Source organism: Shewanella waksmanii (assembly GCF_043643685.1).
GTDB classification, from domain to species: Bacteria; Pseudomonadota; Gammaproteobacteria; order Enterobacterales; family Shewanellaceae; genus Shewanella; species Shewanella waksmanii_A.
The window spans coordinates 1-57671 of record NZ_JBHZSN010000008.1; the positions used below are offsets into that span (position 1 = coordinate 1).

Here is a 57671-nt window from a genome sequence, read left to right on the forward strand (position 1 = left end):
GAGTTCGCTTAACTGTTGATTTCATAACACTCTCCAAAAAAGGTTTGAAAAGTGTCAACGTTATTTAGGACGGGTCATATAGATTAAAAAAAGCGGGCTTGGCCCGCTTTTTTATTTGCCAGACACGGCCCTGTTCACTAAAACGGCATTATTCATTAAAACGGGAACCTGGCACATAGTTGCGGATAAGCCAGTTTCAAGTGCTTTTTCTTGTGGTTAAACTTTTTACCTTGTGGATTAGCTTGGCCTGACGGAACAAATGGCAACTCCTCACCGGTTCTATCTTCATATATTTTCCCAGCAACCAAGTCATACTCATCAACAAACGGATAGGCATAGCCATCTTTTTCTGGCCAGCCTTCAAGCAAGCCTAATTCATCAGGGTTGTCTATCACCCGCTCGAACCAAGTTTGACCTAAAGAGATCACAAAACAACGAAACTCTGCAAACTCATACTCTGAATCGCAACCAGTCACAACATATGCAGCGCCCCATAAAGACCATAAATAACAGCGTCGCATTTGAAATGAAAAATGTTTATCAAACGCTGCCAGCTGCTCATCAGTTAGTGTCAGCAACTTATCATGCAACTGCTCTGATAAACTTTGCTGATCTTGCTCGGGGCTTCGGCGCGTCACCAACTGCCAAAATTCTGCTTCAGTCATACGCTACTCTATCTACAACACCAACGCGCATTGTAACCATCTTAGCAAGGATGACCAATATATTGAGTCAGGATTATCAAGCACAAACACTAAATAGATGGACTATGAAGGAGGTTTTTTCTACACTCGCACAAAAATTGATTGCTAAAAGCTTGCTATGACTAGACCACCGTTACCTTTACTCGTATTAATTTTGCTTTATTCTCTTTTGGCTATTGTCGCAATTTGGCGAGCAGTAGATACCTTATCTATGGATTTATTTAGCCTAGGTGTCATTCCAGTACTAATTGGCATTTTTTTAAAAGCAAAGTGGACCACAGTGGTCTTGAAGGTGTATATCGCCATTCAAACACTTGGACTAGCCGCCCTAGCAACCACAGCTATTATTGCCTATCAAATCACCCCTGAAGATGTAAAAGTCGTAGTCAATGGCGAGCTCATTCCGATTCCGCTAATTGCAATTACGGCAATCTTGCTACTCGGATTTCAACTATTTACAGCTTTTTCTAAATCAACAAAGAGTTACCTAAATTCCGAACAATCAATCGGTTAACATAAGCAAACAAGACTATAAAAACCGGCGTATATAACCGCCAATAATAACAATAAATCATTAGAGATTAGCGACTATGAATACTTTGCTCCCCAGTGAGCTGTCGATATTGCTCGTCGAACCGTCAGATACTCAACGGAAAATTATTGCTAGCCGCCTGCAGCATGAAGGCATTAGCCAGATCCAAACCGCGAGCAGCATTACCCAGGCCAGTGAGATCATTGCCCGTCACCAACCTGATTTGGTGGCAAGCGCGATGCACTTTGCCGATGGAACGGCCATAGATCTACTCAACAGCATTAAAAGCAACGAGTCTTTGCAAGAGATCCAATTTATGTTGGTCTCAAGTGAGTGTCGTCGTGAGCACTTGGAGGTTTATCGCCAGTCTGGGGTGGTTGCCATCTTGCCCAAGCCATTTACCACTGAACACTTAGGCAAAGCCCTTAATGCCACCATAGATTTACTCAGCCAAGATGAACTCGATCTGGCTCATTTTGATGTGCACAACTTACGAGTACTGGTGGTCGACGACAGTAAGATGGCAAGAAATATCATTCGTCGCACCATTACTAACTTGGGGCTAAAGCTCATCACAGAAGCCAATGACGGTGCTGAAGCTATCGAGTTACTGCAAAACAACATGTATGACTTGGTGATCACTGATTACAACATGCCAAATGCAGATGGTTTGGCACTCACTGAGTTTATTCGTAAACACAGCCAACAATCACATATACCCATTTTAATGGTGTCATCAGAAGCCAATGATGCTCACTTGAGCAATGTTTCTCAAGCTGGCGTCAATGCCCTTTGTGACAAGCCATTTGAGCCTCATATAGTAAAACAACTGCTATATAGCCTGCTTGATGATGAATAATCCGTCATTTTTAGGATTTTTAGCATTTTATTCAGCCTTAAGCTCTTTCCAATTGATTCACCTTATGGCATGTTAGGTCTCAGCGTTACTAGAATTGCTAAGAAAATCTACGGAAAGAAGAGAATATTCAAATGAATAAAACTGAACTTGTTGCAAAAATGGCTGAAAATGCTGAACTCACTAAAGCAGAAGCTGCACGTGCACTGAAGTCTTTCGAAGAGACAGTAGCACAAGCAATGAAAGACGGTGATAAGATTTCTATCGTTGGCTTTGGCTCTTTTGAAACAACTGAACGTGCAGCTCGTACTGGCCGTAATCCACAGACGGGTAAAGAAATTCAAATTCCAGCAGCAACTGTACCTAAATTCAAAGCTGGTAAAGCACTGAAAGATAGCGTTAACTAGACCTACATAACGTTATCACTAATAAAAGCCTCCTTTATGGGGGCTTTTTTGTTCCCACAAACTGTTCAAATTTGCACCAAAATAGAGCGTCACTGCTCTTTTTTAAACCAAAACACGCCCGCAATCGCATCATCTATTTATAAGCTGCTGATTTTATTGACTTCAAAATTTGGCACATTCGTCGCATTAATTTTAGCACTTCCTAAAAAAACACCTATAGTGGAAGTAATAACTAAAATCATGATGAAGGAATGAATATGAAACAAGCAGTGTCAACATTGACTCTAATCGCGAGTACTATGCTTCTCAGTCTACCTGCCAGTGCCGCAGTAAGCGGCAATATCGGTGCAACTTCAAACTACTTATGGCGCGGGGTGAGCCAAACCGATGACTCAGTTGCTGTACAAGGGGGCATTGATTATGAACATGACAGTGGTTTCTATGTCGGTGGCTGGGCCTCAAATGTCGACTTCTCTGATAGCACAACCTTCGAACTTGATTTATATGCTGGTTTTGCCGGCACACTAGGCGAAGACTTTGGCTATGATGTTTATTATCTCTATTACGCATACCCAGATAGCGATGGCAGTATCGATCTTGGTGAAGTATCGCTTGGGCTAAGCTACAAATGGCTCAGTGTAAGCTACTCACATTTAGTTAATGCTGGGGATGATGTTGCCACTGAACCACTAAGCAACACCGACATGGGGTATTTTACCGTCGATGTATCCATTCCACTTTCAGACACCTTGTCACTTAACGGCCATTATGGGTACTCGCGAGGTGATGTTATAACAGCTTGGTACGACACAGAAAACTACTCTGATTATTCAATCTCTCTCGCTAAGGATACCGATTTTGGCACCATCTCTTTCTTGGTTGGTGACACAGATTTAGCCGATGACGATCCTAAGCTTGTCCTTGGATACAGCTATAGTTTTGATTTGTGATCTTCCTCTAATTGAGTTATTGCTCATGTAGCAATAACTCTGTTTCCCCTATATTTAAAAACTGCAATATATACATATAGATATTTCAGAACAATCTCGCTCCAAAACTGGTCAAACCAGTATTTTTCATAGATCAGAATATTGTTAGCTCGATCGCATTTTTCTTTTCGATGGCTTGGTATCTTTCACATCAGCGCTTACTAATGTTTAAGCTAATTCACTGAACTGTATTACTTTATTAGCGCTTTTCGGATATTAACAATGTGAGTTGAACGCCAACTATGGCCCCCAGCTCATCGTACTTAACGGCACAAAGCAAAGAGTGCCAACAAGTACTCACTTGCGAGGAGTTCACCATGACTCAAATTTTAGATGTTGTGCCAAATGATGTAGAAATTGAAGCGATGACCGCACCTAAAAATGCGCAAGCGTTAGATGATCTCAAACATCGCCGCGAAGTTAAAAAGCGCCTTGAAGAGCTGCTTGAAGAAGCAGAACTTAAACGCGCTATGGGTGGTGACTTTTATTAATTTCCCCTCCCATCTTCGCCAATAAAAAAGCGCCTAAACGGCGCTTTTTAGTTATCTAATCGTAATAAAACACTATTTCGCTTTTAACGCTGCATCTTCTTCACGCTTCTTGAGAAAATACTCACGGGTTAAGCCAAACACCACCGGGCTCAATAGCGCAAGTGCAATAAGGTTAGGTATCGCCATCATCGCGTTAAGGGTATCGGCTAATAACCAAATGAAATCCAATGAGCTAATTGCCCCTAATGGCACCACCAGTATCCAAATCACCCTAAACGGTTTAACTGCCTTGACACCCAATAAGTACTGGACGCATTTCTCGCTGTATACACTCCAGCCCAAAATGGTGGTAAACGCAAACACAGCCAAGGCAATTGCGACGATATAATTGCCAATAGGAAATGCATGGGAGAAAGCAAAAGAGGTCAACGCTGCACCATTTTCGCCCGACGTCCATGCACCAGACACAATAATTGCCAAACCGGTGATAGTACACACCACTAAGGTATCAATAAAGGTGCCAAGCATTGCAACTAAACCTTGCGCAACAGGGTTATTGGTTTGCGCCGATGCGTGAGCAATAGGTGCGCTACCAAGGCCTGCTTCGTTTGAAAATACCCCGCGAGCAACACCAAAACGAATTGCAGCCCACACCGCAGCCCCAGCAAATCCGCCCTGTGCGGCAACAGGGTTAAATGCACTATGTACAATCAGGGCTATGGCATCTGGAATTTCAGAAGCATGAACAACCAATACCGCAATACCCGCAGCGATATAAAAAACTGTCATCAGTGGCACAAGTTTACCGGCAACATCGGCGATACGCTTAATGCCGCCCATCAATACAGCACCCACTAACACCATTAATACGATACCGGTAACATAGTCAGGGACACCAAAGTTACTCTGCAGCGCATCAGCAACAGAATTTGACTGTACTGTGTTACCAATACCAAAACCTGCAAATGAACCAAATAACGCAAACGCGGTACCTAGCCAAGCCCATTTGCTGCCTAAACCGTTTTTAATGTAATACATCGGCCCACCGATGTGATTACCATTGTCGTCCACCTCACGATACTTAACCGCAAGTACAGCTTCAGAAAACTTGGTAGCCATCCCCACGAGGGCAGTACACCACATCCAAAACAATGCACCCGGTCCACCGATAAAGATAGCGGTAGCAACCCCAGCAATATTACCGGTACCAATGGTTGCAGATAGGGATGTCATCAACGCGTTAAAGGGGCTGATCTCACCTTTCATCTGCTTATCTTTATCTGGAATACGCCCAGACCAAAGCAGCTTGAAACCCGTACCTAATTTAACGATAGGCATTAACCGCAGCCCAACCGATAAAAATAAACCGACGCCTAAGATCATGATTAACATGGGTGTGCCCCAGACAAACCCATTGATCATACTGACAATTTCAGTAATACCTTCCATTCAAACCTCGTTATTATTCTTGCTAACTATTTGTGATCTGCGCCACTATTTATTGATTGCTAAGCCAGAGTACAACGAATTGTAAGGGAATGGAAAGGGGCAAAAGCTGCTGTCAGACCTCATTTTACTCAACATCAACAGGAAATTAGCTGCGGCTAAACCGCTTACGCTGATGGCCTACATGAGTTTACTTTTGCATAAACCACTGCGATAAAGATTTAAGTACGTCACCTTGGACAGGCCAGGTTTGCCCACCCAAGGTAAACGCAAGGAATGTTGGCCGAGCTAAGCTACACTGCCTAGCTACTACCAAGCGAGTTAATGTGAAGGGGAACGATCCGGTAGATAATAACTAATCACAGTGGTCACAACTAGTAAGCCAGCCGCAACCCATAAGCAAGCGACTAGGCCTGCGCTTTGATAGATCCAACCCGATAATATGGTACCAATGAGACGCCCCATCGCATTAGCCATATAATAAAAGCCAACATCTAAAGACACGCCATCATCACTGGCATAGCTGACTATCAGATAGCTATGTAACGATGAATTAATCGCAAACACCACACCAAAAACAATCAAGCCAATGATAAGCCACCACTGTGGCTCAGCAAGAGTACTCATTGCCATGGCTATGCCGATGGGGACTAAGGTGAGTAGAAATGCCCAAAATAATGCCGCACGCCCACCAGGTGCAGTCGCGCCATCAACTTGCTGACTGCCGGTGATTTTTGGCGCTAAGCTTTGCACCACACCATATGCAATCACCCATGTTGCTAAAAAGCCGCCAACCCAATAATGATCCCAACCAAACTGACTAGCAAGATAGACTGGCAATGCCACCACGAACCACACATCTCGTGCACTAAACAGGCACATCCGCGCCGCTGACAAAATATTGATATTGCGACTTTTAGAGAAGATCTGCTTAAACTTAGGTTTGGTTGATGCTTTGCCTAGGTCCTGTTTTAGTTTAATTAAGCTCACACACCAAACTAAGGTTAACCCGAGTGCCATCAATAGCACGGCACCATGAAACCCAAACAGTGCCAATAGCACACCACCTAAGAAGAAACCCACGCCTTTTAAGGTATTCTTAGAGCCGGTAAGTAGAGCAATATACTTATAAAGTGTGCCTTCAGCGCCTTTAGCGACCAACGCTTTAATACTGCTCTTAGCACTCATCTTATTGAGATCTTTAGCAATACCCGACAACGCTTGCGCCACCATCACCCATGCAATGGTTAGCCACTCAGTGGGAACAAGCAACATCAACAAAGCGAGAATTTGTAACCCCAAACCAATGTTCATGGTGCGATTAAGACCAAAACGAGCGCCTAAATAGCCACCAAACAAATTAGTCACCACACCAAAGAACTCATAAAACAGAAATAACATGGCGATTGCCAGAGGGCTGTATCCCAATTGATGGAAGTAGAGAACTACTAACATTCTCAACGCACCATCAGTTAAGGTAAACGCCCAGTAATTTGCCGTCACTAGCATGTACTGCCTAACTTGAGTCGGCAAAGATTGAAGACTGGCTAACATGTTATTCCTTAGTATCAGTTAGGCTTTATCTAACGAACCGACCAAGCGAGCAAGCTCTGCTGCACGGTTGGCGTAACCCCACTCATTGTCATACCAAACGTATAGTTTAAGCTGAGAGCCATTAACCACCATGGTAGACAAAGCATCAACAATGGCCGAGCGCGGATCGGTTTTGTAATCAACCGATACCAGTGGTCGTTCTTCATAGCCTAAAATGCCAGCCAATTCGTTATCAGCCGCCTGCTTCAACATGGCGTTGATTTCGACCTCTGTGACATCTCGCTCTAATTCAAATACGCAATCGGTAATTGACGCATTGGCCAAAGGCACTCGTACAGCATGACCATTTAGCTTGCCTTTTAGCTCAGGGAAAATATGGGTTATCGCGGTTGCCGAGCCTGTTGTGGTTGGGATTAAAGACTGTCCACATGCACGTGCGCGGCGCAAATCTTTGTGGGGCGCATCTAAAATAGTTTGTGTATTAGTGATGTCGTGAATGGTCGTCATCGAGCCATGCTTAATACCAACATTTTCATGAATCACTTTTACCACAGGTGCCAAGCAGTTGGTGGTACAAGAAGCCGCCGTCACAATCGGGTGTTGGCTCTTATCATATAGATGATGGTTAACCCCCATAACCACATTGAGTACGCCAGGCTCTTTTACTGGCGCAGTGACAACAACACGCTTCACACCTTGATCTAGATAGGCTTGCAGTTTGGCTTTGGTTTTCATTTTGCCAGATGCTTCAATCACGACATCGCAACCTGACCAATCCGTGTCTTCAATACGGCTATTGGTTGTGGTTTTAATGTGCTTAGCGCCAATAATAATCCCGGTATCATCGGCACTAACTTGCTGGTCCCAAGTCCCGTGCACTGAATCGAAACACAGCAGATGTGCTAATGTTGCCGCCTCACCCGCAGGATCATTAATTTGCACAAACTCAACGTCCTGCCACTGCCAAGCTGCGCGCAGCGCTAAACGTCCCATGCGGCCAAAACCGTTAATCCCAACTTTAATTGTCATGCTGTCACCCTAATTAAGTTTGATATAACCACCGTGCGCCATCACGCAAGGCTTTACTGTATTTGTTGCTGATACTTTTCACGTCGACGATTGACAAACGCCACCAAAGACAACATCACTGGCACCTCAACCAACACACCAACCACGGTTGCCAAAGCTGCACCTGAGTGCAAACCAAACAATGAAATCGCCACGGCTACCGCCAACTCAAAAAAGTTTGATGTAGAAATCATACAGGCTGGCGCGGCAATGTCATGGCTTAGTCGCAGCTTTCTTGCGGCATAATAAGCGATGAAAAAGATCCCGTAAGTTTGAATCAACAAGGGGATGGATATCAGTAATATATGCTGAGGCTGAGCTAGAATCGTTTGAGCTTGGAAGCCAAATAGCAACAACACTGTAGCAATGAGTCCTACCATAGACCAAGGCTTTAATTTCGCGATGAACTGAGCAATTTTTTGCTCATCATGCTGCTTATTCAAATGCTTACGGGTTAACACACCTGCGACTAGCGGGAATACGACGTACAACAAAACCGACAATAGCAAGGTTTCCCACGGTACTTGTATATCACTCACACCCAACAGCAAAGCACAAATCGGTGCAAAAGCAACAACCATGATTAAGTCATTAACTGACACTTGCACTAAGGTATAGTTAGCATTGCCTTTGGTTAATTGACTCCAAACAAACACCATTGCCGTACATGGAGCAACGCCCAATAGAATCATCCCGGCAATGTACTCTGTCGCGGTTTGAGGGTCGACCCAATCAGCGAAGAACCCTCGGAAGAATAACCAGCCCAATAACGCCATAGTAAAGGGTTTAATTAGCCAGTTGATCACCACGGTGAGCACTAACCCTTTTGGACTTTTACCGACATCTTTGACAGAAGAGAAATCAATCTGCACCATCATTGGGTAAATCATCACCCAAATCAAAATCGCAATAACAAAATTCACTTGCGCATATTGCCACTGGGCAATATATGCAAAAGGCTCTGGTGCTAGATTACCCAGTACCACACCAGCAACAATCGCTAGCCCTACCCAGACCGTTAAATACCGTTCAAATAACCCCATTTTATTCCCCCGTCACATTTAACACTTAAATATCGCAACAAACCCGAGTTCGCTGTGGTCTATCACCCATTGCACTTAGTCGAGCTAACGGGTCATTAATCAACGCTTGATTGGCTGTATAAGTCTGATCAAGCACCTTCGCAACCCAAGTTGGCATTGCTGGGTTCAAATAGTAAAACACCCACTGCCCTTGACGGCGGTCAACGAGCAAATTAGCTTTTTTCAATTGTGCCAAATGCCGAGAGACCTTAGGTTGCACTTCACCCAATGCGGTCATCAGCTCACATACACACAGTGCTTGCTCAGCTTTAATCATCAATAAGGCTTTCAATCGCGTCTCGTCCGCTAACGCTTTATAAACAGTTATAGGCATAAATAGACTCCCCCTAAACGCAAACGAATAACATCTCACCATAAATATGCGAAAAATCATATATGCGTTATAACGTATATGCAAGCATTATTATTCGATGAGTATGGAAATTTGTGATAAACGCAGAATTATGGCGTCAGCTCCAAATGAGTGATAATTAAACTGTAGGTTAAACATTACTATACTTAGCAGATACTTAGCGATATGGTGGTGGTTATGCCTTCGTTGCTAACCTAACTAAAAGGACACAGTTCAATGCACTGGAATTGCAGAATATTAATGATGTTAGCAGCCATTCTCGTTGCAGGTTGTAGTCAGTTTGTGACTCTCAAACAAGAGCTGGACGTATTACAGAGTCAATATGCGCAGTACGATGTTCACATCGAAAACTCCCCGTCAAACGCGCCAATTGTGCTGGTATTACTCAAGCACCCAGATGCGAAAGAAATCGATGGTTTCGATGTCATGCTAGGCGACGAAGATATCCAATTACAAGCCTATATAGATAGCCAGTTTTTATTTGTATTTATTGATGAAAACCATGATCTTCGATTCCAACCTAACGAACAATACGAATGGTTAAAATTACCCAATCATGACGCTAGCCAGTCATTAACACTGACACTGAACAACACCGCACAAGACTATCCACAGCAACTCGTCGACAAGCCACTACAAACCATCACCAATATGAAAATATCCCAAGCAAGATTTGATGAAGTTATTACGCTTGCGGATCCAATATTTAATCGCCAGCATGCCAAAATGGGCATGTGGCAGCCAATCAGCCATATTGAACAAGGTAATACTGGGCTTTTTTTCACAGCGCCCTATGATGCCAACAAAATCCCTGTGGTATTTGTTCATGGTATGGGAGGAAGTGGTGTAGATTTCGAACCATTAATTGCCAATCTAGATCAGAGTAAATACCAAATTTGGATTTTCAATTACCCCAGCGGCTTGCCTGTCTTAATGGTTGCTAAAGGGCTAGATAACTTAATCAACATCATTAACGCTAAATACGACTTTTCCCAAGCCCACATTGTGGCTCATAGCTTAGGTGGTTTGGTCGGCAAGAGTTACCTCAACCTTTGCAACGCCAATAATAGCTGCGTGGATATGATCAGTTTCGCCTCAATTTCATCCCCCTTTGCTGGCGTAGAGTCTGCCCAATACGGTGTTGACTATGCACCTGTAGCCATTCCCGCTTGGCATGATTTAGTACCTGAAAGTGAGCTGGTATCTGAGTTATTTAACGTAACTAACACCCCGCCTCACCTACTTAATTTTGGCTACAAAGTTTCAGGTGTCCTTAACAAACAAAGCAGTGATGGCGTGATCAACTTAAGCAGCCAACTGGCCTTTGATGCACAAGCGCAGGCATACAGAATAAGGGGCTATAATAACGACCACGTTAGTATCTTAGCCAACCCCAAATTAGCCACAGAACTCATGCTGTTTTGGCAACAAATTGAGCAAGGCTACCAGCCTGAAAACAGCTATTAGCTGCAACCAATGTTATGAATATACTCAAATTAGCGCAGCGACCGCCTCAACGGGCCACTTAGTCTTGCTACTGATTGGAGTAGCAGCAATAAAAAAGCGAGCTTAATGCTCGCTTTTTTAGTTAACTTAGTCTTAGCTACCCGCAATTTTCATGCTTTCTAGCAAAATACCACCAGTACGAATCGATGAGCGTAAATCTCTGTCGTGACTCACAGCAACCATGTTGCGATACATATCTTTCAAGTTACCGGCAATCGTGATCTCTTCAACCGGGTATTGAATCACGCCACTTTCAACGTAAAAACCTGCCGCTCCACGAGAATAATCTCCTGTTACCGCATTGACTCCTTGCCCCATCACTTCTGTCACGATTAAGCCTGTTCCCATCTGCTTAATCAATTCAGCAAAACTTTGGCCTGTGTCACTTAAGGTCCAGTTATAAATACCACCAGCATGACCGGTATTGGTCATGTTGAGTTTACGGGCAGAGTAACTTGTTAATAAGTAGCTACTTAATATGCCCTGGTCAATAATGTTGCGATCTTGAGTCGCCACACCTTCACTATCGTAATAGGTACTTGCCAACCCACCAAGTAAATGCGGCTGCTCAGCAATGGTAAACCAATCAGGGAAAATTTGGCTATGCAGCGAGTCTTGTAAAAAACTCGACTTGCGGTACAAACTACTGCCGCTGATAGCACCAACCAGATGTCCCATTAATCCGGTTGCTATATCTGGCGCTAACAAGACAGGTAATTGAGTGGTGGCGATTTTACGGCCGCCTAAACGTGATAGTGTTTTCTCTGCAGCCTTCTCGCCAACACGTTGTGGCGTCCATAGATCTGAAAATTTACGAGCAACACTATAATCATAGTCGCGCTGCATTTGGCCATCTTGTTCACCAATCACCACACAGCTCAAACTATAACGCGAGCTCGCGTAGCCATTAAGAAACCCATGACTATTGCCATAGACTTTCATAGCGACGTGAGCGTTCGCACTCGCGCCATCAGAGTTAGTAATGCGTGAATCACTATCCAGTGCGGCAGTTTCGGCTTGCACGGCTAAAGACTCAAGCTCTGCCGGCGATAACGATTGTGGATGATAAAGATCAAGATCTTTAATGTCCGTGGCCATCAAATCAGCATCAGCCAGGCCGTTATAGCTATCTTCTGACGTAAATTTGGCGATATCATCGGCGGCTTTAACGGCTCTGGCGATAGCATCTGGACTTAAATCGGATGTCGATGAGCTACCTTTGCAGTTACCACGAAAAAGGGTAATGCCTAGCGCTCCATCCTTATTGAACTCAACAGTTTCTACTTCCTTTAATCGAGTTGAAACCGACAAACCTTGCTGCTTACTAATCGCGACTTCCGCACCAGTGGTACCCAATTTAGCGGCGTGTTCTAACGCAATAGATACCGCATCCTTTAACGCACCTAATTCCTGCTCAATGTTATCTGAAGACACAAACTTACTCTGTAGCTAACCAACGATGGCATTAGCATAACAAACCCGCCACGGGATCACATTAAATAACTGGCAGTAAAACACGCAGCCGCAACAACAGGCTATTAAGGCATGTTGAAATTTAACCCTCAGGCAGTTAGGCGAATTTCTGACAAAATGATATTATTAATACAGTTATTGTTAGAGATTTAGAATATGAATATTGTTGGCGACTCCGAGCACTTTAAACAACCTTTTGACCATGACGAAGATTACGTCAGCCGCGCAGATGTAAAACGCGAGATAGCCATTTACCAAGATTTAGGTAAACAGCTCGTTAGCCTGAGCAAGAGCCAAATAAAGAAACTTGAATTAGATGAGTTGATTTATGACAACTTGATGAAGGCAAAAACCATCAAAATCAATACTGAAGCCCACCGCCGCCATATTCAATACATCGGCAAATTGATGCGTGGTGTTGACATTGAGCAGCTACAGGCCGACTTAAAAAATGTCCTCAACCAAAATCGTAATGAGAGCTCCAAACAAAATGTAGCGGAAAAACTCAAAGATCAATTACTTGAACAAGGCGACAGTGCAATTCAAGCATTAATTGAAGCCCACCCACACTTAGAACGCCAAAAACTGCGTCAGCTCGTTAGACAAAGTAAAAAAGAGCTTGAGAAAAAGCCTGATGCAGTGTCAAAATCGGCAACAGAGTTAGTAAAATACTTACTCGCCGAGACATCAAAATAATGATTGGCTCGCGGAATGATTGCGAGCCCACCGACTCCTTTTTTTAGTTTCACAAGGATGTTGCATATGCGACTGATAACTAAAGCGCTTTTTTTGCACCTTTCACTCATCACCCTATTGGTCTTATCTGGCTGTAATGGCTCAGCCGATGGCACAGATCCCGGTGGCGGAGATGGCGATGACAACTACACATTAAGTCTAAGCTATAAAACCGTGGTCGATGGCCAATGTGCTGAGCCCACCGACGCAATAAGTTTCCCCCAAGGTACCAGTATCTGTGTTGCCGCTACCTTAAAAAATAACGGCAGCAACCAAAGCGGCGCTTTAATCAGTTTCAGTACTACCTTAGGGCAATTAAGTCCTACCACTAAATTAACCGACAGCGCAGGTGTCGCTGAAGTTATTTTAAGTGACGAAGCAGCAACAATTGGTGCCGGTACAGTAAGCGCCAGCTATACTCCAAGCAATACCGATATCGCTACCCTCAATGTCAGTAGAAACTTTGAATACCTAAGTAACGGTACCGCCCCCGAAAAACAACCAAAGCTAACTGCCGCAGTGATGAGCAACGGCGTTGCTGTAACTCAATTTAAAGTCGGCGAGACCGTACAACTTCAAGCACTATTTGTTGATGCAGAAAACGCAGGTATTGCTAATCAGCAGGTCACTTTTAGCGCGGGTAATGCTTCACTTACACCAAGTAGCACGCTCACCAATGCCCAGGGGTTAGCTCAGGTCAGCTACACGGCTGTTGAAAGTGAACTTGGCGCAGCCAGCTTAAATGCTACCGTTGACTATAGCGGCTCAAACTATCAATCAAATAGTTTGTACGAAGTGCTTCCAAGCGATGCTATTGGCGATGACGGTGAGATAAAAATTGGTCATTTTGATACTGAAAACCAATTTGTTGAAGGCGTATTAGGTACAACTTTAAGCGCCTCAGATGGTAAGTATATTATCAGTGCCGGTGGCAGCTTTGGCGTGTTTGCCGACATTATCAGCCAAGCCCAAGATGGCAGCATCACGCGTCTTCAAACTCCAACCTCAGTGAGTTTTACCTCAGATTGTATTGCCAGTAATAATGCGACGATTGACACACCTGTCACCTCACTTTCTGGCACCGCAAACTCCACTTTCCAGGACACCAGTTGTAGCGGTAATAGTGAGCGCGACGATATCATTGTTGCCAATACCCAAGTCGGTAACCAAACCTTATCAGCGACACTACCGTTTACTTTGTCACGTCAAACCTTGGCGAGCCTGAGTTTTGTCTCTGCCGAACCCACTCATATCCGTATTAAAGGTGCCGGTGGTACTGGTAGCAGCGAATCATCGCTAGTCACCTTCATGGTTACCAGCGCAAATGGTCAACCAGCTGCGCAGCAAGAGGTCAATTTTGAACTCGATACTGTGGTAGGAGGTTTAAGTTTTTCCAATGGCAATGCAACGGCAACCGGACTAACTAACTCTGCCGGATTAGCAAGTATACGCGTGTTAGCAGGAACAGTACCCACTCCTGTACGTGTGGTTGCTTCAGCTACCGATGCGGACACCGGTGATACCATCACCAGCCAGTCTGAGCAATTGACCGTCAATACTGGCCTACCTCAGCAACTTGGCTTTAGTTTAAGTAGTAGCATCTTAAACCCTGAAGCTGATGCCTATAACGGTGAAGTCGCCACCTTAACGGCTTATGCATCAGACAGCTTTGGTAACCCCGCTCCTGATGACACCACCATCAACTTTACCGCTGAAGGTGGTCAAATCGTACCAAGCTGTTTAACGGTTAATGGCCGTTGCAGCGTAGAATGGACTTCAGCGGACCCAAGGGTCAGCGATCATCGTATTACCGTGTTAGCTTACGCCCTTGGTCATGAAACCTTTTTTGATACCAATGGTAATAACATCTTCGACGACGCCGATGGTGCGGCAATTGCGGCATGTTTAGATGCAAACGGCGGTTACATTGCGTGTACCGGTAACGGTATGGATGTTGAAACCTACCGTGAAGGTGGCTTTAGTGACCTACCTGATGCCTTTAGGGATGATGATGAATCAGGTCAATTTAGCGCCGGAGAGAAGTATTTCAATGCCTCAGGAGCCAATAGCTATCAAACTGCCGACGGTCTATTTAACGGCCCGCAGTGCGAGGGCAGTTTATGTGGCACAGGACAAGCAAATAAGACTTACATACGTAAAGCCTTAGTCATGACCATGTCAGGTTCCCATGCTGACTTTATCGTATGGCAGGACGGTACGTTGATTATTGATACCACCCAAGGTATCAATCTAGCACCTGCTGCCATTGATCCAGGCACTAGTTCAAGCTTTACCGTACAGTTCTTTGATAGTGCGAGGCAGATAATGCCAGCTGACTCTAGCTTATCAGTTACTGCAAGCACTGGAACTTTAATCTTCACCCCCTTTACAGTGCCTAATGCAACACGCGCAGGTGGTAACACAACCGGATTCACCGTGGTCAATGACATCGATCCGGGAAGCAGTGGCGAACCAAGCAAGACCAGTACTGTTGGCATCGAAGTGGTTACGCCAAAAGGTAACCAATCAAGAGCTGGCTTTAATGTAACCTTGACGGGTACCTAACAGTCATTCGCTAATAGTGAAGTCATTTAATGCCAACTAAAGTCATGCTTTAGTTGGCATTTTTTATCAAAACTAGTACTTTTATCTGATTCAATAAATGGCTTAGCTGTTTATAATCTGCGGCTTCAAACGCAAAATAAAGGAATATATCATGCGCTTACCAGTCGTTGCCTCTTTTGTGGCTGCCGCCACGCTTCTCACTGCTTGTGCCGCAACACCACCACGGGTTGCCCAAGAAAAAACCGTCGAAATTGAGGGAAAAACCATTAAGTTTGGCGGACAATATGATGAAAAGAAAAATGAGTTAAAACTTACAGTCAATGGCGACACCTTGATGCAAGGCCGCTTTCCCCCTTATACACCAACACAGAATTTCAACGCTAAATATCAAGATATTCATATTAAAAGCGCCTGCTATTTTGGTTCAGTCTTAGGCAATCAAGGCGGTGCATTTGGTGCGATTGCAGGTGCAATTCAAGCCAGTAAATCATCAAGTGCAGACAAGTGCGAAATTATCGTTGCTGGTGATACGGTCGAAACACTTTACTTCTAAACTGTTGCTGCATTAAAGGACCGTTAATGCATTAGCAGACAACAGGTTGAGAGTCACTGCTTATTGCGAGCTGTGACTCCCCACCAGCTCAATAACAAGAACAAACCAAACAGTCCCCACATATGCCACCACATAGGCATAATGCTGCGCCAATCCGCGCCCATTTGATTTAAAGTCAACATCCCCTGAATCGCCGGTATTGCTGGTAATAGGTCTGCCACCATCAATAGTGGAGTGGGAATCAATTCTACTGGCCAAACAAAACCCGATACAAACAAGATAGGCATCGAAATTAACAATAACACTTGGGTGGGCAAATCACGTCGACTAAACAAACAGCTAAACGCGATCCCCGCAGCTGCCGTGGACAAAATAAAGGGTAATAGAAACAGCCCAACGGTATACCAAGTCGCCTGCACGCTGACATCATAAATGTAGTAACAGTAGCCCACATAAAATGCACTAAATAGACTATAAATGAGGGTAAACACTGCTAACCTTGCACTGATAAGCATCCACGGCGATAACGTCTGCCAGTATCCCTTGCGACCCCACTGCCCCGCACCAAGTATACTCGCGCCGATAAGTAAAGTTTGATGTAGCACTAACAGCAGCACACCTGGCACCACATAAGGTGTGTAACCGAGACTTGGATTAAAGGCTGGCACACTATCGAGCACAATTGGTGTCAGCTGTTCATTTACCACAGCCACACTGGTGCCGCTGGCCAGTAAACCTTTAAATTGCACAAACTTGGCAACATCAATCCCAACGCTCACTAACCCTTCAGCGACTGCCGAATAGATAAGAAAATAGTTGGCATCTCCCCCGTAGACTAACGTTACCGATTTTCCCTTAATGAGATCACGGCGAAAGTGAGCAGGGATAACCAGCAGGCCATGGGCCTTGCCGGTTTCAATCCACTGCTGCGCTATGGCAATACTGCCCACTTGACCAACAAGGGTAAGCTTGGGGCTACTATCGGCATCACGAATCATTTTGCGGCTTAAACTGGAGTCATCTAAATCAACCACCACTAATTTTTGCTGGGTCGGTACTTGATTCAAATACGGCAGCGGGTATAGCACAGAGTAAAATAGCACCCCACCAAATAGGGTAATCGCAATCGCTTTATCGCTCACAATTGCGCGAAAATCTGCCCACACGCATTGCCAAAATGTCATGTTGACACTCCTACCGTTGCGGGCTGATCTGCTTGGTGTTTTAACACTCGACGTAACAACAGGGCAGCGACTGGGATCAACAATAAGAAACCGCTATACCCAAGTAACTGCTGGGATAGCGCGGTAAATGGCTGGCCATAGGAAACTACACCGACATGGGTCTCAATATAATGACTCGATGGCATCAATAACCGCCAATACTGCGCAAGCGCCGGCATATCTTCAGTGGGAAACGTGATGCCCATAAAAGGAAAACCCGGCGCAAACAAGGCAGTACAAAAGCTGATGACCCTAGCACTATCTTGCAATAGAGAAAATATCACCAACACCAGCAGCCAAATGGCCGTTAACATGGCTACCTGTGCCATCAATAATTGGCTAATTTCACCGGCAATAGGCAACTGCAGATATTGATATAAAAACACCAACATCACATAGTTTTGCAATAACAACAGCCCCATACACACGGCAAACTTACAACTAAGTAGCTTAACGACGCCAAGAGATGGCCATTGCTGTATTGTCGACCAGCGCAATTCTCTATTTAGGCTATTAGCAAACACTAGCATCGCTAACAATTGCCCTAACGCCACCAAAATAGGCGGCAATAAAAATACCACGTAGTTACTGTTACTGTTATATAAAGCGGTTGTTTGACTACTGACTAAGTTAATATTCACCAGCACTTGCGGCTTAGGGATCCCCGCCGCCAGCTGTTTAATGAGCGCTTTATGTTTTAAGCCGTCGGCTAAACTAAGCTGAATTTGGCTTGATAGTAACTTACCGACCAACAAATATTGGCTGTTGTAACGTATATCAATGACAGGCTGTTCGCCTCGAATCAAATCTCGATTTAAATCGTGGGGCAGCACTACAGTGGCGTAAACTTCACCGCGCTGCATGGAAGATTTTGCAGCGAGCATATCTTGGTAGTAACTTGGACTAATAACAGAGCTGGCTTGTAGCTGACGCACTAACATTCGACTGGTTTGACTAAGGTCATGATCAACCACAGCAACGGGCAGCATTCGAGGGATCCCCGCGCTGAACATCCACCATAGACATATTACGCCAAGCAACGGAATATAGCTCAGCAAGGCCAATTGCCAAGGATCATGCCATATTGCTTTTAGCTCTCGTAATATCAGTTGCTTCATTGTCAGAAACTACAAGGTTAACAGGGTAGACATACCGACCCGTAAACCTTCAACGGGTTGGCTAGGTCTCAACTCCATTTCAAAGGTACGCATATCAAAATCATGACCACTCTCAGTGGAGCGCCAAGTGGCAAATTGCCCCATTACACTAATATGTGCTACTTCAAAGGCCACATCGCGATCTAATGCGGGTATATTGATGGTCACTTGCTGTCCGACTTTAAAATCTTTTAATTGATCTTCACGAACATGGAACACTGCCCAAGCATCGTCCATATCAATAATACTGACCACAGGGAAACCGCTAGGGGCTAACTCGCCAACTTGCAAAAGCACTTCACTGACTTCACCCGACTTAGGTGCGCGCATCTGACTGTCTGCAAGAATAGCACTGACTTCATTAACGGCACCTTTGGCCATCAACGCATTACCGGCCGCCGCGGCTTTGGTTTCTTCTCGCGCCCCTTCTTCAGTCATTTGAAACATCGCGTAGGCCGCTTGTTCGGTATATTTTGCAGCCTGCCATTGAGTGTAGGCCTCATCGCGCTTTTGTCTTGCCAGCACCCCTTCATTAAACAGCGCTTCCACGCGCTGGTATGTCGTTTGCGCCAATGTGGCTGCCGCCTGAGCCTTTAGCCATTGCTCCTTTGACGCCATCACTTGCTGTTTACGCGCGCCGTTATCGGCTTCATCCATCATCGCTTGTGCAGCATCACGGCCGCCCTGTGCTTGCATCAACTTCGCATTTAACTCAGGGCTATTAATTGCAAATAACAGGTCGCCCGCAGATACTTCGTCACCTCGGCGCACCATCACTTGCTCAACCCGCCCAGGCACCTTAGAGGAGATGTTATATTCCCGCGCTTCAATTTGCCCTTGTAATCGCTGTACTTTCGGCGCTTGTGCTAAGAACATGCCATAGGCCAAAATCATCACGAGCAACACAAAAGCGCCGACGGCTAAAATTCGATTAGTGCGCATTCACTTTCTCCTCGCTAAGTTTGGCTCGGCCAATAAATTCATCAATTTGTCCACTCACCGCCATTAAGCGAGCATAAGCTTGGACATAACGGTACTGCGCCGCTAACTCTTGCATACTCACGGCACTCAACTTAATTTCCGCATCCACTTTTTCAATGGAAGTCGATAACCCCTGGCTAAATGCAATATCTCGTAATCGTTTATTTTCTTTCGCTAAGTCCATAGACACTTGCAAAGAGTTGACCTCCTCTTGTGCCTGTAATAACTGACGGTAACTTTGCTCGACTAACAAGCTCAAGTCTTGTTGAGTTTGCGCCTTGGTGTAGCGAGCTTGCAGTAACGCACTCTTAGCCGCCTCAACCTTGCCACTGCGTCCATCACGGCTTAGTAGCGGCACTTTGACACCCACTCCCACCATCCAATCGGGCTCCATTTTAGATAGCAAGCTATCGTCTTCATAGAGGGTGTAGTTACCGTATAAAAATACCGTGGGGTAATATTGGCCTTGCTCCAAAGAAACCAGGCCTTGTGCTTGAGTTTCTTTGGCTTCCAGTAACTTAAGCGCAGGATGTTGCGATAAGGTCAGTGAGGTTAACTGCGATACCGCAGGTGGATTTGTTAACATAAACAATGGTGAATAAGTGCTCACCTCGCGTTCATGCAGCATTTTAGCCAGTGCAATTTGGGCCATTTCAAGCTGACGGGTAGCGCTGGTATAGTCCACTTTGGCATTTTCCAATGCCACTTGCGCGTTGAGGCGCTCTACTCTGGCGATTTGTCCTTGCTGCTCTAGCTTTTGCGCGTGCAAAGCATGCTCGGATAATGAATCAACTAATTGTTGGCGCGTATTCACCAACGCTTGACTGACGGCAACGGCATAGTAACGATCAACTAATTGTACAAACAGGTCGCGAATAGATAACTCGTGTTCATGCTCTTTTTCCGCAACGTGGGCAGCTTTAATCCCTTGTGCAGCAGTTATCTTGCCGCCAGTATAAATTGGCCACATCGCTTGTAGACTTGAGCGGAATACATCTTGTTCAGTAAACGGGGTAATAAACAGTGAGCCTGGAATCGCACCAATGGCGCCGGCAATTGCCGGTGGTAAGGCACCTGGGTCTAGTGCAGCAATCGGGTTAAGATCCCGCAGATCGAGTTCTAGCGGTTTTTCAAGGCGAGTGTAGCTACCACTTAAACTCAGCGATGGCATATTCAAATCATCTGTCGCAGATTTTTCTGCTTCAGCGCGGTGCACCTCTTGCACACTGGCTTGCAGTTTATCGCTAACTTGTAATAACTGCTTCCAGGCTTCGGCAAAGGGATAGTCCTTGGCTTGCACCGTGGTGACAGACATTAGCAACAGCGGCAAAGTGAGCCATTTAATACACTTCATTAGCACCTCTAGAGTCTTTACTCTAATTCCTTGTGGGCATGTTATCACTATTCACACTAGCTGCGAAGTGATAATCACGAGCCACAACTTGAGTGTAGCCCGTGTAATACTAATTGGTATAACAGGTTGAGATTAAATAACTAAATATCCTAGTAGGCTTTAACAGCCTAAGCTGTACCGCCTACCGTCAAGCTATCCAGTTTCAAACTAGGTTGCCCAACGCCAACGGGAACACTCTGGCCATCTTTACCACACACACCAACCCCTTTGTCCAACGCCAGATCGTTGCCAACCATCGAAATACGACCCATCGCTTCAGGACCATTGCCGATCAACGTTGCCCCTTTGATAGCTTGGGTGATCTCACCTTTTTCAATCAAATAAGCTTCAGAGGCTGAGAACACAAACTTCCCAGAGGTGATATCAACTTGGCCACCGCCGAAATTAGGCGCATAGATCCCTTTATCCACCGACTTGATCATATCTTCAGGGTTGGTATTCCCCGCTTCCATATAAGTGTTGGTCATACGAGGCATAGGTAAGTGAGCATAAGACTCTCGACGACCATTACCTGTCGACTGCTCGCCCATTAGGCGCGCATTGAGCTTATCTTGCATATAGCCTTTCAAAATACCCTCTTCAATTAGGACGGTTTTTTGAGTTTGCATGCCTTCATCATCAATACTTAGTGAACCACGACGGTTCGCCATGGTGCCGTCATCAACGACCGTCACTAATGACGAAGCCACTTGCTGGCCAACCTTGCCACTAAAGGCACTACTGCCTTTACGATTGAAATCACCTTCTAGACCATGACCGACGGCTTCATGGAGCAGAACGCCCGGCCAGCCCGCACCTAACACCACAGGCATTTCACCGGCGGGGGCATCAATCGCGGTCAGGTTTACTGACGCTTGACGTACTGCTTCTCTTGCAAAGCCAAAGCAGCTTGGCAAATTATGCTCATCGTCCTCAAAGAACACTTCATAGCCATGTCTTCCGCCGCCACCAGCTGCACCGCGCTCGCGCTTTCCATCTTGCTCAAGCACCACTGAACAGTTAAAACGAACCAGAGGCCTAACATCTGCCGCCAAAGTACCATCACTGGCAACCACTAAAATCTCTTCATGAACGCCGGTTAAACTAATCACCACTTGAATAATGCGCTCATCGAGTGACTGCACATAAGCATAGGCTTGTTGAAGCAGCGCGATTTTCCGCACCTCTTCCATCGCTGCAATGGGATCTGCGCTAGTGTACAAGCTATGTTGCTTAGTACGCTTAAATGCCTGGACTTGTTGCTCACTGCCGATTGAGGCAATACCCCTTGCGGCCTCTACTGAAGCTGATAACGACGCGGGCGAGATTTCATCAGCATAAGCAAAACCCGTTTTCTCACCACTGATCGCCCTAACGCCAACACCGCGTTCAATATGAAAGCTCCCCTCTTTGACAATGCCGTCTTCCAATACCCAAGACTCGTGTCTACTACCTTGAAAATACAGATCAGAAAAATCAACCTGATGCTGATGAATACGCTTTAGATAGTCAGGCAGCTGCTCAATGCTTAAGCCGTCTTGCAGTAAGCTTTGCTCTACTTGGTTTAAAAATGGCATTCAATCTCTCTCTTTCAATAATGCAATGTCGCAAACAAACGCTGAGTTAGCATCGACTTAATTGAGTTTAGGTGCAGCAAATCGATTGTGATTTTGCACCGGCATATTCTGTTTTATCGGCCCACTGGCAGTTAAATCTATTTCTGTCGATAGCCAGCCTGTACCTTGGGCTTTTTCTGCAACAATGCTTCCCCATGGGTCAACTACCATTGACTGTCCCCAGGTCTCCCTTGAGCCTTTATTATGTTGCCCCCACTGGGCTGCAGCGGCAATATAACATTGATTTTCAATCGCTCTAGCTTGTAATAATACTTGCCAATGCGCGGCGCCAGTCACTTTAGTAAACGCTGCAGGTATGGCAATAATATCTGCACCAGCGAGGGACATGGCTCTAAATAAATCAGCAAAACGTAAATCATAACAGATAGCAATACCTACTTTACCAAAAGGGGTATCAATGACACTGATTTTATCCCCAGGACAAAAGGTATCACTTTCCCGATAGGTACGAGTGCCGTCCGCAACATCAACATCAAACAGATGCATTTTGTCATAGTGTCCTAGTACTTGTCCTTGGGGGCCAAACACATAACTACGACTGTACAAACGACCATCTTCTGCGGTGATCGGAATGGTGCCTGCTACCATAGTGACACTAAACTGCTTTGCCAATGCCGCTAATGCCAACTGCAGTTCACTATGGTTATGCGCTTTAGCAACGGCGGCCTGATGGCTTTCGTGGCCTCCAAACAATAACGCGCATTCTGGTAGCACCACCAAATGGGCTTGCTTATCAACATCAAGCAGCTCAAGCTGCGATTTGATAAAGGCCAGATTGCTGTTGACGTCTCGACTGCTTTGACACTGAAGTAGACTGACTCTCATCTTGCGGCTCCGCGTGAGCGGGGGGCACGATTGAACTCGGCTCCGGCTCCACTGTTGCTTTAGGATCTATGGGCACCACTTTATCATCAAATTGTGGCATGGCTTCAATTTGTTGCTCAGGCAACTCAACGCCGGAAGCGGGTTGCGTTTCAACACCTTGATTAGCAGGCTCAACGGTTGAAGACGGTAAAGGAGATGCTGGCGGTTGTGCTGGGTTAGTCTCGACACCTGACGCTTTTGGTAACGCCGATTCTGGAATTTCAATTTCCTTACTCTTTCGCTCCAGCTCTTCAAGTTTTGGCTCTGACATTGTGCCGGTAAGACGGAAGCGAATTTCAGAGATCACTTCAATAACCGGCTCAAGCACTTTGGTTAACGCAAATGCCCCTAAGCCCAGCGTCCACCCCCCAGTACTTAATAACACCACGGTTGGCACACTTGAACCAAGTTGCGGCGCGAAGCGAATATCGTAATTGAGCGATTCGGTAGTCAGATCCGTGTACCCACGTACTCGCATAGTACCGGCGACGGCATTCATTTGAGTATCAGTGGTTTTAATCACCCCTTGGTCGATATCTAAGGTCCCACTGAAGTCATTAAAGTAGAGTCCCTTGCCAAATACATCTGAGAAATCTAAAGATAGCCGTCTTAGTAGCGAATCTAAACTAAACAGCGAGAATATGCGCGCGCCTTTATCGCTGACTTCAGACAAGTGTCCTTTGCCTAAATCAAATTCAATTTTGCCATCCAATGTTGCCAACGAAAATGCATAAGGTGCTCCTTGCCAGCCTAGCGAAGCCTTAACATCCACGGGCGCTTCTTTCAAACCAGGATCAATGCCCAATCGTTCAGATAGCACGTCAAATTTGTCAGCCGTTAAGGTTAAATTGAATCCAGTGCGATTTTGTCCATCAGCCAAGGTCCAAGTCCCGTCACCTCGTAACTGGCTATCATCAGTGGTAATCGATAGGGTTTGGATACGGTAGTTTTCCCCTTCGGGCGTCCCTTGCAATACCAAATGACCTAATGGTTTACCGTACATGGAGAATTCATCCACATCGGCAGCTAGCGGCGGCATATTCTGCATCACGGTATTATGCTCATACACTCGATTTTCTGCAGTTTTGGTAACAGGGGCAACGTCAAATCGCTTGGCAACAATCTTAAGACCTTGAGTCGACCAATCAGGATAAAAGTCGATACGCCCTTCAAACTCATCAGAAATGCCATCAAATCGCCATGCATTGACCGTCGGTGTTGCATTAAAGCTTAAGTCAGTAAAAGGTTGCCCCATTAAATCAAGCTTGCCGATCTCGGCATCGATGGCCATTAAAGGCGGAAAAAATGACCGTTGCTCCCGTTGCAGTTCATGGCTTAATAGATCATCAACTGCAGCGGTGGGAATATTGTTACTTTGCGTCGTAAACGCGTTGATTATCGGTAGCCAAGCATCAAAGTTGGCTTGCTCAAGATCAAGTTGCAAGCGGCCCTTATCACGGCTAAGTTTATCACCTGGTTTAAACAGCCTTCCAAGCAAAATATCGAAGTGGCCTAAGTGATTACCTGAGACCTCATCGAAGCCGCCCCAAAACTCCATTTGATCGCTAAGTCGTATACCCAATGAAGATTGCTTATTATCGCCAATCAACTCGGCGCTCAGTTTTGTTGGCGTGTCAGCGGCTTTATAAAACTCGCCCGGTAGTAACAGTTCTGTGTCTACCAAATCACTATTCACTTGAGCCTGAATACGATAACCGGTTTCGTCAAAAATCAACGTCATTGCACCATCAAACTCAAACTGGCCCTGATAGTAGGGACTCAAAGGATTACTGAGTATTTCCGGCAATTTATCAACTTGCCACTCGCCATTTAGATCGAGGTTCAAGCCATAATTCTTATTAACTCGTTCGGTATCAAAGTTGAGGGTTACGGGTTGCTGATACAAAAGTGCGGAAATCTGCTCACCGACAACGACTTCATTAATAAAATCGACTCGACCTGTCACCTCGTCAAGCTGAACACCAGGTTCACTGATATATACTGGCACTGAGTCAAAATTGACGTTGCCGGCAATCACTTCTTCAGCTCCGTCATACAGTGGAATACTCAAATCTAGGTGACCATCTATATCACCTTGGATCTGTACCACCTTCAATGTTGATCCCACATTGTCACGTAATGGCGAGTTTAATAACACTTCAGTTGCCGCAGTGCCTGAGGTCGCGATATCGGCTTTAACTGCCAACAGCGATTTGTCATTCATTTCAGGAATACCAACATAGGTTCCAGCCGCTGATACGTCCATCAACTGGCCTTGTTTCACCCACAGATCCATGGCGGCATTTTCAAATAATGCATCTAAGGTTAAGTCGGTCACCGCGGGCCAACTGGGCTGAAATTGAAACTCTGCTTGCTGTAAAGTGAAGCCCGCCTGAAAAATACCTTGCTGTTGGCGATATGGAAAATCACTCAATGCGCCGCGCCAAATTACCTTAGCATTATCGGTATTGCCACTAAGCAGTGCGCCATTTAGATAATTAACTAGCGAATCACTCATGCCCTTGAGGGGATAATAACGCCCCGCGTTGGCAGCATCTTTGATGGCAACATCGGCAAGCAAATTCAAATACGCCGCATTTTGCAAATCTAGCTTGGCCGAAATATCAAATTTAACGTCATCATTTTCCAAGGCAAGTTGCGGCACAATCAACGCACCGCCTGAAACATCATATTCAATCGCAGTGGCTTGACTCAAAAAATTCAGTGGTGCTACAAACCCTTCACCGAAATCAACAGTAAGTGCCTGTTGTGGCAATTTAGCAATCACACGCTTGGTATTGGCGACCACGTCAAGATCAATGGGCGCGATGCCAGGTATGGCATCAACATGTTGCCATGCTAACTGCTCGACTGACAAAGATAATGCACTTGGCTGACTCTCTCGTGATTGCAAATGGATCTGTTTTAGCATCCCCTGTGGCGCCGCTTTGTGCCAAGCTTGCAAACTAGCGGGCTGCATAGCAGGTACTAAAGGTAGTAGCGGCAGTAAGCCATCGAGGCTAATTTGGTTAACTAGCAAGTCAGTCCCCTGAACATCACTGTTAAAAACCAAATCGAGCGTCGGCCAAGGTTTGCCATTGGTTGCAAAACTCAGATCCTGGCTTTGCACTTGCCAACCATGGGCTTGAGGCAAGTAGTGCAAACTACCTTTGAGCACTTCAATTTTCTGTGGTTTGTCTACCAAGTGCCATTCAAGCCAGCTGGGCTTAAACGCCACCATGGCCGAATCTACATGACGATTTGCTAAGGATAACCAAGCTTCTAAGTTGACTACACCTTCAAGCTGCAACTTACTATTCTTATCATAAGGATCTTCTTGGCGAGATGCCCACTCACCTACGTCTAAAGCATTGGCCGCCAGATAGACTTGGCCGACTAAACTATCGGGTTGATAGCCATTACCTTTGATATCGATATCCATCGATAACTGTTCAACGCTGGAGGCTTGCTCATCTAGGTACACTTCACCGCGGCCTTGATGACGCCCATCTTGGTTGCGCCAAAACAAATTCTTAATATAAATCGGTCTAAAATCATGATGGCGGCTTAGCAGCTGTAAACTAGCGTCCGATATCGAAAATCGATCCAATTGTTCAAGCAACAGCGCATATAACCAGTCGATATTGCTCTCTGAGCTTTGGGGTTCACTTTGCCCAGCGTCTTTGCGGCTTAGTTGGTCTATATCCAAAGCAACATGGAGGCCATCAAAAATAACCGTTTCAATTTGCGGTTGAGCGGTCAATAGGGTTTGCCAAAAATCGAGCTTGATATGCACATTATCGATAACTGCCGTCACCGGTATGCGCTCTTGATGCGGGATAACAATACGCTTCATTGTTAGCGCTGGGCCATAAGCTTGCCACTCAGCAGCTAACTTATCTAATTGAATCTCTACTTGATACTGCTGCTCGATATAATTAATAACCTCATAGCGAACATCATCAAGCTTAGGCAGCAAACCACGGATTAGGCTCACGACCAAAGCAAATAGGACGAGAATAATCGCTAAAGTTTGCCAACACAGCCGGCCAAACGTTTTTGGGCAAAAATTTAACGCCACTACATTATTACCACATCGAAACGGTTTTGCGCGTACATAGGCTCATTCTGTAGCCTGACTCGTTTACCAATATATACGCCAAGCTCAGCGACTAAATGGCTTTCTTCTCCGGTCAAACTTTGATGCACAGCTGGCGAGCAGTAAACCAAAAACTCATCAGCATCATAAGCACGGTTCAATCGGATCACTTCACGGAAGATCTCATAAGATACGGTCTCAACCGTTTTTAAGCTGCCGGTGCCTAAACAAGAGGGGCACTCACCACATAATACGTGCTCTAAGCTTTCTCGGGTTCGTTTGCGGGTCATTTCCACCAAACCTAAACCGGAAAAGCCGCTAATATTGGTCTTAACACGATCGGTGGATAAGGCTGTTTCTAAGCTAGTCAGTACTCGTCGCTTATGTTCTTCATCTATCATATCGATAAAGTCGATAATGATGATGCCACCTAAATTACGTAACCTCAGTTGACGAGCAATCGCCTGCGTCGCTTCAAGATTGGTATTAAAAATGGTTTCTTCTAAATTACGGTGACCAACAAATGCACCAGTATTGATATCAACGGTCGTCATCGCTTCAGTCTGGTCGATGATCAGGTATCCACCAGATTTCAACTCAACTTTTCGTCCCAGTGCTCGCTGTATCTCGTTCTCGACATCATAAAGATCAAAAATAGGCACTGGGCCGGAATAATGCTCAATTTTATCGGCAATTTCCGGCATAAACTCATGGGCAAACTGCAATAATTCTTCAAAGGTTTGGCTTGAGTCCACCTGAATTTGGTCTAACTCAGTACCAACAAAGTCACGCACAATTCTCACTGGTAGCGCTAAATCTTGATACAACAAAGCCACACCAGGGCGCTTACGACGCTCACTCACTTTAGCCCAAACTCGACGCAAAAACGCCGCGTCTTGAACTAGCTCCTGCTCACCCGCGCTTTCGGCGGCGGTGCGAATAATAAAGCCACCATCTTCATCAACAAATGGCTCAGTCAACCCTTTTAGTCGTGCCCTAACCTCTTCAGACTCAATCCGTTGCGATACACCAACATGACTAGATCCTGGCATAAACACCAAATAACGCGACGGCAAAGTAATATCTGTGGTTAGGCGAGCCCCTTTGGTACCCAAAGGATCTTTCACTACTTGCACCATGATATCTTGCCCTTGGCGAACTAGCTCAGCAATATCTCTAACAACAAAGTTGCCCTTTTCCACATCAGCAACGCATTCGGTATGAGGAACGATATCGGAAGCATGCAAAAAAGCCGCTTTGTCTAAACCAATGTCCACAAACGCCGCTTGCATGCCGGGCAACACACGACTGACTTTGCCTTTATAAATATTACCGACAATGCCGCGCTTCATGCGGCGCTCTATGTGTACTTCCTGCAAGACACCATGTTCGACTAACGCCACTCGGGCTTCAGTCGGTGTGACGTTAATAAGTAACTCAGAACCGATTTTTTTCTGTGCTTTGTTTTTTATAAATTGGTTCATGATGTTCACTCACTTGCAAAACATTGGAAAACTGCCCACTACCTTCGCGGTTTGAGGGCAAATACGCTAACTATATAATGGCAAACTCTGTTAATAGCTGCCGAGTTTCAACTAACGGCAACCCCACCACTGCAGAGTAGCTACCATCAATACGTTGCACAAAACTCCCAGCCAAACCTTGAATACCATAAGCTCCCGCTTTATCCATGGGTTCTTTGGTCATAACATAGGCTTCAATATCGGCCTGACTTAACGGGGAAAATGTTACTGCGGTGGTAACAACTTCAGATTTGACCGTCATACCATCTGTCACTGCGACGGCGGTCATTACCTGATGTTGCCTGCCTGATAACGCTGACAACATCGCGATGGCGTCTTGCTGATCTTTGGGTTTACCCAGTATGCGTTCATCTAACACGACAATAGTATCAGAACCGAGCACGATCGCGTCTTGGGTCTTAGCTAACTCAAACCCTGCTTGCGCCTTTTCTTTTGCTAAACGCGCCACAAAATCATTGGCTAATTCGCCAGCATGATGGGATTCATCGATATCTGCTGCCAATACTGAAAATGAAAAATCAGCCTTCAAAAACGCCAATTGCTGAAGCAGCTCTTTGCGCCTCGGCGAACCCGATGCTAAAACTAAGGTCATCTCTATCGCACCTTATACAGTCGCCGAACTCGGCGTAAAATCCAAAACACCCACCACCAAATAAATAAGCTTGAAATAGCAGGCCAGAAAAGTGAGGTATCAAAGGTGGCGCTGTCAGCAACAAATTGTACCCAAAACACAATCAAGTGATACAAACAGACAATACAACCCACCATTAAGGATTGCTGCCACATGGGGAAATTCCGCAATCTTTGAAAATGCAATACAACCACGTAGATCACTAGCGACATGGCTAACGAGCGGATACCTAAATGAGCACCTAACAAAATATCCAATAGCAGCCCAAGCAACCAGGCCGTTAAAATATTGTATCTATGGGGTAGTGCCATCGCCCAATAGATCATCACCAACAGCAGCCAGTCTGGACGAAATCCTTCGACCAAATCAGGTAACGGCATAATTTGAAACAGCATGGCGACCAAAAAGCTCAGCCAAACAACCCAACGCCCATGGGGGATATGCATACTCATTGGCTGGCCTCTTGTGTATCAGCAGAGACACTATCATCCATCTCTTCCACTTCCTCTTGGACATCTGGCCAAAGCAGTAATAGATAACGAATACGGTCTAGAGCCGCTAAGGGCTGCGCTGATACGGTGGCATAATTCTGACCGTCATCTTTAACCACACTCATAACCCGAGCCACTGGGTAGCCCTCAGGAAAACGATTACCTAGACCCGATGACACCAGCAAGTCACCAACACGAATATCGGTACTTTTCGCCACATGTCGTAATTCAAGCTCATCAAGTACGCCTGTACCGTTGGCAATCATACGTACATCATTACGGGTCACTCGCACCGGAATCGCATGCGCGGGATCTGAGAGCAGTAGAACACGGCTAGTCAGCGCACTAACTTCGACTACTTGGCCGACAACACCTTGGGCATCCACTACAGGTTGGCCAACAAATACGCCGCTGCGCTCACCGTGGTTAAGCACCACATAATGGCGATAAGGATCACTGGCGACTTCCATCACCTCTGCAACCACTTTCTTTGCGTCCATGTGCACCGGCGAGCCGAGCAAGGCACGCAAACGGTCGTTCTCTTGTCTGAGATGTTCAAAGCGTTGCAATCGCTCACTCATCAACAACTGTTGATTCAGTAGCGCTTTATTTTGTTTAGCAAGCATATCGCGTGTTGCAAAACTTTCCGCTGACCAATCAAGCATCGCGCCGGGAATATTAGCAACGTATTGCAATGGGCTCAGTAGTGAGGAAACAGACTTTCTTGCAGGTTCTAATTTATCGTTAGTCAGCAGCAGAAGTACCGACAATAGAATAGCTAAGGTCAGGCGAAACTGGTTTGAGATACCACGAGCAAAAATGGGCTTCATAAAACACTTAAGGCAGCTTGAATTGACACCTCCAATTGATACATAAACATAACATACTTAGGTTGTGTTTAATATCAAGGATATGCCAGCTCAACGCTGCCTAGTAAAAATTAATTTTCGTCAGAGAAAAGATCGCCGCCGTGCATGTCTATCATTTCCAGCGCCTTACCGCCACCACGTGCAACACAAGTTAATGGGTCATCGGCCACCATGACAGGAATGCCGGTTTCTTGCATTAACAAGCGGTCTAGGTCACGCAACAATGCACCACCACCAGTCAGTACCATGCCACGCTCAGAAATATCTGATGCTAGTTCTGGTGGAGACTGCTCTAACGCCACCATAACTGCACTGACAATGCCAGACAGTGCTTCTTGCAACGCTTCAAGGATTTCATTGCTGTTTAAGGTAAAGCTACGCGGTACGCCTTCAGCTAAGTTACGACCACGAACCTCAATCTCTAGTACTTCATCACCTGGATAAGCGGTACCGATGCTGTGCTTGATTCGTTCAGCAGTTGCTTCACCAACTAGGCTGCCATAGTTGCGGCGCACATAGTTAATAATCGCTTCATCAAACTTATCACCACCGATACGGACTGACGATGAATACACCACACCGTTTAAGGAGATAATCGCAACTTCAGTGGTACCACCACCGATATCAACAACCATAGAACCCGTTGCTTCAGATACAGGTAAGCCAGCACCAATCGCTGCCGCCATTGGTTCTTCAATCAGGTAAACTTCACGGGCACCCGCACCCATCGCTGACTCACGAATTGCACGTCGCTCAACTTGCGTCGCGCCAACAGGTACACACACAAGAACACGTGGGCTAGGACGGAAAACACTGTTGTTGTGCACTTGCTTGATAAAGTGCTGCAACATCTTTTCAGTGACATAGAAATCAGCTATCACCCCGTCTTTCATCGGGCGAATCGCCTGAATATTCCCTGGGGTACGTCCCAACATTTGTTTTGCTTCTGTACCAACAGCTGCAACAGACTTTTGCCCACCACTACCGCGCTCGCCACGAATCGCAACAACAGAGGGCTCGTTTAATACGATGCCTTCTTCGCGAACATAAATTAGAGTGTTAGCGGTACCCAAATCGATCGATAGATCGTTAGAAAAAATGCCACGCAGCTTTTTGAACATGTAACCAGCCTGTCTCAGTGGAGTCGGAAAAATAAAAATCAGGTAACTTTAGCAATGCCACCCTGATTCCACAAGCGTCTTGAGGTTAACATTTGCTAATCCTGCGATTTTTTTTTAATTCCAACTAAAAAGAACAAAAAACAAACAGGTTATCGAGCAGTTTTACCAAATTACGCCAACAAATTGTCAGTTTTTACTGAGTTTGTCTTGGCCGTATTTATCAGCGTACTTCGCGCCAAAAAATCACTTTATCATGGCCACGATAAGTGCCCCAAAATGCGCTTGCCCGAGGATCATATAACGTAGTGCTTGAACCATCCCAATTCCAATACCATTTTAGCCACGGCGAAACGTGTTGCTTTAATGGCACTTCCCCAGCGATATCTGGCACTTCAAAGTAGATATTGCCAACCCCATTGCTAACACTGCCAGACTGTATCAGCAGATTGGGTTCTATGAACGCATCGATTTCAGGGAATCCATTGGGATAATCCATAAATAATCCAGTCTCTGGTATTTCCGATTCATCAGTTGAAGTCAAGGTGTTAACCACCGAGCAACTATCTTGGGTATTGGTGATCCAGGTTGGATGACCAGACACCGCATCGACGGCAGACACATATTCTGTACGTAAAGGTAAGCGTAAGCTTTCAGATTGAGGGCCATAGCCATTATCTAACACCATGCGGCCATAACGTTGCTCAATCCCCTTGTCTTTTCCTATCTCAGTAAAGGTATAGCTCTGACAACTACCCGCGTAATCATCTTTATAACAAATATTGTCTTCGTCGCTAACATCACCTACTGCTAGAATCAGTTCGAACTCTGCATCAAAAGGGGCAACAGCAGATACACCGCGAAAATACTTAGCCGTACCACCACTTAAATACGCACTATTTGCCGACAATGTCAGATAGGATACGTTGCCGGATAAACTAGGATCTTCGCCATCAACAACATCTGCGATACCTGTGGTGTCGTTATAACGTCGACCAGCCCACTGATTTTGCTCAGCACTATCTTTGTGCATGTAACGCCACCAATCACCAATTTGATAATTACTGGTGATAGCGCCAGATTTGGCATGACCAATCACTTCTATTTTAGGCTCGGCTCCTGCTAAAAAGCCCATCGGCTGATCCATATAAGTAAAACTATTACAGCTGTGGGCAACTTCTGGGCTATTACCAACAATTTCTAAATAGGCAGGAGTGAAACGGCCAAAGCTATCACTGCTGTAATTCGCTTTTGCAATAGTCATATCGAAATAGGCCAAATCTTTGCTGAGCTGCGCTGTTACCACCCCCACTTCATTCCATGTTTGGGTGATTTGCTCAGCAGACTCACCGCTGCCCAAATTAAAATCAACACTCGTCACCCCAAAAGCCCCACTACTACCACTACTTGGCTGATAAACAACCGGATTTATCGCCACGGCTGGATGGCGGAAGTTTTGCAGTGCGGTATTGTCAGAAAAGTCGGTATCGTTATCAGCAGTCCAAATGACCGCCTTCATCAGCATAGAGAAATCTTCACCCGCTTGAGTCAACACTGGGCAATCAGCATCATATGGATCGCCTGACGCACAGTTGTTGGTACCACTGGTATTGTAGAAATGAAAGCCTGCGGGAGCAGCGACAAAATTGTCTTGATGCTCCAATAATAACTGCTCTGTGCCTGTTGGCGTGTTGATAGTATGAATATGGGATGCAAGCAAGCTCACCTGCCCCGCTTCGGGGTAAGTAGCCTGCAATCGAGCCACACCGCTGGCATCAAACTCAACATTGAGCGTTTGAGTGGCAGCACCCGCAATAGTTTTGCTGTCATTGCTTTGAGTAGGGTTGAGACTTTCAAGCAATAAGGCTTCAGGGTTATTGACCGGATTAGGGTCAACATAATCAAAAGTAAAATCAATGGCTTTGGTTTGCTGACTAAATAACGGCACACATTGTTGAGTTTGGGTGTTTTTAGTCACGGCAAAGAGGTCAAACTGATTAGTGGTTTTACCTGCAAGAGTGTTTGGCACATCAAAGTAAAACCCCGTGTCGTCAAAGGTCAGCTGACATTGATTTAAATCTGCGACTTCTGCACCGTCGATAAAGCAGCGATACGGGCCGCTTGGCACAGTATTGCCAAGCCCCAACAGTACAGTACCGCCATCACCATGCCATAACTCAACCGACGGAACCGTCACGCCCGTCATTGTTACACTACTATACAAAGCACCATCTTTGAGCAGCTCAACACTTGATGTTACTGAAGTTAAAGTGGTGCAGTCATCATTAGCGCAGCTGCGAATAGTGATGGGTTTTGCAGCACAACTTAGCGCGCCTGAACTAAATTCAATGCGATAATGATTTACAGCCGGTGGCTCTGGTGCATATTCAAAGGCAAAATAACCAATAGTCTCTGCTAAGTGACTGCGGTCATTATCTGTATATTCGTCTTCATCAAGTCCAAAGCTGAAAGTACCTGAAAAACTGTCTTTCAAACAGCGGCGAATCCAGCCACCATCGCCACCACGGCGGCTATTTTTACTGGCAATCGTTAATGGCTGTGCCGGGTAACTATTTTGATAGCTATTATTGAAGTCACACTGCTGATCTAACCGACGAACTCGGTTGCCATTACCATGGTTGAGCGCGGTTGCAAACTCATACAGCACAGATTCACCATTCACCGTCATGGTGCCGCGCCCAAGACCTGCGACATAACCTAATGTCTCTTCTTGGGTAATATTTCCGGCTATCTCCGAGGCTTCTATGGCTATCTCAAACTCATCGCCATCGCTGTCGATATCATTGACTATCGGCGTGATAAAGCGACTGTTATTCTTCGACAGCATCTGTGCGACTATAGCGGGGCTAGCACCAAATTCATGAGTAAACTCAACGTCATCATAGCCCCTGCCAGCAGAAGGGAGACGCTTACCTTGGTACTTAATCGTATCAACTTTATCGGCTTGCAGCGCACTGCCACGACTTAAAAATCGATAACCCGGCTCCATAACAAAATAGTCGATATCAACCATGGCTTTGGCCGATGTTCTATTGCGAGGCGGATTTTGCTGCACAATCGTTACCGAGCCATTATTGGCAGCAAAACTGCCTATTTGAACATCTGATGGTCCATCAAAACGGGCATCACTGCCATCAATGCCATTGATAGTCGGCATTAATAACACAATAGGTGATGTATCATATTGATTATCAAAGTTAATGGTAGCACTACCACTATCATTTAATGTCACTCGGCCAAACTCAAATTCTGGGAATGGACAGGTTAAATAAACAGTATTTGGAACCCTGACTAAACTCGACGATGACGGCAGTTGCCAATAAAGATCGTAAGCTTCATAGCCGTCTGCTTCATGGAAGCGCACTTCAACTTTATGGGTACCGGCTTCTAGACCTATGGTGCCAGTTTCACAAGCAAAGCCACAGCGTGAATGGAGTCCATAAAAGCCGACAACCACTTGATCATCAATTAACAATTCAATGGCGTCATCACCATCAATACCAAAAGTATAAGTACCAGACTCCGGCACATTGATATAGCCTTCAAAGATACCTAAATAGTAATCACCTTGACTGCTGTGAGGGTTAATATCTGGTCCATAGCCGGAAATATTGCTCTCGATCGATTCGCCAAGCTGCTCAGTGGTTTTCTTCACGGTATCGATAAGATCATTAAACTCATCATGATCTTCTGGGCTGACTAACTGGCCTGATTGCCAACTGCTGGCATCATAACTGCGATAAGTAACACCGCCAATACCGGTTTGCTCAGCTGGACATTGCAAAGGCACAGGTGGTAATAACGGCTCTTGTGGATCGTTATCACACATGCCACCAAAGTCTGCATCTTCAATGGCATCAGGGTCGAAATCAACATCACCATTACCCGATATATTTAACGATCCCCCCGATGCTAGCGCACCATCTATACTCGCATTACCGCTCAAACTGACTGAGCCAGCAACATATACAATACCATTGATAAAGTTCTGCCCAGCAATACTCAAGCTACCTCGAACATAAATAATCAAATCCTCCGTATTGCCAAATTCATTTAATCGAGCTTGGTTTAACGTCAAACTATCGAAGTAAAGCCGAGTACTGGCGCCATTAGTGTTAATGTAGTTACCTTGACTGAAGGTACCCGCAGCAAAATTATAATCGCCTGGAGAATAGTTATAATAGGCTGGTGTACAGGTTCTATTTTGACCATGCTTTTGACAGGTTAAATTACCAAGAGAAGGCCCTATATCACTAGGCGGATACAGACCATTTGGAAAATGATTTCCGGTTGGTGGGTCAGTAAAGATGTCATCACACTGCGGAACAGCCATAACCGAAAATGGCAGTAACAGCACAAAAACTAACAATAATAATACTTGCTTACTCACGAGCCTGTACCTCCACTTCTCGGCTGACTCGTAAGCAGTTTTCTCCGCCACTTGCACAAGCACTCGATTCACATGTCGCACGACTAACTATTCGATATTGGGTTTGACCATCGAGCACTTGATCATTGCAGGAATAAACCACACTGCACCCGGAAAAGCCGCTAACATTAGGGGGCGTCCAAGTTTGGTTCAGCGCACAGGTTAACGCGCTACCATCTATGGGAAACAGTTGCGCTAACGCGGCATCGGCACCACTATTAGCAGCGGCGAGCGCTCGGGTGCCCCACACCTCCAAGTTGACTTGTTCATCGGCATCTTGCGCCACATTGATCAATGTCGCCGCCATTAAAAACATCACGGTAATAATAAATATCCCGATAACCAGCGCACTACCACCTTGTCGCTGGCTTAAAGCAACGCCATTTGTGTAACTTGGTCTAGGTTTGCCGTGATAGTTAGGGAACATTCACCACCTGCACTTGATGTTGGTATTGAAAAACCTGCTGGTTTACATTGAAAATCGGCGTTAACTGCACCACGGCATTGTTCAGCAAAGTCGCGTTGGTAAAATGAATCGGTAACTGCGTGGCAATATCATTAGCAACCCCTTCAGCCATCAACACTCCAGTGCCCATCTGCGCTGGCGCTGGTTGTGTTAGGTTAAATTTATTGTAGCCTTGATAACGACGCACCGCACCATCACTCTCAAAACAGTAGCTCACCGCATCGTTAACCATAAAATACCTTAATTGCGGGGATGCTTCGGCAAATTGAACAGCTCGCTCAAACGTGATGGTGTTAGCCGAAATAGATTGAATATCAAATAACCGACCCACAGTCTCATCTGGGTCGGCATTATAAATATCATCAGCACTTAATGGATACACCACCATCTGATCGTTAGCGGAAATGCCATTTGCAGGCAACATCACAGTCGCGGTTTGACTGGCGCTGTCAGGGACTACTGCAAGCTGAGTATAAGAGGCGCTGGCAATAATGGGCACAAACTCAATACATTGATAACTAACACTATCAGTTCGGACCCGAATACTTTGTGGCAGTGCATTCCTTAGCTCACGAGTCATTCTTTCAATAGCAAAGCGGCTTTGACTGAGCACTTGGTCCACCGAAGTTGAGTCGACAAAAATCCGGGTGCCCAACAAAATAATGCTACTGACCCCAATCACCAAAATCCCCAGAATGATGGTGACCGTCACCATCTCAACTAAGGTAAAGCCTTTGTGGCGGCAGTAACTCAACCCGTGGCGAAAAGCGCTCCTCATTAGTAATTACTCCTTACCGCATCAAAGCGAAGTAACTCACCATTAGGCGTCGTCACATCAATGGTAATGAGTTTACTGTTCTTATTAGGGTTCGGATAAGATACCGACACCAACAATGCGTAGCCAGGGTATTGAGAAGCGTAGCTATTGTTTGAGTTGAGCATCAAACTGTCTTGATTCATACCATGATAGTCATCAACATCATTAAAATCATTACGAGCAAGATTGCCACCATCGTCACCAAAATCCACTTCATCAGTACAGGGTAGGCCTGCCGGTAAGCCGATATCGGGGCGAGCAATCGCATCACAAGCTGGTATACCACCATTAGGGTTGGTATTACCATCATATCGTTTCGCCCAAATTTCATTGAGTATTGAGTGTGCCAACTCTGCTGAACGTACTCGGTGTAGAGTCTCACTGGCGCGATCCGCCTGAGGAAACAGCATAGTGGTCAATAACACCATGGCAATACTGATCACAGCGATGCCGACCACCAACTCGATCAAGGTAAAACCTCTTTGTAAACCGCTATGAGTATTAACGGCCATGTATATACCCCTGACTTTCGATGCTGATAGTCAAACTATCATCCGCTAGCACATCAATACTGCAACCAGCATTACACGCTGTCACGGTGCCATTTGTGGTAAATCCCAAGCTAAAGTTAGTTGCGCCGTTGAGCTGCAAACTGGCACCACGGTGCAATGGCTGTGGATTGCGATCTCTTACCGTGGTGGCACAGTTAGCTTGAAAAATACGGGTTTGGTATTGGTTACTGTCTACATCGATACGATAACAACGATCTTGATTGTTCATTGCCATGAGCTGCACTTTACGCAGTTCACTAATAAACTCGTCTCGCAGGGTAAAGGCACTATAATTTGAAGTGGTAAACAGACGTGGCAACACCACTACCGCCAAAATAGCGATAAGAATAATGGTCGTAACCAGTTCTACCAATGTAAAACCTGAATGTTGCTGTTTCATAGCGGCTGTTTCATATTAGTGTGCTCAATATCCCCCAATTAAGCATTTAGGTATTATGGCAAATTAATCAACAATTTTACACGTATAAATAACAGCTTAAACCATTCAACCAAGCGTATCATTTGCCCATTTCCTCAGGCTATTTAGCGCCTAAAACAATCCGCTATTAACAGCCCGTTTCAAGTACGTCATAAGTCGGTGGTGTGATCACGCCACCACTTTCCTTTGCCTCATTGTATACCTATCGACAATTGCCATTTGCCGCCTTGCCTTTGGGCACTATGGTAAAGGTGTTGCCAGTCGACATTAAACCCAGCCTTCGGTAGCAAGCACGCCATTACTGATCAGTAACTCAAACGTCATATCCATGGCGAGCTCTAAGTTGTCAATGGTGGTTTGCTCATCAACAAAGCTCTTTATATAACCATAATCAAGCTCAATCGCTATCCCATCACCAATCAACACGTCTCGATTACTAAGCCTTAAATAGACGCTTTAGAGTGAACAAAGGTATTAGCGGATTGTAAGGCACCTTTTACGCCATCAATAGTTGATGCCCGCGCATCAGACTGCGGGTTTATAAACTTCGGCCGCGGCAACCACAGTCAATTATCCCACACATAATAATGACCACCACCAATTCAATCAGTGTAAAACCAGTTTACTTTTATATTACATATCAAGTTACTTCAATTTTAACCCATTGAATATAAGCTTAATCTAGTTAAGCAAAAGCCGCTAACCTTGACGAAATCAATCCCTAATATGAGACATAAAAAAAGCCTGCATTAGCAGGCTTTTTATTGAGGTCACTTATAACTTAGCAGCCAGTAGTGACACTAGAAATATTGAACGTACCAGCAGTCGCACTCGTTAATGCATTTTGATACTGAACATAGCAAGTCCCAGGATCAGTGCCAGCTAAAGGACTAACAACACCTTGTGGGTAGATATAAACAATATCAGTGCCTTCATCATAGACCCATTCGGTATTATCATTATTATCAGACTCATCGGAAGCATCAATGTCTAACATGTTGACTAAGCTATCGGCCCACGCGGCAGTTGCATGGCCATAGTTTAATAGCACTGCTGTATTTGCAGAATCAACAATGACACTTGGAGGAGGAGTCGCGGTACTACCCTGCTTTTCATTACCTGCAATCAGAGATTTTGAGTAGACCAAACTATCCGCCCCTTTAACTGCTGCTTCAAGTCCTGTCACTGTTGATGCCCTAGCGTCCGATTGTAAATTGATAAACTTAGGCGCGGCAGTCACCGCCAAAATACCTAAAATAATAATCACAACAACTAGCTCAATTAACGTAAAACCCGATTGATTATTTCTCATATTACCATTTCCTATTAACAGCCAGTATCAACAACAGCATATTGTGCAGGTTGAGTTACAGAGCCTGCTTGAGTATATAAAAGATGGCACGCATCTGCAGCTGTACTTGATGCTGTGCGCCCTTGAGGGACCAACTTAAATGTCGTTGCTGTTGAACGTACACCCCACTCCTCAGTAGTCACCGTTGTTGTATCGTCAGAAAGCGCTTGAAACTGCATATCTAATGCTTTTTCAAGGTTAGTCACTACATCTGCAACAGTTGCGCTACTATCTAAATTACCAAATGCCGTAGTAACAGTAATATCATTAGTTGCATCGGCATCGCCTAAGTCATCTAAAATAACGTTGCCCGTCGTGCTCTCTTTTCCTTGAATAGCCGCTTTTGAATAAACGAGTGTGTTTGCTCCCTGCAATGCTCCCTTTACCCCTTGCACTGTCGATGCGCGCGCATCAGATTGCAAGTTAATAAATTTAGGTGCAGCTGTTACCGCCAAAATACCTAGAATAATAATTACAACTACTAGCTCAATAAGCGTAAAACCATTTTGCTTATTCATGATGTATCCTTCAAAAAACGCTGCGCGTTACAATATAAAAAAACAAATAATCAGTTAGTGAAACTCACTACAGTACCCGTACCAGGATTATAGGTAATACCCTTACCAACATTAAGATCAGGTGCTGGAGAAGCCACACCGGTAGTTTGATCTAAGGTCAACGAAGCCACCTGATGGTATACACATAAATCAATGCCAGTGACTGTGTCACCATTAAGATCTGTTGCATCACCACCTACACCATCTAAGAATCTAACGGTATAACGTTGGTTACGGGCATCTTCAGTGTACTGAACATTACGTGGTGGGCTTTGTAAAATGGCATTAAACACTTGCTGACAACGGTTGTCATTCATTGCTGTCACATCGGTACCATTGGCACCTGTGCCTGTTGGAAAACCAAAACGAGTATCTAGCGAAACACTGGTACCATCCAAAATCACACTATTGTTATTACGGCCATCAACTTCCCACTGTGCACGCACAAATCCTACTGCAGTCGCTAAACCACCAGATACGCCATCTAAGCTGGCATCTTCGGCATCTTCTGTGACATTTAGAAAACGTGGAATGGCTGTAGCAGCCAATAACCCTAGAATTACGATCACAATCACCAGTTCAATAAGTGAGAACCCTGATTGTTTTTTAACTAGCTTACTTAAGTGCATTTATTAAACCCCCATGTCATATTTCATAATTCTAACAGTTAACTCAATTTTAGAAACCTTTGAATTGATTATATTTCCTGATTCGTCAAAAAAATCACACGCCCAGATGTGAGCTGATAACTTATTCGATCGCTATTATTAGCAATATAACTACAAACATCTCGCCCTGGACTGACTTCTATTACAATTTGTTGCGTAGCCGTGTGACCACCGAGTAACTGGTACCACAATTGTTCACAGGCCAATTCATTGACGCCATTAACAATCGGCCAACCGCCGCGACTGATTTTAACAAGCTGCTGATCCTTGCCTTCAGAAACATCATCAAATTGCCAATCAAGTCGCATATATTCTGGTCGACCCTTAGCAAGCCACTGAGCTTTAATCATACCGAGAACATTTAACAGCCGTGTATGCTCAACCACTAAGCCTTGCGCCGACACCTGCCCAACCGAGCCAAGGTAGCGAAACCCTAATACTGCTAACACCACTAAAAGCAAAATCAATGCCACTAACTTGGCATAAACCTGCATTAGCTCGCCATCGGCCTTTTGTTGCTGCTGCATGGCTTAAGCAAACCTCATGTTACTGGCCACCTTTAACCACATTGAGCATATCCCACATAGGTAGGTATATGCCTAGGGCCAGAATCAATACGATACCTGCAACAAAACCGATTAAAATTGGCTCTAATTTAGCGGTGAGGTTCTTTAGATCATAATCGACTTCACCTTCATAAAAGTCCGCCGCATCATTTAATAATTGATCAATCTGGCCAGTTTCTTCACCCACAGCCACCATCTGTAATACCAATGGGGTAAATAATCCACTTTGATTGGAAACTCGCAGCATAGACTCACCGGACTCGATACCGCGGCGCATCGCCACAATACTGTCATGCATATAGGCATTATCTACCGCATCCGCCACTAAGCTTAAGGCTTGAGTCATTGGCACCCCTGCGGTGAGCATCATCGAGAAACTGCGGCAGTAACGTGATAATGTAGAACGCTCAATAATACTGCCTACAGCGGGAATTCTCAGCTTCCACCGATCCCACTGCTTTTCGCCTTTTTCGGTACTATGCCAATAGCGAATACCAATAAACATCCCAGCCAGCGCAACTAACATCAAATGCCAGTAATTCACGAAAAAGTTAGAGGTATTGATCAGTAGTTTTGTTGCCCATGGCAGATCTGCGCCGAAGCGGGAAAACATATCCGCAAACTTGGGAATCACCATGATGTTGAGCACCACCATCGCAAGCGCGACGGCAATCAACACAAATATCGGATAGCGCATCGCCGCCTTAATCCGTCGACGGGTTTCCTGCTCTCGTTCTATATAGCCTGATAGCTGTAAAAATGCGTCTTCAAGGCGTCCGGTGTTTTCACCAACATGCACCATAGAGACAAACAGCGCATCAAACACATCAGGGTGATGGTTCATCGCCGAGGATAACGGGCGTCCAGAAGTGAGCTGCTCAGATATATCTTTCAGGGCTTCTTTCATCCGTTTTGAATGAGTGGTTTCAGATAGCCCCGCAATGGCACGCAGAATGGGGATCCCTGAGCGAGTTAACGAATACATTTGCCGAGTAAAAATCTGTAACTCATCTAAACTCACTTTACCCTTAAACAGGGCTGCTAAGTCAAAATCGCGCTTTGGCTTAGCTTCATTGAGTTCCAGCGGAATAACGGATCGAGACATCAATTGATCGGCGGCCGCACTTTCATTGCTGGCATCAAGCTCCCCGGTAACTTGTTCACCTTGCGCGTTTCGACCTCGATATTGATATATCGGCATGATTACTCCTCAAGCCCTTGCTGAGCAAACATCTCATCGGATAATGGCGTTGGGATATCAGATACGTCTTCAACAAGCTTAGCAACCTCTTCGATGGTCGTCATACCTTGCACAAGGTAATTCAATGCGGATTCGGCTAGTGGCGTGAAATTAGGGCTTTGATGGGCAGCTCGGGCAAAATCCTGCGGATTACCGGTACGCATCGCGTCAATCATCTCATCGTCTAGTTCGAGAATTTCAAACACACCGATCCGACCACGATAACCACTGCCATTACAATGCTGACAACCTTGCCCCACTTTGAAATTAGCCTTAGAAAAATCCATCTGACTAACGGTGTTTAGCCAAACCTTGTCTTGCTGGGTGAGTTGATATTCTTGAGTACAGTTTTGACATACACGCCTAACGAGTCGCTGCGCAATAATCACCCGTAGGGCACTGGCGACAAGGTAACTCGCCGCTCCCATATCAAGTAAACGTAATGCACTGGTTACCGCATCATTAGTATGTAACGTCGACAGGACAAAGTGACCGGTAAGTGCGCCTCGCAGACCAATTTCAACCGTCTCTTGATCACGCATCTCACCCACCATGATAATATCGGGGTCTTGACGTAATGTAGTACGTAATACATTGGAAAAATCGAGACCAATTTTATGGTTAACCTGTACTTGGTTAATACGGGGCAATTGATACTCAACCGGATCTTCTACGGTGATGATTTTTCTATCGGCGGTATTGAGCTCACTTAATATGCCATACAAGGTGGTGGTTTTACCGCTACCTGTCGGTCCGGTCACCAGCAACATGCCATGGGGACGTTTTATCTGCTTGCGCACCCGTGCCAAAATGTCCGCTGGCATGCCAGTTTCATTTAGCGTTAACAAACCTGCTGATTGATCAAGTAGACGCATTACCACAGATTCACCATGGTAAATCGGCATGGTTGACATACGCACATCTATCTTATGGCCTTTGATTTCCATGTGAAAACGACCATCTTGAGGTAGACGTTTTTCAGAAATATCCAGCCCAGCCATCAACTTCAAACGCAGCACCAAAGCTGACGCGATATTCGCCTCAGGCAAGGTGTTTTCTTGTAACTGACCATCGATCCGTTGACGAATTCGAAGTACTTTTTCCCCCGGCTCAATATGAATATCTGACGCTCGCATCTGTACGGCATCTTCAAATATTGACTGCAGTAACTTAACAACCGTGGTTTCATTATCACTATCGGCATCAGTTAAGCTGGCCAGATCAAACTGATCATCGGCGGCGTACTCTTCTTCTAACTTACCGGCTATCTGCGCGATTTCATCGGTGCGGCGGTATAAATTATCAAATGCATCAAGCAGCTGGCTTTCTGTGACCACCGCAATGGTCAAGCGCTTAGGCATTAGCTGCTCTTCAAGGTTATCCATCGCTTGCAGATCAGCAGGATCGCTCATCGCCACCAGCACGCTGTCATCATTGTCTTCAACCACTAGCGCTCGGTATCGTCGGGCTTGCACTTCAGGCAATAAATTAACCACTTCAGGTTTTATCGGACGACGACTGATATCCAAAAATGGGATATTGAGCTGTTGCGATAAAAATTGCAGCAACTGCTCCTCAGTGATGCAATTGAGATCAATTAAAGTACGGCCCAGCTTCTTACCGGAATTTTTCTGCTCACTGAGCGCTTGCATCAATTGAGCTTCACTGATGATATGCTCTTGAACTAGCAGATCACCTAAGCGCATCTTTAACTTTGGTTTCACTCAATATCTCCTAATTGCGCCAAGCGAGTTTCAATGTAATTGACGGCTTCGCCTGATAAACCTCGTTGCTGTAATGCATGCTGATAAGCAGCTTTTGCTGAAACATAGTCTTGTTGGGCATCGAGTGCATAAGCCAATCCCATCCACCAGCGTGCTTGCTGTGGCTCCAGACGTGCAAGCTGGCGATAACTGTCTGCTGACAATTCATATTGCTGTGCCTTTTGCGCCATCACGCTTTGTAAGGTTAATTTCTGTTTTAAGTAAGCGCTTTGCTGCGGAATTCGACTCAGTACATCCAGTGCTAAATCATAGTTCTCTGCCGCTTGGTAGACTTTGGCCGCTAACAACGCGTACTCGTACTCTTTGGGATACAGGGTTAACCCTTGGTTAAGAACTTGAATCGCCAGTGGCATCCGTCCTTGTCCATAATAAAGTGCAGCCAATTGCTTACGCGCCTGATGCAGCGCATTATTCAACTGTAACGCCTCGTTGTAATACAACTCAGCATCGGCTTGTAATCCTTGGTTTTCTGCCTCACTGCCCAATGCTAAACGTTTGTTGGCTAGCTGCTCAGAAGTTAATCTCACCTCTTTAATCGCCATTGAGCCACCTGTAGGTGAACTTGGCGCAGCGGATGCTTGATTGCTGCTTGCGGCGCTCACAGTGACTTTGGCAGCTTTGGGCTCTGCGGTTACGTTTTCAGCGATAGAGGCGGGCTTTGAAGGGGTCTGTGGTTGTTGCTTTACTGATTCTGGTTGCGTTGTTGCTATCACGCTAAGCTGTTTAGCAATGGCAGTGTCACTTTCAATGGACTGCTTGTTCGCAGCAGGCGCTTGACCTACAGTTGGCATATCATCGGCTGAAGGCTCTTGTCCAGCTGAAGGCGCTTGTGCAGCTGAAGGCGCTTGTTCAATTGCAGGGCTTTGCTGTGTCGCGGGCTTGTTATTTGCAGTCAGCTCGATATTTTCTTGCGTTGCTTGATGAGTACTCAAAGGTTGCTCATCTAATTGATTGGCTTGGGTTTGCAACTTAATCTGCTGTAATTGCTGCCAATTAAGCCCTATTCCTATCACTAGCAACAGAGTCACAATCGCCAATAATATCCAAGGTAAACGGCTACTGGGCTTACCATGGTATTGCAGTGGCGCATTGACGACTTCTTCAACCTTATGCCCCTGCTGGCGTTTATCCAAGTCTTTCAACATGGTATTAATCACACTCATGCAGCACCTCCTTGCCATAACTGACTGGCAATTATTGCGCTGAGTATGGCGACAATCACTAACGCCCACGGCCAAATTACCGGCGATTGCGCCTGCACATCTTCAGTGTCTAACACTGCAGCCTTAATGTGTTTTCTATCTATGTTGGCAGCCCCTTCACCGAAGGCAACCAACAACGCTTTGTGAGCAAGAATATTAATCAAACGAGGAATGCCCCTGGCGGCTTTAGCTAAGTAACGACTATTTTGTGCTGAAAACAACTCACCTGACTGATGACCTGCTACCCGCAGTCTATGGTGCAAATAGGCTTGCGCTTCATCTTGGGTTAACGGCCTTAACTGATAGCTAAAAGTAATACGCTGCCTTAACTGGCGAAACTGTTTCAAGCTTAAGCGCTCATCTAACTCAGGTTGCGCAAACAGCACAACTTGCAGCAATTTGCGAGTCTCAGTTTCTAAATTAGTAAAAAGCCGCAACGCTTCAAGACTGTCATCAGGTAATGCTTGCGCCTCATCAAGCACTAAGACAATCGAATGTCCGTGGGCAGACAACGCCATGAGCTGCTGCTGAATTAGGCTGGTTAATTGCTGCTGGTCAATATTGGCCGAATACTTTAACCCAAGCTCTAACGCCACCGCCCAACGCAGCTCATCCGGCGTTAAATAAGGGTTTGGCAAATAGGCACAATGAAACCGCTTGGGTAACTCGTTTATTAACTTGCGACAAATAAGCGTTTTACCCGTTCCTACCTCACCGGTCACTTTAATAAAGCCTTCACCAGTTTGCAGCGCGGTTTGTAATACTTGCAATGCCTCAACATGAGGTGCGAGTCCAAAAAAGAACCCGGTATTAGGGGTTAAAGAAAATGGCGTCTCAGCCAACCCAAAATGTTGCAAGTACAAGTTTATTGCTCCTGAGTTTCCTCTGGATACCAGCGATCAAGCAGCTCTTTAGAGCGCTGCAACTCGTTTCGCCACGTATCACCACCCACCACTGTCGGTTTTAACAAGATCACTAACTCAGTTTTTTGCAAAGAGTTGGCTCGGTTGGTAAAAGCTTCACCCAGCAAAGGGATATCGCCTAACAGCGGCACTTTAGAGACTAACTCAATATTCTCACTCTTCATCAAACCACCAATAACGACAACATCACCGGTTTTGGCTTTGATGACGGTATCAGATTCTCGAATATCACTTTGCGCTAACGGCAGTTCTAAGATGCTATCAGAAATCTTAATGGACTTGGTTTGTTCACTGATATCAATCACTGATGGATGAATATGTAATAACACATTACCGTCAGCATCGATCTGCGGCGTGACATCCAATGCAATGCCTGAGAAAAACGGCGTTAACTCTACTTCTGGCGTGGTGACCGGTGTGGTCCCCGCAACCGTAGTTGACGATACATCCGTCACAAAGTACTCATCTTTACCGACTTTAATGACTGCTTTTTGGTTGTTAGAAGCGGTAACCCTTGGGCTTGATAGCACATCAACATCACCTTGGGTATCAAGCAGGCTTATCATAGTGCTGAAGTCAGAGCCGGAAATCTGCAATGAGGTAACGCCACCAATTGCGTTAGATATCAGATCACCAACGCCATCACCGGACGGTGAAGTGCCAAATTCAATATTAGTATCGCCTACATGGCCTAACACGCTCTCCCAATGGATACCTTGCTGATAACCATCAGAAAGCCTTACCTCAAGCACTTTAGCTTCTAAAATAACTTGGCGTTGCAGATGGCTTTCGGCGGTTTGCAAAAAGGTACGAACTTGACGCAGCTCATTAGGATAAGCGCGCACTGTGATCAAGCCAGCTTGTGGGGTTACCACCACCTGACGGCCACCGCCAGTATCACCAACAATAGACACTAAGGTTTCTTGTAACTCGCCCCAAAAATCGGTTTTGGTTTTCGAGCGAATAAAGGTGCCATTAGTCTGCTCATTATTATTGGAACCCGATGAGTCACTGCTATTATTGTTATTACTGCTGTTGCTGTTGTTATTGTTACTATTTGACGAATTATTGTTATTGTCAGATATGCGCCCAGAGTTCACCGAGGTTAATGACAATCCATGGCGTTCCATGTACAGGTAGTTAAGAGGGAAAGTTTCAGTGCGCATACCTGCTGGGAAAATCCGTAATATACGTCCTTCACGGCTAACTTCGTAACCATAGATATCTTCCACCACTTGAATGGCTTCGCTTAATGTCACGGCCTTCAACGACAATGAAATACTGCCAGTCACATCAGGATGGACAGCAACACTGAGCGGCGTACCTTGAACTAAGCTTGGGAAAAATACTTTGGCATCAACATCCTGAGCAGAAACATCAAAGCGACGCTCAGTTTGCATTCGTGGCTCGAGACCTGATAACAAAGACTGTGATGACAACTCGCGTTGCACGGAGTCAGGCATCACTGCAGGAGGCGGTGTCAGCGGTTGCGCTTGTGATTGTTCAACCGACTTAGCCAATGCCGCTTTAGACTCGACGGGTTGGGGCCTATCTGTGGTTTGACAGCCCACTAATGCTAACGCCAGCATCGGAGTAAAAATTTTATAAACCGTCATCTAATTATTGTCCCTTAATCTCTTTGATAGCCTGGTACATTTGCAATTTTCTGCCATCGGCTAACGTCACGCTTTCAGACTGTATCTTTGCAATGACCACCCCTTGGACGCGATCGCCAACAAGGTAGATTTTATTATTTATGACCGCCGATGCATCTTTGCCCGACACCACAATACTTTGTAAAACTAATCCTGAATCGCTAACATCACTCGACGCGCTTTGCTGCTGATAAACACTGGCCGATGGCCGTGTTGGGTCGCGAAGCGATTGCGCTTGTACCAATGTAGGCAGCAACAAAATAACCAATAAGCTGCGATTAATGACTTTTAGCAACACTGATAAAGTCCTTATTAATGCTTAATGTATAGAGCTCAATCACCACATTCGAAGTGGGGTACTCAGCGACGGTATAATCGAGCTGTTTCCAATACAATTTATTGGGCATAGCTTCGACGGCTTCGACAAATTTCAGGGTTGCAAAATAATCCCCCTGCAACACCAGCCGAATGCCATGGCTATATAGATTGAGCTTTTTATCTTCTTCGCCAACAGCCAATAAAGGTACCGGTGCGATAGAAGCGAACTCCTGCAACTTAACACCGCTCACTTTGCCCAGTAAATCACTGAGCAGAACCGGCATTTTGTCCGCAGGCACCATATCAACCATCTGAAAAGATAACTGTTCATCCAGTGCCGCCGTTTGCTCTTCAATTAGCTGTAGCCGCTGACGATAGTCACTATTGGGATCTTGGGCTAATCGTTGCTGATATAAGGCAATTTGCTCAGTGGAGATTTTGTTTTCATTCTCTAACGCACGAATGGATTGCTGCAGTTTTTGGCGCTCAATCAGCTTAGACTCTAGTGGTAAATAACACAGCATACCGATGACAATGACTGCAGCGGCAGCAATCATCACCCGTTCTCTTTGGCTTAATACACTGAACTTCTCTTGCCAGCTTTGCCACAATTGCTTCATTGTTGTGGCTCCTCTATCGCGTCACTGGTTAGAGTAAATGCCAGTGGTTGACCTTCGCCACGGCTCATGGTCATCGAGGCAAACGCATGACCTTTTAAGGTTTCAGTTGTGCGCAACCGCTCAACCCATCTTGGTACACCACTAGGATCAGCGCTATAACCTTCAAACACATATTTATCTTCGTCAACACGAATCCGACTTAACCAAATACTACTGTCAGCGACACTCGCCAAGTCAGTTAGCAACATCGAGTACCCTTTACTGGTCAACGCTTCACGTTGACTCAGCTCCTTAAGCAGCATACGTTTAAGTTCGAGTTGTTGACCTTTAAGATCCACAGTATCAACCAATTTACTATCCGGTTGGCGAGCAGCGAGCTGGGCTTCAAGCTGAGATTTCTGCTGGTCAAAATCTCGTTTAGTGCGTTCAAGTTTCGCTCTATCAGCCTGTAAACCACTGACACTTTGCCAAGCTATCAGAATGGCCAACAAAAACACGCCCAAAAACACCATGCTGCCTACAGCTAAACGCTGGAATGACAACCGCAGTTGTTTAGGGAGTAGCGATGCGTTAAGCAGGTTTACCCTGAGTTTTTGGCTCATGCAGCAACCTCTTCTGATACTTCATTAGCACGTGCAAATTCTGAATAAGCAAGTTGAGCAAACAATTGGTCTGTGCTCGTGGTGGCGACCACATTAACGGTTTGGTTAAAGTTAGCCGATAACAGCTGCGCTAAAGCTTGCGCAGGCCCGCCCATCACCAATTCAATAGACGCCACCGGAGATTGCCGCAACTGACTTTCAAAAAAGTCCATTGAACGTTGAATTTCTAGACTCAAATTGTCAGCCATGCCGTAACCAAGCTCTTGTTGAGTGACTTTATCTAAACCGCTAAAGCCACGAACTCGACGTTGCATAAATAACTTACCTTGGCGCACGACCGTCAATAACAGCTCATGCTCTGGCAGGTGGCACAACACCATTTTAGGTTGGGCGTCATCAACGAATAGATTACTGGCAGCGAGTTCTTCAATAGAGATCCCAACTATCTCTAACTGATGTAAATTGGCATCTTGAATAAGTTGAGATAATTGAGATTTAGCAGCGACAACAGCGGTCAACTTGGTACTGTTCTGTGTTGGCGCTTCAAAATAATCGACATGGATATCGGCAACAGCCGTGGTCACCATATCTTTTACAGCCCAAATCAACGCTTGGTTCATTTCCTCACTGTCAACAGCAGGCTTATCAACCAACAACAACTGATAAAAACTAGGATTAAGCACGAGTTGTGCTCGTGTCGGGCCAAGGGCCGCTTGCAAAGCCGCAAACGCTTCCGCTGGTTGTTTTGTATAACTAAAACTGTAATGACTTTCAGGATGAGCCTCATCACTAGCTTGATATACATGCAATGCCGTCTCGGTTAAATACAAGCCAACATCGACATGCTGTCCGGCCTTTTTCCAAAAAGCTAGCTTATTTAAAAGGCTTTTATCCATTAAAAAATGCCCATCCGTTGCAAACTCAAGAGTTGAGATAATTTAGCTCTATTTGAACTGTTCTGTTTTTATGGAGTGAAACAGCAGACCAATTTTGTAACACCTGCTCAGGCAAAGCGTCAAAAAACAATACAGTTATTGTAACGACTAATCTTATAATTTTATAGAAAAAACCGATATTGCTTCTATATTATATCTCTTAAGATAGCCCGCTAACTGAATAGTCACAAGTTGCTAGCATAATCGTCATAATTGGCAGCGAGTTAAATCTCTTCAACCGGGTCACTAAAAAATGAACCTTGCGCCGCACTCACCCCCAAGATCTTCAATGTTTGCCACTCCTCAAACACATCCACACCTTCAGCAAAAACTTGCACCTCTGTTCGGTATAAACCACCAATCAAACTTCTAACAAATAATTGATTTTCTTGGCGTAAATGAATCTGGTTAACAATAGAACGGTGTAACTTAATTAAGTCAATTTGACAGGTTTTGATATATTGGGTGCTAACAACCTGCAAACCAACTCGATCGACACAGAGGCGCGCGCCCATTTTTTTCATCATATCTAAGGTACTTTTCAAACTATCGATATGATTAACAATAATATCTTCATTGATTTCGAAAATAAGTCTTGGGGTTAAGTGGCGATACTCCAGTAAGGTCGTCTTCAACCAGCGGACAAACGCCCGGCTTTTAAGGGTATCTAAACTCAGGTTTATGCTATAACTGAGGTTATCTTTACTGGTATTGAGTAGATCAAACAACACTGTCTCAATCACTTGGCGCTCTATTTGCGGGGTTAAACCACATTTAATTGCCATAGGTAAAAACAGTGTGGCCCGCACTAAATTGCCTTGGTTATCTCGTAGTCGAGAAGACACCTCCAAGTGATGAGTCTGCATGTCACTATCGACAACCGGTTGTGAAAAAGCCACAACGCGCTTATTCACTAACGCGTACTCCAAAAAGCTACGCCAACGTACAGAGCCTCTGGCAAAGCCCTCATCAACCGCGCCTTTATCGTACATAAACCAGTTAGAACTTCCCTGAAACTGCGCCGCACGCAGCGCCATTTCAGCCTCTTCCACCAATTGAGACTTATCATCACCGACTTTGAAATAGGCAACACCAATATGGAAGATGTCTTGCTTCTTGCTCAGCTCCTCAGTTAATTGCGCTTGGCAGACTTTTAATAACTTATTGGCCAGCTTTTCAGCATCCTGTAATGAGATTTGTGGCACCACCATGGCAAACTGATGCTGGCTACGCCGAGAAAAGATACTGTTCGCATGACCATCTAGCACTTGCCCGAGCGCCGCAATGACCTGAGCAAGCATCTCCGCCACCAGTTCATCCCCCATCTCTTGCTGCAACAGGTCAAGCTCTTCCAGCTCCAATAAAAATAGGACACCAGGCGCCAACATCCCCGCATCATTACTGAGGGCATCAAGGCGGTTTTTAAGAAACAGTTGATTACCAATTCCCGTTTCGGGATCAAGAAAAGTGTTGGAGCGAATAAATTGATCAAAGCGTGCACGTTGCTTTTCAGCATCATCAAGCTCGAGTAGCATCTTAGTTAACGCACGATTGATCATTCTCGGGCGCCCATGGCCTGTCTCCGCCAATGCTTGCTCATAATCACCCGATAATATTAAGTGACTACGCTTAGCTAAGTCTTCCACGCCCTCGAGTTCTTGCGCGAGCCAACGATACCCCCAGCCTACCAGCAACCCCGTGGCAATTATTCCTAGCAGCAAAACCAGCACTTCATAATAACTAATCTCATGTAATAAGAACGGTTTAGGCAAGGTCAATTGCATATGAAAATTGCGGTGTTGAACTAAAGTAGTTTGATAGGTGACCGTAGAGAGATTGGGCTTTTCAACGCGATACTGATAAACAAGCTGCTCATCATCGTATAAGGCAAAAGCCTGAGTTTGATACGCTTGAAGAATTTGTGGCAACCATTGACTTAACTGGCTTTCGTCAACCAGATTTTCACTTGTGTGCTGCGACAATAGAGTTTGAATTTCATCAACTTTCTGTTGCTGAAACTTATAGGTCAACTGTACGAAGCTAAGCGTCGCGGTAAGAATAAAGATACAAGCGACAGCAACGAGAGACACCAGCCAGAAGCTGGTCAACTTGCGGGTTAACATCTGAGTCAATTTCATCGCCGCATCCTGCTTTATTATTGTTATTCTGAAATCAAATATACACTGTGCTAAACCAATCAAGCTAGCCGATAAATATCACTTAAACCAGTGGCACATTCAGCGTAAAGTACCACCTTACAAAGAAATGGTTACTGCCTCAATAAAAAAGGGCCCCTTGGGCCCTTTTTTAAAATAAATTTAAAAGATTACGCCATGTAATTCTCAGGCAAACTTTCAACCGCCGCTACACCAGAGTCAATGGCTGCCTGGGCAACTGCTTTGGCTACATTTGACAGTAAGCGCGGATCCATTGGTTTTGGAATAACGTAATCGGCACCAAATGTTAACGAGTCAACACCTGGATATGCTGCAATTACTTCAGCCGGTACTGGCTCTTTCGCTAGAGCAGCAATCGCATGTACAGCCGCAATTTTCATCTCATCATTAATCTTAGATGCGCGCACATCAAGCGCACCACGGAAGATGAATGGGAAACACAATACATTGTTAACTTGGTTTGGATAATCACTGCGGCCTGTACCCATGATGAGATCTTTACGAGCATCGTGAGCAATTTCAGGTTTGATTTCAGGATCCGGATTTGAGCAAGCAAAAATCACTGGATTTTCTGCCATAAGCGCCACATCTTCAGCGGCCAATACATCTGGTCCAGACAAACCTAGGAAGGCATCCGCACCTTTAATCACGTCCTGTAAGGTGCGCTTATCAGTATTGTTGGCAAACAGCGCCTTGTATTCGTTGATGTCGTCACGACGAGTATGAATGACACCTTTACGATCCAGCATGTAGACATTTTCACGTTGCACACCACACTTAACTAACATGGTCATACACGCAATAGCCGCTGCGCCAGCGCCCATACAAACAAAAATCGATTCTTCTAGTTTCTTGCCTTGAATTTCCAACGCATTAATCATACCTGCAGCGGTAACGATCGCAGTACCGTGTTGGTCATCATGGAAAACCGGCACATTGCAACGCTCAATCAAGGTCTTTTCAATTTCAAAACACTCTGGCGCTTTAATATCTTCAAGGTTGATGCCGCCAAAGGTATCTGCAATCGCTTCAACCGTATTAATAAACTCATCAGTTGTGCGATGCTTAACTTCAATATCGGTAGCGTCAATATTAGCGAAATGTTTAAACAGTAATGCTTTACCTTCCATTACAGGTTTAGAAGCTAACGGGCCTAAATTACCAAGGCCTAAAATAGCGGTACCATTTGAGATCACTGCAACAGTATTGCCTTTAGCAGTGTAACGGTATGCGTCATCTGGGTTTGCCGCAATTTCACGCACAGGCTCAGCGACACCAGGGCTATAAGCTAACGCAAGATCTTGGCTGCTGGCAGCAGGCTTAGTCAGACTGACTGCGGTTTTACCTGGTACGGGGAACTCGTGATAATCTAGGGCTTGTTGACGGAAATCGGCCATTTTTTTAATCCTGCAAATGCGCAAATTAGTATCGAAGAAGAGGTCTTCAGCCAACGCAGTACCTAGCTACCTTCTTGGCGGCCTTAGTTAGCGAGACTGAGGCTGCTAATGTACTCGAATCAACACACTTTTTAAACAAAATATTAGAAAATTTCAGTTTATTATGAAGTAAATCGTTCTAAGGCTTATTTAATAAACTTATCTGTGAAGGATGATAGCTAATTAACTGCCATTTTTTGTAGGAATAATACAACTGACCACGGACAATTACGGCACTTTCAAGCAGATTTAGGTTCAAAATGTTGCTAAACTTACGAAAATCTTCTCTAGGTATGCCTACATAAAATTTTTCATCAATAATTAGCCACAAATGTTGACCTTTTCTTTCAAACCCGGTCACTGTACCAGTAATTTCCCGCCATTGATTACGATCATCGCGGTTAAGTTGACTCACTTGCTTCGCTTGATAACTTGGATGACTCCACAACCCCCACTGAGCATCCCTTGCATGCGCCTCTACGCCATTCAAACATTGCCAAAAATAGTCATTCTGATACACCCTCGCTTTAGCGAAGCCTTGCTTAAGTAAGGCTTCTTGCAAATGTTGCCCTTCTTGAGTGTAGACATAAGCTAAGGTTCTGCCATAGGGATCCAGCTTCTTACGGTCGAAAGCCAGCTGTAAGGTTTGGCCCTGTTTCACTAAAGATTGCATAAAAGAGCGCGCGCGATTGGCGTAGGGTTCAGATAATTCGGGGTATTCTCGATCAATCTCAGGTGAATCGACACCAATGAGGCGCACACTGCGGCCGTCACTCAGCACTAGTGTGTCGCCATCGACAACATAATCTAATGTCACTGTTTCATCATATTGCGTGGGCACGCATAGACTCTGCGCCAATGCAGTGAAAGGCAAATAGAGTAAAGTACTGGCGAGCAATGATCTAAGCATTCTGTGTCCCAAGTGCGGCTCAAGTGCAGCATAGTTACTTAGCCTCCCACATTATTGACCAAAAAACGACTAATTACTTCTTCGTTGAATAACTTCCCAATAGAACCACTATTACTTAAGTTATTCGTCTCGAACTAGTTTGCCTAAAATAGCTATGAGTAGATCACTTTCTTATGCCGATTAGTATAATACCGACCTATCTTCAATAGCCTAGAAAAAGAGGCAATAAAAAAGGCGCCTGTTAGGCGCCTTTTCTTTATCTTTACAGAAGTAATATTTACTTCTTGCCAAGCATACCGAAACGCTTGTTGAACTTGTCGATACGTCCGCCAGTATCCATAACTTTTTGGGTACCAGTGTAGAATGGGTGACATGCACCACATACGTCCAAGTGCAGTGGCTTACCTGCAGTTGAGTTTACTTTGATTACGTTACCACAAGTACAAGTTGCAGTGATTTCTGCATATTCAGGGTGAATACCTGGTTTCATTTGGATTACCTCAGTTTAAGGCCATGTCGCTCTCCTAACCCGAAGTCAGGCACCACATGCAGTTAATAAATAATTAGGCGGCGGATAATACAGCAACCGCAAATAAGATACAAGCACCTTGCACCAGCCAATACAAGATCGCCAGCAAAGGAATATTTGCGATCACATCAAGCTTACTCAGCCTTGGCTTAACTGCTCAAACTGCAGCTTTGCCGCTTTGGCATCACTATAGGCCTGTTTCACCTCATCGGTTGGACAGAGTAAACCAATGTCAGCCCGTAAACTATTTATGTTGCCTTTATTAAATGCTTTTGGGTTAGCCGTATAAATTGCCAAAATGGCGCCATAGGGACTCATTTGCCACTGTTTCGCATAATGACTACCTATCCGCCAAAGCGTTTGGGTTGGCTCTGTTTGTAGCTGACATTGATGATCTGCAGCCTCACTTGCCTCAAGTTTGGCTACCCTTGCCACCTGAGTCGCCACGATATCTTGTTGAGGTTTTGAAATGGCTTGCTGGCTTTGTTGCTGACTTGGTTGTTGACTTGGTTGCTGGCTTAGTTTCGAGCTTAGTTGCTGCAACTGTGGTGTTGGCATTTCATCGGTTAATTCTGTGGGTATTTTCATGTCACCATTAAAAAGCGCAATGCGCTTCACTTCCCGCCACTTGTTAACCCGATACTCTTTAACCAACAACAATGCGTTAGGGTCATTAATATCCTCTACCCCGGTCAATTGCAGCATGAAGTTATTAATGGGTTGTATCATTAACCGCTCCTGGCCGGACGCTTGTACAGCAATAAATTGCAGCTTATCTATGCTGTCATGTTGCGAGACTATATTCACTCGCAAATTAGGGTAACCACCCAATATAAAGCTTTGCTGATTAATACTCACATGGCTAACTTTCGCCAAGGCATGTGGCTGCACAATCATCACCAACATCACCCCAAATATTAAACTACTGAGCACCCTTTTAAATTGATTTGCGCTATTCATTGTTTCCCTTATATCTTCCCTAAATACCTGCAAAACATCGCTAGTCTCGACGAGTTGGGCCTTAAAGACAGCCGATTTCAACCGTCAAATATGTAGATATCAGTAGCCCAAAATAATCAGTGTCGTTACACTGGTTTCATTATCTAAATATGCTTAGACGTTTATGCCTTTGTT

54 protein-coding genes (1 of these 54 running past the window's edge) are annotated in these 57671 nt (G+C 45.2%); 10 read left to right on the forward strand and 44 right to left on the reverse strand.

The genetic code is table 11. The features are described from left to right. Positions 1-155: 155 nt before the first annotated feature. Entirely contained in the window at positions 156-665 is a 510-nt protein-coding gene (locus tag ACHUFW_RS13200) for a DUF4240 domain-containing protein (RefSeq protein WP_394203741.1), read from the reverse strand. Positions 666-822: 157 nt separating this feature from the next. On the opposite strand from ACHUFW_RS13200, the gene ACHUFW_RS13205 reads away from it, so the two are divergent. The 5 genes from ACHUFW_RS13205 (at position 823) to ACHUFW_RS13225 (ending at position 3979) form a co-directional block, all read left to right on the forward strand. After that, positions 823-1218, forward strand: coding sequence for a hypothetical protein (locus ACHUFW_RS13205; RefSeq protein ID WP_394203743.1), 396 nt, complete (start codon positions 823-825; stop codon positions 1216-1218). 76 nt (positions 1219-1294) lie between these two features. Next, positions 1295-2095, forward strand: a complete 801-nt coding sequence (locus ACHUFW_RS13210) for a response regulator (RefSeq protein ID WP_394203745.1) — start codon at positions 1295-1297, stop codon at positions 2093-2095. Positions 2096-2226: 131 nt separating this feature from the next. Then, the gene (locus ACHUFW_RS13215; RefSeq protein ID WP_028775027.1) at positions 2227-2499 is read left to right on the forward strand and encodes an HU family DNA-binding protein; all 273 of its coding nucleotides are present in this window, start codon (positions 2227-2229) and stop codon (positions 2497-2499) included. A gap of 257 nt (positions 2500-2756) precedes the next feature. Continuing rightward, positions 2757-3449 carry a TorF family putative porin gene (locus tag ACHUFW_RS13220; protein ID WP_394203748.1) on the forward strand — a complete coding sequence of 231 codons (693 nt, stop codon included), beginning with the start codon at positions 2757-2759 and terminating at the stop codon, positions 3447-3449. A 356-nt stretch (positions 3450-3805) separates the two neighbouring features. After that, positions 3806-3979 carry a hypothetical protein gene (locus ACHUFW_RS13225; protein ID WP_169732713.1) on the forward strand — a complete coding sequence of 58 codons (174 nt, stop codon included), beginning with the start codon at positions 3806-3808 and terminating at the stop codon, positions 3977-3979. A gap of 72 nt (positions 3980-4051) precedes the next feature. Here ACHUFW_RS13225 and ACHUFW_RS13230 read toward each other — a convergent pair whose 3' ends face one another. The 5 genes from ACHUFW_RS13230 to ACHUFW_RS13250 form a co-directional block, all read right to left on the reverse strand. Continuing rightward, positions 4052-5428, reverse strand: coding sequence for an alanine/glycine:cation symporter family protein (locus ACHUFW_RS13230; RefSeq protein ID WP_394203750.1), 1377 nt, complete (start codon positions 5426-5428; stop codon positions 4052-4054). A 318-nt stretch (positions 5429-5746) separates the two neighbouring features. Further along, positions 5747-6979 (reverse strand): organoarsenical effux MFS transporter ArsJ, encoded by a 1233-nt coding sequence (arsJ, locus tag ACHUFW_RS13235; RefSeq protein ID WP_394203752.1) that lies wholly within the window; start codon positions 6977-6979, stop codon positions 5747-5749. Between the two features lie 18 nt (positions 6980-6997). After that, positions 6998-8008 (reverse strand): ArsJ-associated glyceraldehyde-3-phosphate dehydrogenase, encoded by a 1011-nt coding sequence (locus ACHUFW_RS13240; RefSeq protein WP_394203754.1) that lies wholly within the window; start codon positions 8006-8008, stop codon positions 6998-7000. 53 nt (positions 8009-8061) lie between these two features. Next, a complete protein-coding gene (gene arsB, locus ACHUFW_RS13245) occupies positions 8062-9090 on the reverse strand; it encodes an ACR3 family arsenite efflux transporter (protein ID WP_394203756.1) in 1029 nt (342 codons plus the stop codon). A gap of 25 nt (positions 9091-9115) precedes the next feature. Beyond that, positions 9116-9463 carry a metalloregulator ArsR/SmtB family transcription factor gene (locus ACHUFW_RS13250; protein WP_394203758.1) on the reverse strand — a complete coding sequence of 116 codons (348 nt, stop codon included), beginning with the start codon at positions 9461-9463 and terminating at the stop codon, positions 9116-9118. Positions 9464-9742: 279 nt separating this feature from the next. Between ACHUFW_RS13250 and ACHUFW_RS13255 the strand changes: the two genes are divergently transcribed. Continuing rightward, positions 9743-10969 carry a lipase family alpha/beta hydrolase gene (locus tag ACHUFW_RS13255; RefSeq protein WP_394203760.1) on the forward strand — a complete coding sequence of 409 codons (1227 nt, stop codon included), beginning with the start codon at positions 9743-9745 and terminating at the stop codon, positions 10967-10969. A 132-nt stretch (positions 10970-11101) separates the two neighbouring features. On the opposite strand, the gene pmbA is transcribed toward ACHUFW_RS13255, so the two are convergent. Then, on the reverse strand, positions 11102-12442 hold the full coding sequence (pmbA, locus tag ACHUFW_RS13260) for a metalloprotease PmbA (protein ID WP_394203762.1): 1341 nt from the start codon (positions 12440-12442) through the stop codon (positions 11102-11104). 195 nt (positions 12443-12637) lie between these two features. Between pmbA and yjgA the strand changes: the two genes are divergently transcribed. From yjgA to ACHUFW_RS13275, 3 genes are all read left to right on the forward strand, one after another. After that, the gene (yjgA, locus tag ACHUFW_RS13265; protein ID WP_394203764.1) at positions 12638-13177 is read left to right on the forward strand and encodes a ribosome biogenesis factor YjgA; all 540 of its coding nucleotides are present in this window, start codon (positions 12638-12640) and stop codon (positions 13175-13177) included. A gap of 66 nt (positions 13178-13243) precedes the next feature. Then, positions 13244-15781, forward strand: a complete 2538-nt coding sequence (locus ACHUFW_RS13270) for an Ig-like domain-containing protein (protein WP_394203766.1) — start codon at positions 13244-13246, stop codon at positions 15779-15781. Between the two features lie 151 nt (positions 15782-15932). Further along, entirely contained in the window at positions 15933-16334 is a 402-nt protein-coding gene (locus tag ACHUFW_RS13275; RefSeq protein ID WP_394203768.1) for a hypothetical protein, read from the forward strand. A 53-nt stretch (positions 16335-16387) separates the two neighbouring features. On the opposite strand, the gene ACHUFW_RS13280 is transcribed toward ACHUFW_RS13275, so the two are convergent. From ACHUFW_RS13280 to ACHUFW_RS13460, 37 genes are all read right to left on the reverse strand, one after another. Beyond that, positions 16388-17518: an ABC transporter permease gene (locus tag ACHUFW_RS13280; RefSeq protein WP_394203770.1), complete on the reverse strand. Its 1131-nt coding sequence runs from the start codon at positions 17516-17518 to the stop codon at positions 16388-16390. Continuing rightward, positions 17515-18675 (reverse strand): ABC transporter permease, encoded by a 1161-nt coding sequence (locus tag ACHUFW_RS13285; protein WP_394203772.1) that lies wholly within the window; start codon positions 18673-18675, stop codon positions 17515-17517. Before ACHUFW_RS13285 ends, ACHUFW_RS13280 begins: the two co-directional genes overlap by 4 nt. 9 nt (positions 18676-18684) lie before the next feature. Next, positions 18685-19656 carry an HlyD family secretion protein gene (locus ACHUFW_RS13290; protein WP_394203774.1) on the reverse strand — a complete coding sequence of 324 codons (972 nt, stop codon included), beginning with the start codon at positions 19654-19656 and terminating at the stop codon, positions 18685-18687. Beyond that, the gene (locus tag ACHUFW_RS13295) at positions 19646-21049 is read right to left on the reverse strand and encodes a TolC family protein (RefSeq protein ID WP_394203776.1); all 1404 of its coding nucleotides are present in this window, start codon (positions 21047-21049) and stop codon (positions 19646-19648) included. Before ACHUFW_RS13295 ends, ACHUFW_RS13290 begins: the two co-directional genes overlap by 11 nt. A 167-nt stretch (positions 21050-21216) precedes the next feature. After that, on the reverse strand, positions 21217-22665 hold the full coding sequence (gene tldD, locus ACHUFW_RS13300; protein WP_394203778.1) for a metalloprotease TldD: 1449 nt from the start codon (positions 22663-22665) through the stop codon (positions 21217-21219). Positions 22666-22722: 57 nt separating this feature from the next. Then, entirely contained in the window at positions 22723-23550 is an 828-nt protein-coding gene (locus ACHUFW_RS13305; protein WP_394203780.1) for a carbon-nitrogen hydrolase family protein, read from the reverse strand. Beyond that, positions 23474-27670, reverse strand: a complete 4197-nt coding sequence (locus ACHUFW_RS13310; protein WP_394203782.1) for a YhdP family protein — start codon at positions 27668-27670, stop codon at positions 23474-23476. Before ACHUFW_RS13310 ends, ACHUFW_RS13305 begins: the two co-directional genes overlap by 77 nt. Beyond that, on the reverse strand, positions 27670-29172 hold the full coding sequence (gene rng / locus ACHUFW_RS13315) for a ribonuclease G (RefSeq protein ID WP_394203784.1): 1503 nt from the start codon (positions 29170-29172) through the stop codon (positions 27670-27672). Before rng ends, ACHUFW_RS13310 begins: the two co-directional genes overlap by 1 nt. Before the next feature lie 70 nt (positions 29173-29242). Then, positions 29243-29824: a Maf family protein gene (locus tag ACHUFW_RS13320; protein WP_394203786.1), complete on the reverse strand. Its 582-nt coding sequence runs from the start codon at positions 29822-29824 to the stop codon at positions 29243-29245. Positions 29825-29826: 2 nt separating this feature from the next. After that, entirely contained in the window at positions 29827-30315 is a 489-nt protein-coding gene (mreD, locus tag ACHUFW_RS13325; protein ID WP_394203788.1) for a rod shape-determining protein MreD, read from the reverse strand. Further along, positions 30312-31184: a rod shape-determining protein MreC gene (mreC, locus tag ACHUFW_RS13330; protein ID WP_394203790.1), complete on the reverse strand. Its 873-nt coding sequence runs from the start codon at positions 31182-31184 to the stop codon at positions 30312-30314. The genes mreD and mreC overlap by 4 nt, the downstream gene beginning before the upstream one ends. A 110-nt stretch (positions 31185-31294) precedes the next feature. Further along, complete coding sequence (locus ACHUFW_RS13335) at positions 31295-32344, reverse strand: rod shape-determining protein (RefSeq protein WP_028775047.1); 1050 nt, start codon at positions 32342-32344, stop codon at positions 31295-31297. A 220-nt stretch (positions 32345-32564) separates the two neighbouring features. Next, a complete protein-coding gene (locus tag ACHUFW_RS13340) occupies positions 32565-36752 on the reverse strand; it encodes a DUF6701 domain-containing protein (protein WP_394203792.1) in 4188 nt (1395 codons plus the stop codon). Beyond that, positions 36745-37218 (reverse strand): MSHA biogenesis protein MshP, encoded by a 474-nt coding sequence (locus ACHUFW_RS13345; RefSeq protein ID WP_394203794.1) that lies wholly within the window; start codon positions 37216-37218, stop codon positions 36745-36747. The genes ACHUFW_RS13340 and ACHUFW_RS13345 overlap by 8 nt, the downstream gene beginning before the upstream one ends. Continuing rightward, entirely contained in the window at positions 37208-38035 is an 828-nt protein-coding gene (locus ACHUFW_RS13350) for a PilW family protein (protein ID WP_394203796.1), read from the reverse strand. Before ACHUFW_RS13350 ends, ACHUFW_RS13345 begins: the two co-directional genes overlap by 11 nt. Next, on the reverse strand, positions 38035-38586 hold the full coding sequence (locus ACHUFW_RS13355) for a prepilin-type N-terminal cleavage/methylation domain-containing protein (RefSeq protein WP_394203798.1): 552 nt from the start codon (positions 38584-38586) through the stop codon (positions 38035-38037). The genes ACHUFW_RS13350 and ACHUFW_RS13355 overlap by 1 nt, the downstream gene beginning before the upstream one ends. Then, positions 38576-39025, reverse strand: a complete 450-nt coding sequence (locus tag ACHUFW_RS13360) for a pilus assembly FimT family protein (protein ID WP_394203800.1) — start codon at positions 39023-39025, stop codon at positions 38576-38578. The genes ACHUFW_RS13355 and ACHUFW_RS13360 overlap by 11 nt, the downstream gene beginning before the upstream one ends. 306 nt (positions 39026-39331) lie before the next feature. After that, positions 39332-39490 (reverse strand): hypothetical protein, encoded by a 159-nt coding sequence (locus tag ACHUFW_RS13365; protein ID WP_394203802.1) that lies wholly within the window; start codon positions 39488-39490, stop codon positions 39332-39334. Positions 39491-39602: 112 nt separating this feature from the next. Beyond that, positions 39603-39662, reverse strand: a complete 60-nt coding sequence (locus ACHUFW_RS13370) for a hypothetical protein (RefSeq protein WP_394203992.1) — start codon at positions 39660-39662, stop codon at positions 39603-39605. A gap of 183 nt (positions 39663-39845) precedes the next feature. Continuing rightward, the gene (locus ACHUFW_RS13375) at positions 39846-40376 is read right to left on the reverse strand and encodes a type II secretion system protein (RefSeq protein WP_394203803.1); all 531 of its coding nucleotides are present in this window, start codon (positions 40374-40376) and stop codon (positions 39846-39848) included. Positions 40377-40390: 14 nt separating this feature from the next. Beyond that, the gene (locus ACHUFW_RS13380) at positions 40391-40933 is read right to left on the reverse strand and encodes a type II secretion system protein (protein ID WP_394203805.1); all 543 of its coding nucleotides are present in this window, start codon (positions 40931-40933) and stop codon (positions 40391-40393) included. Positions 40934-40983: 50 nt separating this feature from the next. Then, positions 40984-41601 carry a type II secretion system protein gene (locus ACHUFW_RS13385; protein WP_394203807.1) on the reverse strand — a complete coding sequence of 206 codons (618 nt, stop codon included), beginning with the start codon at positions 41599-41601 and terminating at the stop codon, positions 40984-40986. Between the two features lie 68 nt (positions 41602-41669). Further along, complete coding sequence (locus tag ACHUFW_RS13390) at positions 41670-42167, reverse strand: hypothetical protein (protein ID WP_394203809.1); 498 nt, start codon at positions 42165-42167, stop codon at positions 41670-41672. A 19-nt stretch (positions 42168-42186) separates the two neighbouring features. After that, positions 42187-43407 (reverse strand): type II secretion system F family protein, encoded by a 1221-nt coding sequence (locus ACHUFW_RS13395; RefSeq protein ID WP_394203811.1) that lies wholly within the window; start codon positions 43405-43407, stop codon positions 42187-42189. 2 nt (positions 43408-43409) lie between these two features. Continuing rightward, positions 43410-45170, reverse strand: coding sequence for a GspE/PulE family protein (locus ACHUFW_RS13400; protein ID WP_394203813.1), 1761 nt, complete (start codon positions 45168-45170; stop codon positions 43410-43412). Beyond that, positions 45167-46393: a tetratricopeptide repeat protein gene (locus ACHUFW_RS13405; protein WP_394203815.1), complete on the reverse strand. Its 1227-nt coding sequence runs from the start codon at positions 46391-46393 to the stop codon at positions 45167-45169. Before ACHUFW_RS13405 ends, ACHUFW_RS13400 begins: the two co-directional genes overlap by 4 nt. Continuing rightward, entirely contained in the window at positions 46390-47295 is a 906-nt protein-coding gene (locus tag ACHUFW_RS13410; RefSeq protein ID WP_394203817.1) for an ExeA family protein, read from the reverse strand. Before ACHUFW_RS13410 ends, ACHUFW_RS13405 begins: the two co-directional genes overlap by 4 nt. Positions 47296-47297: 2 nt before the next feature. Next, positions 47298-48971, reverse strand: a complete 1674-nt coding sequence (gene mshL, locus ACHUFW_RS13415; protein ID WP_394203819.1) for a pilus (MSHA type) biogenesis protein MshL — start codon at positions 48969-48971, stop codon at positions 47298-47300. 4 nt (positions 48972-48975) lie between these two features. Next, complete coding sequence (locus tag ACHUFW_RS13420; RefSeq protein ID WP_394203821.1) at positions 48976-49308, reverse strand: MSHA biogenesis protein MshK; 333 nt, start codon at positions 49306-49308, stop codon at positions 48976-48978. Next, the gene (locus ACHUFW_RS13425; protein WP_394203823.1) at positions 49289-49948 is read right to left on the reverse strand and encodes an MSHA biogenesis protein MshJ; all 660 of its coding nucleotides are present in this window, start codon (positions 49946-49948) and stop codon (positions 49289-49291) included. Before ACHUFW_RS13425 ends, ACHUFW_RS13420 begins: the two co-directional genes overlap by 20 nt. Continuing rightward, positions 49945-50550 (reverse strand): PilN domain-containing protein, encoded by a 606-nt coding sequence (locus ACHUFW_RS13430; protein WP_394203825.1) that lies wholly within the window; start codon positions 50548-50550, stop codon positions 49945-49947. Before ACHUFW_RS13430 ends, ACHUFW_RS13425 begins: the two co-directional genes overlap by 4 nt. Then, positions 50547-51446 carry an MSHA biogenesis protein MshI gene (locus tag ACHUFW_RS13435; RefSeq protein ID WP_394203827.1) on the reverse strand — a complete coding sequence of 300 codons (900 nt, stop codon included), beginning with the start codon at positions 51444-51446 and terminating at the stop codon, positions 50547-50549. Before ACHUFW_RS13435 ends, ACHUFW_RS13430 begins: the two co-directional genes overlap by 4 nt. Positions 51447-51709: 263 nt before the next feature. Beyond that, on the reverse strand, positions 51710-53623 hold the full coding sequence (gene csrD / locus ACHUFW_RS13440) for an RNase E specificity factor CsrD (protein WP_394203829.1): 1914 nt from the start codon (positions 53621-53623) through the stop codon (positions 51710-51712). 188 nt (positions 53624-53811) lie between these two features. Further along, a complete protein-coding gene (locus ACHUFW_RS13445) occupies positions 53812-55059 on the reverse strand; it encodes a malic enzyme-like NAD(P)-binding protein (protein ID WP_394203831.1) in 1248 nt (415 codons plus the stop codon). A gap of 178 nt (positions 55060-55237) precedes the next feature. Next, positions 55238-56008, reverse strand: a complete 771-nt coding sequence (locus tag ACHUFW_RS13450) for a thermonuclease family protein (protein WP_394203832.1) — start codon at positions 56006-56008, stop codon at positions 55238-55240. A gap of 277 nt (positions 56009-56285) precedes the next feature. Continuing rightward, positions 56286-56498, reverse strand: coding sequence for a 50S ribosomal protein L31 (rpmE, locus tag ACHUFW_RS13455; RefSeq protein ID WP_011864187.1), 213 nt, complete (start codon positions 56496-56498; stop codon positions 56286-56288). 177 nt (positions 56499-56675) lie between these two features. Further along, complete coding sequence (locus ACHUFW_RS13460; protein WP_394203834.1) at positions 56676-57497, reverse strand: FimV/HubP family polar landmark protein; 822 nt, start codon at positions 57495-57497, stop codon at positions 56676-56678. A 163-nt stretch (positions 57498-57660) separates the two neighbouring features. On the opposite strand from ACHUFW_RS13460, the gene priA reads away from it, so the two are divergent. Next, positions 57661-57671, forward strand: the beginning of a protein-coding gene (gene priA, locus ACHUFW_RS13465; protein WP_394203836.1) for a primosomal protein N'. 2185 nt of this gene lie beyond the right edge of the window; only the first 11 of its 2196 coding nucleotides appear in the window; the start codon lies at positions 57661-57663; the stop codon falls past the right edge of the window.

Excerpts from the sequence above, each read along its gene's own strand:
- mreD (WP_394203788.1), bottom strand. The coding sequence starts at position 30,315 with ATGAGTATGCATATCCCCCATGGGCGTTGGGTTGTTTGGCTGAGCTTT.
- ACHUFW_RS13305 (WP_394203780.1), bottom strand. The coding sequence starts at position 23,550 with ATGAGAGTCAGTCTACTTCAGTGTCAAAGCAGTCGAGACGTCAACAGC.
- mreC (WP_394203790.1), bottom strand. The coding sequence starts at position 31,184 with ATGAAGCCCATTTTTGCTCGTGGTATCTCAAACCAGTTTCGCCTGACC.
- arsJ (WP_394203752.1), bottom strand. The coding sequence starts at position 6,979 with ATGTTAGCCAGTCTTCAATCTTTGCCGACTCAAGTTAGGCAGTACATG.
- ACHUFW_RS13450 (WP_394203832.1), bottom strand. The coding sequence starts at position 56,008 with ATGCTTAGATCATTGCTCGCCAGTACTTTACTCTATTTGCCTTTCACT.
- ACHUFW_RS13345 (WP_394203794.1), bottom strand. The coding sequence starts at position 37,218 with ATGTTCCCTAACTATCACGGCAAACCTAGACCAAGTTACACAAATGGC.
- ACHUFW_RS13380 (WP_394203805.1), bottom strand. The coding sequence starts at position 40,933 with ATGAATAAGCAAAATGGTTTTACGCTTATTGAGCTAGTAGTTGTAATT.
- ACHUFW_RS13215 (WP_028775027.1), top strand. The coding sequence starts at position 2,227 with ATGAATAAAACTGAACTTGTTGCAAAAATGGCTGAAAATGCTGAACTC.
- ACHUFW_RS13285 (WP_394203772.1), bottom strand. The coding sequence starts at position 18,675 with ATGAAGCAACTGATATTACGAGAGCTAAAAGCAATATGGCATGATCCT.
- ACHUFW_RS13435 (WP_394203827.1), bottom strand. The coding sequence starts at position 51,446 with ATGGATAAAAGCCTTTTAAATAAGCTAGCTTTTTGGAAAAAGGCCGGA.
- ACHUFW_RS13220 (WP_394203748.1), top strand. The coding sequence starts at position 2,757 with ATGAAACAAGCAGTGTCAACATTGACTCTAATCGCGAGTACTATGCTT.
- ACHUFW_RS13385 (WP_394203807.1), bottom strand. The coding sequence starts at position 41,601 with ATGCACTTAAGTAAGCTAGTTAAAAAACAATCAGGGTTCTCACTTATT.
- ACHUFW_RS13460 (WP_394203834.1), bottom strand. The coding sequence starts at position 57,497 with ATGAATAGCGCAAATCAATTTAAAAGGGTGCTCAGTAGTTTAATATTT.
- ACHUFW_RS13200 (WP_394203741.1), bottom strand. The coding sequence starts at position 665 with ATGACTGAAGCAGAATTTTGGCAGTTGGTGACGCGCCGAAGCCCCGAG.
- rpmE (WP_011864187.1), bottom strand. The coding sequence starts at position 56,498 with ATGAAACCAGGTATTCACCCTGAATATGCAGAAATCACTGCAACTTGT.
- ACHUFW_RS13290 (WP_394203774.1), bottom strand. The coding sequence starts at position 19,656 with ATGCGCACTAATCGAATTTTAGCCGTCGGCGCTTTTGTGTTGCTCGTG.
- tldD (WP_394203778.1), bottom strand. The coding sequence starts at position 22,665 with ATGCCATTTTTAAACCAAGTAGAGCAAAGCTTACTGCAAGACGGCTTA.
- rng (WP_394203784.1), bottom strand. The coding sequence starts at position 29,172 with ATGAACCAATTTATAAAAAACAAAGCACAGAAAAAAATCGGTTCTGAG.
- ACHUFW_RS13255 (WP_394203760.1), top strand. The coding sequence starts at position 9,743 with ATGATGTTAGCAGCCATTCTCGTTGCAGGTTGTAGTCAGTTTGTGACT.
- ACHUFW_RS13230 (WP_394203750.1), bottom strand. The coding sequence starts at position 5,428 with ATGGAAGGTATTACTGAAATTGTCAGTATGATCAATGGGTTTGTCTGG.
- ACHUFW_RS13375 (WP_394203803.1), bottom strand. The coding sequence starts at position 40,376 with ATGAGAAATAATCAATCGGGTTTTACGTTAATTGAGCTAGTTGTTGTG.
- ACHUFW_RS13295 (WP_394203776.1), bottom strand. The coding sequence starts at position 21,049 with ATGAAGTGTATTAAATGGCTCACTTTGCCGCTGTTGCTAATGTCTGTC.
- ACHUFW_RS13395 (WP_394203811.1), bottom strand. The coding sequence starts at position 43,407 with ATGCCGATATATCAATATCGAGGTCGAAACGCGCAAGGTGAACAAGTT.
- yjgA (WP_394203764.1), top strand. The coding sequence starts at position 12,638 with ATGAATATTGTTGGCGACTCCGAGCACTTTAAACAACCTTTTGACCAT.
- ACHUFW_RS13205 (WP_394203743.1), top strand. The coding sequence starts at position 823 with ATGACTAGACCACCGTTACCTTTACTCGTATTAATTTTGCTTTATTCT.
- ACHUFW_RS13350 (WP_394203796.1), bottom strand. The coding sequence starts at position 38,035 with ATGAGGAGCGCTTTTCGCCACGGGTTGAGTTACTGCCGCCACAAAGGC.
- arsB (WP_394203756.1), bottom strand. The coding sequence starts at position 9,090 with ATGGGGTTATTTGAACGGTATTTAACGGTCTGGGTAGGGCTAGCGATT.
- ACHUFW_RS13270 (WP_394203766.1), top strand. The coding sequence starts at position 13,244 with ATGCGACTGATAACTAAAGCGCTTTTTTTGCACCTTTCACTCATCACC.
- ACHUFW_RS13445 (WP_394203831.1), bottom strand. The coding sequence starts at position 55,059 with ATGGCCGATTTCCGTCAACAAGCCCTAGATTATCACGAGTTCCCCGTA.
- ACHUFW_RS13280 (WP_394203770.1), bottom strand. The coding sequence starts at position 17,518 with ATGACATTTTGGCAATGCGTGTGGGCAGATTTTCGCGCAATTGTGAGC.
- ACHUFW_RS13355 (WP_394203798.1), bottom strand. The coding sequence starts at position 38,586 with ATGGCCGTTAATACTCATAGCGGTTTACAAAGAGGTTTTACCTTGATC.
- ACHUFW_RS13225 (WP_169732713.1), top strand. The coding sequence starts at position 3,806 with ATGACTCAAATTTTAGATGTTGTGCCAAATGATGTAGAAATTGAAGCG.
- ACHUFW_RS13240 (WP_394203754.1), bottom strand. The coding sequence starts at position 8,008 with ATGACAATTAAAGTTGGGATTAACGGTTTTGGCCGCATGGGACGTTTA.
- ACHUFW_RS13390 (WP_394203809.1), bottom strand. The coding sequence starts at position 42,167 with ATGCAGCAGCAACAAAAGGCCGATGGCGAGCTAATGCAGGTTTATGCC.
- ACHUFW_RS13250 (WP_394203758.1), bottom strand. The coding sequence starts at position 9,463 with ATGCCTATAACTGTTTATAAAGCGTTAGCGGACGAGACGCGATTGAAA.
- ACHUFW_RS13360 (WP_394203800.1), bottom strand. The coding sequence starts at position 39,025 with ATGAAACAGCAACATTCAGGTTTTACATTGGTAGAACTGGTTACGACC.
- mshL (WP_394203819.1), bottom strand. The coding sequence starts at position 48,971 with ATGACGGTTTATAAAATTTTTACTCCGATGCTGGCGTTAGCATTAGTG.
- ACHUFW_RS13430 (WP_394203825.1), bottom strand. The coding sequence starts at position 50,550 with ATGAGCCAAAAACTCAGGGTAAACCTGCTTAACGCATCGCTACTCCCT.
- ACHUFW_RS13275 (WP_394203768.1), top strand. The coding sequence starts at position 15,933 with ATGCGCTTACCAGTCGTTGCCTCTTTTGTGGCTGCCGCCACGCTTCTC.
- ACHUFW_RS13425 (WP_394203823.1), bottom strand. The coding sequence starts at position 49,948 with ATGAAGCAATTGTGGCAAAGCTGGCAAGAGAAGTTCAGTGTATTAAGC.
- ACHUFW_RS13210 (WP_394203745.1), top strand. The coding sequence starts at position 1,295 with ATGAATACTTTGCTCCCCAGTGAGCTGTCGATATTGCTCGTCGAACCG.
- ACHUFW_RS13405 (WP_394203815.1), bottom strand. The coding sequence starts at position 46,393 with ATGAGTGTGATTAATACCATGTTGAAAGACTTGGATAAACGCCAGCAG.
- csrD (WP_394203829.1), bottom strand. The coding sequence starts at position 53,623 with ATGAAATTGACTCAGATGTTAACCCGCAAGTTGACCAGCTTCTGGCTG.
- ACHUFW_RS13320 (WP_394203786.1), bottom strand. The coding sequence starts at position 29,824 with ATGACCTTAGTTTTAGCATCGGGTTCGCCGAGGCGCAAAGAGCTGCTT.
- ACHUFW_RS13335 (WP_028775047.1), bottom strand. The coding sequence starts at position 32,344 with ATGTTCAAAAAGCTGCGTGGCATTTTTTCTAACGATCTATCGATCGAT.